Source organism: Streptomyces sp. NPDC001443 (genome assembly GCF_053597355.1).
The window spans coordinates 56,669-113,311 of the sequence record NZ_JBSFIA010000037.1 but is presented as its reverse complement, the minus strand read 5'-3'; the positions used below and the strand labels follow the sequence as shown (position 1 = coordinate 113,311).

General features: G+C 72.1%; 53 protein-coding genes and 1 riboswitch (2 of these 54 only partly in view). Of the genes, 31 read left to right on the top strand and 22 right to left on the bottom strand.

What is annotated here, in order from left to right; translation table 11 throughout:
• On the bottom strand, positions 1 to 334 hold the 5' portion of the coding sequence (locus tag ACWC24_RS31620) for a hypothetical protein (RefSeq protein ID WP_450666308.1). 290 nt of this gene lie to the left of the window's left edge; 334 of the gene's 624 nt are visible here — the first part of the coding sequence; its start codon is at positions 332 to 334; the stop codon falls past the left edge of the window.
• Positions 335 to 646: 312 nt separating this feature from the next.
• Between ACWC24_RS31620 and ACWC24_RS31615 the strand changes: the two genes are divergently transcribed.
• The 5 genes from ACWC24_RS31615 to ACWC24_RS31595 all read left to right on the top strand — a co-directional run bounded on the left by ACWC24_RS31615 (position 647) and on the right by ACWC24_RS31595 (position 6,820).
• Positions 647 to 1,501 (top strand): bifunctional methylenetetrahydrofolate dehydrogenase/methenyltetrahydrofolate cyclohydrolase, encoded by an 855-nt coding sequence (locus ACWC24_RS31615; protein ID WP_450666307.1) that lies wholly within the window; start codon positions 647 to 649, stop codon positions 1,499 to 1,501.
• A 265-nt stretch (positions 1,502 to 1,766) separates the two neighbouring features.
• Positions 1,767 to 2,189, top strand: coding sequence for a DUF3017 domain-containing protein (locus tag ACWC24_RS31610; RefSeq protein ID WP_450666320.1), 423 nt, complete (start codon positions 1,767 to 1,769; stop codon positions 2,187 to 2,189).
• 539 nt (positions 2,190 to 2,728) lie between these two features.
• Entirely contained in the window at positions 2,729 to 3,835 is a 1,107-nt protein-coding gene (locus tag ACWC24_RS31605) for a helix-turn-helix domain-containing protein (protein ID WP_450666306.1), read from the top strand.
• A 703-nt stretch (positions 3,836 to 4,538) separates the two neighbouring features.
• Entirely contained in the window at positions 4,539 to 5,528 is a 990-nt protein-coding gene (locus ACWC24_RS31600) for a malate dehydrogenase (protein ID WP_152893564.1), read from the top strand.
• A gap of 563 nt (positions 5,529 to 6,091) precedes the next feature.
• Entirely contained in the window at positions 6,092 to 6,820 is a 729-nt protein-coding gene (locus ACWC24_RS31595) for a hypothetical protein (protein WP_450666305.1), read from the top strand.
• Positions 6,821 to 6,870: 50 nt separating this feature from the next.
• Here the strand turns inward: ACWC24_RS31595 and ACWC24_RS31590 are convergent, their stop codons facing one another.
• Together ACWC24_RS31590 and ACWC24_RS31585 are read right to left on the bottom strand one after the other, a co-directional pair.
• The gene (locus tag ACWC24_RS31590; protein WP_450666304.1) at positions 6,871 to 7,596 is read right to left on the bottom strand and encodes an isocitrate lyase/PEP mutase family protein; all 726 of its coding nucleotides are present in this window, start codon (positions 7,594 to 7,596) and stop codon (positions 6,871 to 6,873) included.
• Between the two features lie 19 nt (positions 7,597 to 7,615).
• Positions 7,616 to 8,164, bottom strand: coding sequence for a carboxymuconolactone decarboxylase family protein (locus ACWC24_RS31585; protein ID WP_450666303.1), 549 nt, complete (start codon positions 8,162 to 8,164; stop codon positions 7,616 to 7,618).
• A 47-nt stretch (positions 8,165 to 8,211) separates the two neighbouring features.
• Here ACWC24_RS31585 and pdxR point away from each other — a divergent pair, with 47 nt between their 5' ends.
• Entirely contained in the window at positions 8,212 to 9,627 is a 1,416-nt protein-coding gene (gene pdxR, locus ACWC24_RS31580) for a MocR-like pyridoxine biosynthesis transcription factor PdxR (protein WP_450666302.1), read from the top strand.
• Here pdxR and ACWC24_RS31575 read toward each other — a convergent pair.
• Positions 9,611 to 10,477, bottom strand: a complete 867-nt coding sequence (locus ACWC24_RS31575; protein ID WP_450666319.1) for a DMT family transporter — start codon at positions 10,475 to 10,477, stop codon at positions 9,611 to 9,613. The two genes, pdxR and ACWC24_RS31575, sit on opposite strands and share 17 nt — an antisense overlap.
• Positions 10,478 to 10,595: 118 nt before the next feature.
• Between ACWC24_RS31575 and ACWC24_RS31570 the strand changes: the two genes are divergently transcribed.
• Both ACWC24_RS31570 and ACWC24_RS31565 read left to right on the top strand, forming a co-directional pair.
• The gene (locus ACWC24_RS31570) at positions 10,596 to 10,997 is read left to right on the top strand and encodes a hypothetical protein (RefSeq protein WP_450666301.1); all 402 of its coding nucleotides are present in this window, start codon (positions 10,596 to 10,598) and stop codon (positions 10,995 to 10,997) included.
• 14 nt (positions 10,998 to 11,011) lie between these two features.
• Entirely contained in the window at positions 11,012 to 12,214 is a 1,203-nt protein-coding gene (locus tag ACWC24_RS31565; protein WP_450666300.1) for a glutathionylspermidine synthase family protein, read from the top strand.
• Between the two features lie 40 nt (positions 12,215 to 12,254).
• On the opposite strand, the gene rocD is transcribed toward ACWC24_RS31565, so the two are convergent.
• Entirely contained in the window at positions 12,255 to 13,442 is a 1,188-nt protein-coding gene (gene rocD, locus ACWC24_RS31560) for an ornithine--oxo-acid transaminase (RefSeq protein WP_450666318.1), read from the bottom strand.
• 122 nt (positions 13,443 to 13,564) lie between these two features.
• A riboswitch (ZMP/ZTP riboswitch) is annotated at positions 13,565 to 13,653 on the top strand.
• Positions 13,654 to 13,696: 43 nt separating this feature from the next.
• Here rocD and ACWC24_RS31555 point away from each other — a divergent pair.
• Positions 13,697 to 15,151, top strand: a complete 1,455-nt coding sequence (locus ACWC24_RS31555) for a glycine hydroxymethyltransferase (RefSeq protein WP_450666299.1) — start codon at positions 13,697 to 13,699, stop codon at positions 15,149 to 15,151.
• A gap of 29 nt (positions 15,152 to 15,180) precedes the next feature.
• On the opposite strand, the gene ACWC24_RS31550 is transcribed toward ACWC24_RS31555, so the two are convergent.
• Positions 15,181 to 15,831, bottom strand: coding sequence for a hypothetical protein (locus tag ACWC24_RS31550; protein ID WP_450666317.1), 651 nt, complete (start codon positions 15,829 to 15,831; stop codon positions 15,181 to 15,183).
• Between the two features lie 258 nt (positions 15,832 to 16,089).
• Between ACWC24_RS31550 and trpS the strand changes: the two genes are divergently transcribed.
• From trpS to ACWC24_RS31535, 3 genes are all read left to right on the top strand, one after another.
• Entirely contained in the window at positions 16,090 to 17,103 is a 1,014-nt protein-coding gene (gene trpS, locus ACWC24_RS31545; RefSeq protein ID WP_450666298.1) for a tryptophan--tRNA ligase, read from the top strand.
• A 167-nt stretch (positions 17,104 to 17,270) separates the two neighbouring features.
• Positions 17,271 to 17,855, top strand: a complete 585-nt coding sequence (locus ACWC24_RS31540) for a 2'-5' RNA ligase family protein (RefSeq protein WP_450666297.1) — start codon at positions 17,271 to 17,273, stop codon at positions 17,853 to 17,855.
• Between the two features lie 216 nt (positions 17,856 to 18,071).
• Positions 18,072 to 18,989, top strand: coding sequence for a YihY/virulence factor BrkB family protein (locus ACWC24_RS31535; RefSeq protein ID WP_450666296.1), 918 nt, complete (start codon positions 18,072 to 18,074; stop codon positions 18,987 to 18,989).
• Here the strand turns inward: ACWC24_RS31535 and ACWC24_RS31530 are convergent.
• The gene (locus ACWC24_RS31530) at positions 18,943 to 20,223 is read right to left on the bottom strand and encodes a D-alanyl-D-alanine carboxypeptidase family protein (protein WP_450666295.1); all 1,281 of its coding nucleotides are present in this window, start codon (positions 20,221 to 20,223) and stop codon (positions 18,943 to 18,945) included. The genes ACWC24_RS31535 and ACWC24_RS31530 overlap by 47 nt on opposite strands.
• Before the next feature lie 91 nt (positions 20,224 to 20,314).
• Here ACWC24_RS31530 and ACWC24_RS31525 point away from each other — a divergent pair, with 91 nt between their 5' ends.
• The 4 genes from ACWC24_RS31525 to ACWC24_RS31510 all read left to right on the top strand — a co-directional run bounded on the left by ACWC24_RS31525 (position 20,315) and on the right by ACWC24_RS31510 (position 24,259).
• A complete protein-coding gene (locus ACWC24_RS31525; protein ID WP_392609466.1) occupies positions 20,315 to 20,554 on the top strand; it encodes an SCO4848 family membrane protein in 240 nt (79 codons plus the stop codon).
• A gap of 22 nt (positions 20,555 to 20,576) precedes the next feature.
• Positions 20,577 to 21,905 carry a metallophosphoesterase gene (locus ACWC24_RS31520; RefSeq protein ID WP_450666294.1) on the top strand — a complete coding sequence of 443 codons (1,329 nt, stop codon included), beginning with the start codon at positions 20,577 to 20,579 and terminating at the stop codon, positions 21,903 to 21,905.
• A gap of 286 nt (positions 21,906 to 22,191) precedes the next feature.
• Positions 22,192 to 23,745, top strand: a complete 1,554-nt coding sequence (locus tag ACWC24_RS31515) for an ABC transporter substrate-binding protein (protein WP_450666293.1) — start codon at positions 22,192 to 22,194, stop codon at positions 23,743 to 23,745.
• A gap of 109 nt (positions 23,746 to 23,854) precedes the next feature.
• Positions 23,855 to 24,259: an ATP-binding protein gene (locus ACWC24_RS31510; protein ID WP_450666292.1), complete on the top strand. Its 405-nt coding sequence runs from the start codon at positions 23,855 to 23,857 to the stop codon at positions 24,257 to 24,259.
• A gap of 34 nt (positions 24,260 to 24,293) precedes the next feature.
• On the opposite strand, the gene ACWC24_RS31505 is transcribed toward ACWC24_RS31510, so the two are convergent.
• Positions 24,294 to 25,829 (bottom strand): ATP-binding protein, encoded by a 1,536-nt coding sequence (locus ACWC24_RS31505; protein WP_450666291.1) that lies wholly within the window; start codon positions 25,827 to 25,829, stop codon positions 24,294 to 24,296.
• A complete protein-coding gene (locus ACWC24_RS31500) occupies positions 25,826 to 26,518 on the bottom strand; it encodes a response regulator transcription factor (protein WP_450666290.1) in 693 nt (230 codons plus the stop codon). The genes ACWC24_RS31505 and ACWC24_RS31500 overlap by 4 nt, the downstream gene beginning before the upstream one ends.
• A 175-nt stretch (positions 26,519 to 26,693) precedes the next feature.
• On the opposite strand from ACWC24_RS31500, the gene ACWC24_RS31495 reads away from it, so the two are divergent.
• Positions 26,694 to 29,132: an MMPL family transporter gene (locus ACWC24_RS31495; RefSeq protein ID WP_450666316.1), complete on the top strand. Its 2,439-nt coding sequence runs from the start codon at positions 26,694 to 26,696 to the stop codon at positions 29,130 to 29,132.
• A gap of 1 nt (position 29,133) precedes the next feature.
• Here ACWC24_RS31495 and ACWC24_RS31490 read toward each other — a convergent pair whose 3' ends face one another.
• From ACWC24_RS31490 to ACWC24_RS31470, 5 genes are all read right to left on the bottom strand, one after another.
• On the bottom strand, positions 29,134 to 29,721 hold the full coding sequence (locus ACWC24_RS31490; RefSeq protein ID WP_450666289.1) for a Uma2 family endonuclease: 588 nt from the start codon (positions 29,719 to 29,721) through the stop codon (positions 29,134 to 29,136).
• Positions 29,722 to 29,812: 91 nt separating this feature from the next.
• A complete protein-coding gene (locus tag ACWC24_RS31485) occupies positions 29,813 to 30,565 on the bottom strand; it encodes a TetR family transcriptional regulator (RefSeq protein WP_450666288.1) in 753 nt (250 codons plus the stop codon).
• Positions 30,566 to 30,576: 11 nt separating this feature from the next.
• The gene (locus tag ACWC24_RS31480; RefSeq protein WP_450666287.1) at positions 30,577 to 31,074 is read right to left on the bottom strand and encodes a thiol-disulfide oxidoreductase DCC family protein; all 498 of its coding nucleotides are present in this window, start codon (positions 31,072 to 31,074) and stop codon (positions 30,577 to 30,579) included.
• Positions 31,071 to 31,478 carry a hypothetical protein gene (locus tag ACWC24_RS31475; RefSeq protein WP_450666286.1) on the bottom strand — a complete coding sequence of 136 codons (408 nt, stop codon included), beginning with the start codon at positions 31,476 to 31,478 and terminating at the stop codon, positions 31,071 to 31,073. The genes ACWC24_RS31480 and ACWC24_RS31475 overlap by 4 nt, the downstream gene beginning before the upstream one ends.
• Before the next feature lie 119 nt (positions 31,479 to 31,597).
• Positions 31,598 to 32,014 carry a VOC family protein gene (locus ACWC24_RS31470; protein WP_450666285.1) on the bottom strand — a complete coding sequence of 139 codons (417 nt, stop codon included), beginning with the start codon at positions 32,012 to 32,014 and terminating at the stop codon, positions 31,598 to 31,600.
• A 135-nt stretch (positions 32,015 to 32,149) separates the two neighbouring features.
• Here ACWC24_RS31470 and ACWC24_RS31465 point away from each other — a divergent pair, with 135 nt between their 5' ends.
• Positions 32,150 to 32,542, top strand: coding sequence for a hypothetical protein (locus tag ACWC24_RS31465; RefSeq protein WP_450666284.1), 393 nt, complete (start codon positions 32,150 to 32,152; stop codon positions 32,540 to 32,542).
• Positions 32,539 to 35,001 (top strand): DUF4132 domain-containing protein, encoded by a 2,463-nt coding sequence (locus ACWC24_RS31460; RefSeq protein WP_450666283.1) that lies wholly within the window; start codon positions 32,539 to 32,541, stop codon positions 34,999 to 35,001. The genes ACWC24_RS31465 and ACWC24_RS31460 overlap by 4 nt, the downstream gene beginning before the upstream one ends.
• Positions 35,002 to 35,064: 63 nt before the next feature.
• On the opposite strand, the gene ACWC24_RS31455 is transcribed toward ACWC24_RS31460, so the two are convergent.
• The 5 genes from ACWC24_RS31455 to ACWC24_RS31435 form a co-directional block, all read right to left on the bottom strand.
• A complete protein-coding gene (locus tag ACWC24_RS31455; protein ID WP_450666282.1) occupies positions 35,065 to 35,826 on the bottom strand; it encodes a succinate dehydrogenase iron-sulfur subunit in 762 nt (253 codons plus the stop codon).
• Complete coding sequence (sdhA, locus tag ACWC24_RS31450; protein ID WP_450666281.1) at positions 35,826 to 37,580, bottom strand: succinate dehydrogenase flavoprotein subunit; 1,755 nt, start codon at positions 37,578 to 37,580, stop codon at positions 35,826 to 35,828. The genes ACWC24_RS31455 and sdhA overlap by 1 nt, the downstream gene beginning before the upstream one ends.
• 22 nt (positions 37,581 to 37,602) lie before the next feature.
• Complete coding sequence (locus ACWC24_RS31445; RefSeq protein WP_152893480.1) at positions 37,603 to 38,085, bottom strand: succinate dehydrogenase hydrophobic membrane anchor subunit; 483 nt, start codon at positions 38,083 to 38,085, stop codon at positions 37,603 to 37,605.
• A 5-nt stretch (positions 38,086 to 38,090) separates the two neighbouring features.
• Positions 38,091 to 38,471, bottom strand: coding sequence for a succinate dehydrogenase, cytochrome b556 subunit (gene sdhC, locus ACWC24_RS31440; RefSeq protein WP_392609515.1), 381 nt, complete (start codon positions 38,469 to 38,471; stop codon positions 38,091 to 38,093).
• Positions 38,472 to 38,672: 201 nt separating this feature from the next.
• On the bottom strand, positions 38,673 to 39,275 hold the full coding sequence (locus ACWC24_RS31435; RefSeq protein ID WP_450666280.1) for a 2-oxo-4-hydroxy-4-carboxy-5-ureidoimidazoline decarboxylase: 603 nt from the start codon (positions 39,273 to 39,275) through the stop codon (positions 38,673 to 38,675).
• 156 nt (positions 39,276 to 39,431) lie between these two features.
• Here ACWC24_RS31435 and ACWC24_RS31430 point away from each other — a divergent pair, with 156 nt between their 5' ends.
• The 8 genes from ACWC24_RS31430 (at position 39,432) to ACWC24_RS31395 (ending at position 46,151) form a co-directional block, all read left to right on the top strand.
• Positions 39,432 to 41,093: a beta-N-acetylhexosaminidase gene (locus ACWC24_RS31430; protein ID WP_450666279.1), complete on the top strand. Its 1,662-nt coding sequence runs from the start codon at positions 39,432 to 39,434 to the stop codon at positions 41,091 to 41,093.
• A gap of 273 nt (positions 41,094 to 41,366) precedes the next feature.
• Positions 41,367 to 41,966, top strand: a complete 600-nt coding sequence (locus ACWC24_RS31425; RefSeq protein ID WP_450666278.1) for a hypothetical protein — start codon at positions 41,367 to 41,369, stop codon at positions 41,964 to 41,966.
• A 129-nt stretch (positions 41,967 to 42,095) separates the two neighbouring features.
• On the top strand, positions 42,096 to 42,527 hold the full coding sequence (locus ACWC24_RS31420) for a hypothetical protein (RefSeq protein WP_450666277.1): 432 nt from the start codon (positions 42,096 to 42,098) through the stop codon (positions 42,525 to 42,527).
• Positions 42,528 to 42,729: 202 nt separating this feature from the next.
• Positions 42,730 to 43,362 carry an RNA polymerase sigma factor gene (locus ACWC24_RS31415; protein ID WP_450666276.1) on the top strand — a complete coding sequence of 211 codons (633 nt, stop codon included), beginning with the start codon at positions 42,730 to 42,732 and terminating at the stop codon, positions 43,360 to 43,362.
• A complete protein-coding gene (locus ACWC24_RS31410; protein WP_450666275.1) occupies positions 43,359 to 43,556 on the top strand; it encodes a hypothetical protein in 198 nt (65 codons plus the stop codon). Before ACWC24_RS31415 ends, ACWC24_RS31410 begins: the two co-directional genes overlap by 4 nt.
• A 133-nt stretch (positions 43,557 to 43,689) precedes the next feature.
• Positions 43,690 to 43,920, top strand: a complete 231-nt coding sequence (locus ACWC24_RS31405; RefSeq protein ID WP_450666274.1) for a hypothetical protein — start codon at positions 43,690 to 43,692, stop codon at positions 43,918 to 43,920.
• Positions 43,921 to 44,364: 444 nt separating this feature from the next.
• Complete coding sequence (locus tag ACWC24_RS31400; RefSeq protein ID WP_450666273.1) at positions 44,365 to 45,027, top strand: RNA polymerase sigma factor; 663 nt, start codon at positions 44,365 to 44,367, stop codon at positions 45,025 to 45,027.
• Positions 45,027 to 46,151, top strand: coding sequence for a hypothetical protein (locus ACWC24_RS31395; protein WP_450666272.1), 1,125 nt, complete (start codon positions 45,027 to 45,029; stop codon positions 46,149 to 46,151). Before ACWC24_RS31400 ends, ACWC24_RS31395 begins: the two co-directional genes overlap by 1 nt.
• 245 nt (positions 46,152 to 46,396) lie before the next feature.
• Here ACWC24_RS31395 and ACWC24_RS31390 read toward each other — a convergent pair whose 3' ends face one another.
• Positions 46,397 to 47,359 (bottom strand): L,D-transpeptidase family protein, encoded by a 963-nt coding sequence (locus tag ACWC24_RS31390; protein WP_450666271.1) that lies wholly within the window; start codon positions 47,357 to 47,359, stop codon positions 46,397 to 46,399.
• A 170-nt stretch (positions 47,360 to 47,529) separates the two neighbouring features.
• Between ACWC24_RS31390 and ACWC24_RS31385 the strand changes: the two genes are divergently transcribed.
• From ACWC24_RS31385 to leuE, 3 genes are all read left to right on the top strand, one after another.
• Entirely contained in the window at positions 47,530 to 49,110 is a 1,581-nt protein-coding gene (locus ACWC24_RS31385; protein WP_450666270.1) for an acyl-CoA mutase large subunit family protein, read from the top strand.
• A 92-nt stretch (positions 49,111 to 49,202) separates the two neighbouring features.
• The gene (locus ACWC24_RS31380; protein ID WP_450666269.1) at positions 49,203 to 49,781 is read left to right on the top strand and encodes a Uma2 family endonuclease; all 579 of its coding nucleotides are present in this window, start codon (positions 49,203 to 49,205) and stop codon (positions 49,779 to 49,781) included.
• A gap of 51 nt (positions 49,782 to 49,832) precedes the next feature.
• Positions 49,833 to 50,483 (top strand): leucine efflux protein LeuE, encoded by a 651-nt coding sequence (gene leuE, locus ACWC24_RS31375; RefSeq protein WP_450666268.1) that lies wholly within the window; start codon positions 49,833 to 49,835, stop codon positions 50,481 to 50,483.
• A gap of 143 nt (positions 50,484 to 50,626) precedes the next feature.
• Here leuE and ACWC24_RS31370 read toward each other — a convergent pair whose 3' ends face one another.
• A complete protein-coding gene (locus tag ACWC24_RS31370; RefSeq protein ID WP_450666267.1) occupies positions 50,627 to 52,084 on the bottom strand; it encodes an FAD-dependent monooxygenase in 1,458 nt (485 codons plus the stop codon).
• A gap of 130 nt (positions 52,085 to 52,214) precedes the next feature.
• Here ACWC24_RS31370 and ACWC24_RS31365 point away from each other — a divergent pair, with 130 nt between their 5' ends.
• On the top strand, positions 52,215 to 52,865 hold the full coding sequence (locus ACWC24_RS31365; protein ID WP_450666315.1) for a TetR/AcrR family transcriptional regulator C-terminal domain-containing protein: 651 nt from the start codon (positions 52,215 to 52,217) through the stop codon (positions 52,863 to 52,865).
• A 396-nt stretch (positions 52,866 to 53,261) separates the two neighbouring features.
• Here ACWC24_RS31365 and ACWC24_RS31360 read toward each other — a convergent pair whose 3' ends face one another.
• A protein-coding gene (locus tag ACWC24_RS31360; RefSeq protein ID WP_450666266.1) for an ALF repeat-containing protein crosses the window boundary here: on the bottom strand, positions 53,262 to 56,643 show its 3' portion. Its footprint extends 26 nt past the window's final position; 3,382 of the gene's 3,408 nt are visible here — the last part of the coding sequence; its start codon lies off the right edge, out of view — the gene reads right to left on this strand; it ends in the stop codon at positions 53,262 to 53,264.

Below are 56,643 nucleotides of genomic sequence, written 5' to 3'. Positions count from 1 at the left end.
CGTGACCGAGGTCCGAGAGCCCGTTGCTGCCGAACGTGTCCTCGCCCGAGTTGGAGGCGTCGTTGACCGCGGCGGCGCCGAGGACCATCAGGATGCCGCCGATGGCCTGCACCGCCGCCACGATGTAGAGCAGCACACGCGCGGTCGTCATCAGACCCGGCATCGTCTGCGGCATCGCGTTCGCACCCGCGTAGCCGGGGTAGGCCTGCTGCGGGTATCCGTAGCCCTGCTGCGGCGGGACGCCGGGCGGCTGCTGGGGGTAGCCGTAGCCGGGAGCGGCCGGCGGCTGCTGGGGCGGCTGCCCGTAGGGGTTGTTCGGGTCGCCGAAACTCATGGCGGTCCTTCCTCCGTGTTGCCCAGGTGCGGGGACGACGCGCGGCACGGTTTCGGAGGAAGGTTCTACAGATGCGGTCCGTCCCCCCGGTACTGCCCGCGACACTGTGCTGCTCATCGTTCTTTAGACGCCTCTTACTTGTCCAGCGGCATTCCGCATGTGTTGTGCAAGTGCAACATCGCCGATCATGGGCGGATGCTGCGGATTCGGCTGGTAAGGCGGAGGCGGGCGCCGTGCGACGGCCGGGGACGGACCGGCCTTGTCGTGGACCCGGATTGGAACCCGGGGGCGGTCATCCGGGAGGATGGGGTCATGACCGCCCAGATTCTCGATGGCAAGGCCACCGCAGCCGAGATCAAGTCCGATCTGACCGCCCGCGTCGCGGCGCTGAAGGAGAAGGGCGTCACGCCCGGCCTCGGCACGATCCTCGTCGGGGAAGACCCCGGCAGCCAGAAGTACGTCGCCGGCAAGCACCGCGACTGCGCAGAGGTCGGCATCGCGTCCATCCAGCGCGAACTGCCCGCCACCGCCACGCAGGACGAGATCGAGGCGGTCGTGAAGGAGCTGAACGAGGACCCGGCGTGCACCGGCTACATCGTTCAGCTGCCGCTGCCCAAGGGCATCGACGAGAACCGCATCCTCGAACTGATGGACCCGCACAAGGACGCCGACGGTCTGCACCCGACCAACCTCGGCCGCCTGGTGCTCAACGAGCCCGCCCCGCTGCCCTGCACCCCCAACGGTGTGCTGACGCTGCTGCGCCGCTACGGCGTGGAGACCAAGGGTGCCGAGGTGGTGGTCGTCGGCCGCGGCGTCACCATCGGGCGTTCGATGCCGCTGCTGATGACGCGGCGCAGCGAGAACGCGACGGTGACCCAGTGCCACACCGGCACCCGTGACCTGGCCGCCCACCTCAGGCGGGCCGACATCATCGTCGCCGCGGCCGGCTTCGCGCACCTGATCCGCCCCGAGGACGTCAAGCCGGGCGCCGCCGTCCTCGACGTCGGTGTCTCGCGCAACGCCGAGGGCAAGATCGTCGGGGATGTCCACCCGGGCGTCGCCGAGGTGGCCGGCTTCATCTCCCCGAACCCGGGCGGGGTCGGCCCGATGACCCGCGCCCAGCTGCTCGTCAACGTGGTCGAGGCGGCGGAGCGCAGTGCCGGCTGAGGCGGACGAGACCCGGCAGGGGGCCGCAGGGACCTCCGCGCAGACCTCCGCGCAGACCTCCGTACGGGCGTCCGCGCGGGTCGCCGCGCCGGACCCCGCGGAGGGCGACGCGCGGAGCGGGAGCCGGGACGGCGAGCGGGCCGACGGGAAGCGTGAGGCCCACGTCGAGGGACGGTCCGGCGGACAGGACGACGCCCGCGTCGACGGGCGGCCCGGTGGGCGGGGCGGCGAGCAGGCGGACGCGGAGCCCACCGTCCACGATCCGATCAGCGCGCCCGACGCCGCCGGGAGGCCGAGGCGTGCCACGCGCCGGTTCCCACTGTTCACCAGGGACACCGCGCGCCCCGAGGGCGGCGGCCGGGCCGCGCCCGGCGACGCTCCGGCCCCCGCGCGGCAGTGGCCGATCCTCGCCGTGCTGATCGTGGTCGGGCTGGGCCTGCTGCTGACGGCGCTGGACCAGTTCCGGGTCGGGACGATCCTGATCGGCGCGGCCCTCCTCGCCGGCGCGGTCATGCGCTGGATGCTGCCGAGCGTCGGCATGCTCGCGGTGCGCTCCCGCTTCACGGACATCGCGACCTACGGCGTGCTGGGCCTCGCCATCGTGCTGCTCGCCCTGATGGCGCAGCCGAACCCGTGGCTGGTGATCCCCTTCCTGAAGGGCGCGCTGCACTTCAGCGTCAGCGGCTGATCCCCGCGTACGGCGTACGGCGGTCCGTCCTCACCCCCGTCGGAGGACGGCCCGCCGCCGGACACCACCCTCCCCCGCCGCGAACGCGCGGTTCAACAGCTGCCGACGCGCTGTGTCACGGAAGTGACCGTTCCGCTACCGTGTCCGCGCCATGCCACAAGCGTGCTGCCGTGAGCGTGACGCCGTGAGTGTGCTGCCTCGACCGGTGATCCGGAGGCATTTGAGGCACGTGAGGTCACGCTTGTGTGCCCACTGTGTCGATGAGTTGACAAGTTCGGAAAGCGTCCCGAATCGGCCGTACACCGCGACTAACGTGTCCAATGAGGACGGTCCGGGACGGCTCGGGTGGACCAGGGCGTCCGGCGATCGGTCGGGCGCGCGGAGATGCACGCGCGCGGTCCGCGCGCTCCCGTGCGCCTTCGCCCCGGGAACTGGGTCCGCGGCCGGGCGCATCCCTGTGGGTAGTCGGAACGGGGACCCGGCGGAGGGCGTCACGCACGGGAACGATCGGCACCTGCCGGGGGGAAGAGGGGGGTTCGATGCCTCGTTGGAGGGCCTTGCCGGATGAACTCGATCCGCAGGTGAGGGAGTTCGTCAGCCAGTTACGGCGGCTGGTGGACCGCGGTGGTCTGGGCGTCGCGGCGGTGGCCGACCGCACGGGATACAGCAAGACGTCCTGGGAGCGCTATCTCAACGGCCGGCTCCTGGCGCCCAAAGGGGCGATCGTGGCGCTGGCCGAGGTGACCGGCACCAGCCCGGTCCATCTGACCACCATGTGGGAACTCGCCGAACGCGCCTGGAGCCGTTCGGAGATGCGTCACGACATGACCATGGAGGCCTTCCGTATCTCCCAGGCGCGGGCCGCGCTGGGGGAGTTCGGCGCCCCGCCCGTGAACGCCGAGCCGCCCGCGAAGGCCAGGCCGGGCAGAGCGGCCCGCCAGGGCGGCAACGCCACGGTGGCCCCGGGGGTCGCGGGCCCCGCGGGAGTCGCCCCGACCGTGCCGCAGCAGTCGGGAAGACCCGACATCGACGCCCGGCGGCGAGACGACGCCGTCCGCCACGGTTCCGGCCCGCACCCGGCTCCCGGTCCGGACCCGAGCCCGTACGGCGCACCGCCGCAGGGCGACGGGCCGGGGGCCGAGGGCTCGGCCGGAAAGCGGCGGGCGACGATGTTCCTCGCGGGTCTCGTCGGTGTCCTCGTCGTCATGGCCGGAGTGTTCTTCTTCGCCACCCACGACGGCGACGGCAAGGGGGAGGCGGGGACGGGTGGTTCGCCCTCGGCGTCGGTCGGCGCCACCGCCGCGCTGCCCGCCGGGGTGAAGTGCAGCGGAGCGGGCTGCACCGGCAAGGACGCGGAGAGCATGGGGTGCAGCGGCGCCCTGGTGACCACCGCCGCGAAGGCGACCGTCGCCACGACCGTCGTCGAGGTCCGCTACAGCGAGACCTGCAAGGCCGCGTGGGGGCGCATCACGGGTGCCGGGCGGGGGGACGAGGTCCAGGTCACCGTCGGTACCGCCCGGCAGTCCGGCAGCATCACGGCCGCCGGGGACGCCATCGCGTACACGCCGATGCTGGCCGTGAGGAACGCGGCCGAGGCGAAGGCGTGCGCGACCCTGGCGTCCGGACCGAAGGGGTGCACGCGGTAGTGGTCCGGTCGTAGGGGTGCGGGCGGTAGCGGTCCGGGTCGTAGAGGCGCGGGCGGTGGTGGTTCGGGCCGAAAGGGGCGCGCGGTGGCGGTCCGGGGCGTGGCGGTGCGGCCCGGGCGGTTCGTGGTGGTGCGAGTCGTGGGATGCGATCGGCGTCACGAACAATTCGGTGTCGGACACGCATGATCGTCGGCATCCGGGGCAGGCGGACATCACCCCCACGGGAGTCCGGCGATCCGGCACCCCAAGGCGGCCGCCCGTGTCCCCTCTCCCGGACCGGCGGCCGCCGGTCGCGCCCCCCCCGGGCCGCGAGCCCGGCCGCCGCGCCGGCCTTCCCGGCCGTGAGTCCGTCAGACGCTCTCGGTTTCCGGGCCGTGAGCCCGTCCGGTCGCCGCGCTCACGCACCCTTCAGGCCGTCAGCCCGGCCGTTGTTCTCACCCTTTGGGGTGAATGTCGATCGACTTGTTTCCGCGCGGCCGTTCGCCCGGTCGGCGTCTCTCTGTGGGGCGGGCCACACGGGCCCGCGCGTCCGGCATCCCGGATGCGCGATAGCCTGACCGCTGGATCTCTCTTGACGCCAAGAGATCGATCATTCGTACCGGTGATCGATCATCGCGGCCGGCGCCGGTCACGAGCCGACGGCGGGGATCCCGGACCCCCGGGGCAGGGACGCCCCACCGCCAGCTGTCATACGGAGAACGCCATGACCCGCACTCCCGTGAACGTCACCGTCACCGGCGCGGCCGGCCAGATCGGTTACGCCCTCCTCTTCCGCATCGCCTCCGGTCAGCTGCTCGGCGCGGACGTGCCGGTCAAGCTGCGCCTCCTGGAGATCACCCCGGCGCTCAAGGCCGCCGAGGGCACGGCCATGGAACTGGACGACTGCGCGTTCCCGCTCCTTCAGGGCATCGACATCACGGACGACCCGAACGTCGCCTTCGACGGCACGAACGTCGCCCTTCTCGTGGGCGCCCGTCCGCGCACCAAGGGCATGGAGCGCGGTGACCTGCTCTCCGCCAACGGCGGCATCTTCAAGCCGCAGGGCAAGGCCATCAACGACCACGCCGCGGACGACATCAAGGTCCTCGTCGTCGGCAACCCGGCCAACACCAACGCGCTCATCGCGCAGGCCGCCGCTCCGGACGTACCGGCCGAGCGCTTCACCGCGATGACCCGCCTCGACCACAACCGCGCGCTGACCCAGCTCGCGAAGAAGACCGGCACCACGGTCGCGGACATCAAGCGCCTGACGATCTGGGGCAACCACTCCGCCACCCAGTACCCCGACATCTTCCACGCCACGGTCGCCGGCAAGAACGCCGCCGAGGTCGTGAACGACGAGAAGTGGCTGGCCGAGGACTTCATCCCGACCGTCGCCAAGCGCGGTGCCGCGATCATCGAGGCCCGTGGCGCGTCCTCCGCCGCCTCGGCCGCCAACGCCGCCATCGACCACGTGTACACGTGGGTCAACGGCACGGCGGACGGCGACTGGACCTCCATGGGCATCCCGTCGGACGGCTCCTACGGCGTCCCGGAGGGCCTGATCTCCTCCTTCCCCGTCACCACCAAGGACGGCAAGTACGAGATCGTCCAGGGCCTGGACATCAACGAGTTCTCGCGCGCCCGCATCGACGCCTCCGTCAAGGAGCTCGAGGAGGAGCGCGACGCGGTCCGCGGCCTCGGCCTCATCTGAGCCGTCCGCGGCCGACCGCGCCTTCGCGGTTCTGTCACGACCTCGCACAGGCCCCGTTCCGGTTCCTACCGGAACGGGGCCTGTGGCCGTTTTCGCCGCTAACGTCGAAAGCGGTGGCCAACAGGGCGTTCGGGGGGTCCGTGATGGACGCATTCGGATGGGACGGCTCCGGTCCGGCACACGAGCCGGGTGCCGGACATGACGCCGGCTTCGGACATGAGCCTCGCTCAGGGCGCGAGCCGAGCGCAGGACATGAGCCGAGCGCAGGACATGAGCCGGGCTCAGTACATGAGTCGGGCTCAGGTCATGGGCCGAACTCAGGGCGCGAGCCGAGCGCAGGGCACGAGTCGAGCTCGGGGCGTGAGCCCGGCTTCGGGTACGAGCCGAGCGAGGAAGGCTCCGCGCCGCCGTGGGCGTCGGCCGAGACCCGGACCGGCACAGCGCTGCCACCGTCGTGGACGCTCCCGCCGGACCGGCCGCCGACTCCCCTCCCGCCCCCTTGGGCACCCGCCGCAGGTCACACCCCGGTTCCCGCTCCTGCCTCCGCCCCCGTCGGTTCCCGGGTGGCGCGTCTGCTGCTCGTGACCACCGCCACGGTCGTCCTCGGCGGGGGCGTCGGAACCGGGCTCTGGTACCTCACCCGCGACCCCGTCACCCCGTCAGGGGCGGCCCCGACCGTCGCCGCCCCGGCCTCCGCAGGCACCGCGACCACCGACGACACCGCCACCGGCGAGGACGCCGCGACCACCCCGGCCGCCGACGCCGACGCGACCTCGGCGCCGCCCGCGGCCACGACACCGGCGAAGTCACCCGCCGTGCCGACCGGGACGGCCGCCCCGGGCTACCGCACGGCCCGTGACCCGGTCGGTTACACCGTGGCCGTCCCCGAGGGCTGGACCCGCAGGCAGAAACAGGGCGAGCTGGCCCCGGTCGTCTCCTACGACTCCCCGGACGGCGGCCGCCGGCTCCAGATCTTCGCGCTCGCCGAGAGCACCCCGGCCGAGTCCCTGGACCTCGCCGAGCACGACCCCGGTTACGGCTTCGCCCGCCAGCCCGGCTACCGGGTCCTCGACCGCCGGTCCGGCACCGCCTTCGCCGAGCTGACCTACCGCTACGACGACGCGGACGCCGGCCCCCGCCAGGTGATCGACCACCGCTTCCGGGCCGCCGACGGCACGCTCTACGCGATCCGCTCCAGCGGCCCCGAGGACCTCGCCGCCGACCTGGTCCGGGCCCCGCTCACCACGGCGGTCACGTCCTTCTGCCCACCGGGCGGCGGGTGCGGGAGCTGATGGGGCCTGGTCGGAAAGCGAGCCGGGACCGCCCTCCGGCCAGGCACCGGTCACCGCTTCCGCAACTCCTCGGCCATGCCCTGCAGCGCGTGGGACGACCACCTCTGCAGGCCGGGCCCGAACGTGATCCGAGTGGCTCCCAGCGTGCCGAGCTCGCCGGGCGAGGGTCCGTCGCCGTCGAGCCGCGCGAACACGTTGAGCGGGCCCTGGATGCCCGAACGCAGCAGCGGCAGCAATCCGGTCGGGGCGCCGATCGGATAGACGCAGTCGGCCCCGGCGGCCACGTACCGGGCGGCCCGTTCGACGGCGTGGCCGGGATCGGTGACCCCGCGCAGGAAGGTGTCGACCCGCGCGTTGACGAAGAGCAGGCCGGCCGCCGCCGACCGCACCTCGGCCAGCCGGTCGGCGTGTTCTTGAGGATCCTTCAGGACGCCGCCCGAGGAGTCCTCCAGGTTGCAGCCCACGGCCCCCGTCTCCAGCAGCCGCTCCACCAGTTCCCCCGGCGGGAGCCCGTATCCGTCCTCGACGTCCGCCGACACCGGGATGTCCACGGCCCGTACGATCCGCGCCACCGCCGCGAACATCTCGTCGGCCGGGGTCGCGCCGTCCGCGTACCCCAGCGAGGCGGCGACTCCGGCGCTCGGCGTGGCCAGGGCCGGGAACCCGGCATCGGCGAACACCCGGGCGCTCGCCGCATCCCACGGGCCGGGCAGGACGAGCGGGTCGTCCGGCGTCCGGCGCAGGTGCAGGGCGCGGAAGGCCTCGGCCTTGTTCACGGTCGCCGCCCTCTCCCCGTCAGCCGTGCTGTCCGGGCCGGTAGTGCCCCGGCACCATCCGGGTGGACACCGCGAACCGGTTCCACGCGTTGATCACCGTGATCGCGGCGATGAGCTGGGCCAGCTCGGCCTCGTCGAACTGCTTGGCGGCCCGCTCGTACACATCGTCCGGTACGAACCCGTCGGTGAGGACCGTGACGGCCTCGGTCAGCTCCAGCGCCGCGAGTTCCTTCTCCGTGTAGAAGTGCCGGGACTCCTCCCAGGCGGCGACCTGGATGATCCGTTCCACGCTCTCGCCCGCCGCGAGCGCGTCCTTGGTGTGCATGTCGAGGCAGAACGCGCAGTGGTTGAGCTGCGAGGCGCGGATCTTCACCAGCTCGGCCAGCCGCGGGTCGAGCCCGGCCCGCGCGGCCCGGTCCAGCTGGACCATCGCCTTGTAGACCGCGGGCGAATGCTGGGCCCAGGCGAGCCGCGGGGTGTGCTCGGGGGCGTACTCGGTGGCCGACGTCGTGCCGGTCGTACCGGTCGTGTCGGAGTCGTGGCTGTCGTGGTTGTCGTTCGTACTCATGCTGTCGACCCTAGGGGCGAGGCAGCCCACGGGTATGGTCCATTTCCATGGCTGAATCCTGGGCCAATCTGGGCATCGACCTGCATCTGGAACCGTCCGGACCGGGCCTGCGCCGAGGGCTGACCGACGCCCTGCGCGAGGCGGTCCGCAGCGGACGGCTGACCGCGGGCACCCGGCTGCCGTCCTCCCGGTCCCTCGCCGCAGACCTGGGCATCGCCCGCAACACGGTCGCCGACGCCTACGCCGACCTGGTGGCCGAGGGCTGGCTGACCGCCCGGCAGGGCTCCGGCACCCGGGTCGCCATGGGGGTACCTCCCACGGCTTCCGGACAGTGGGGGAGCGCGCTGCCCCGGCCGTCCGGCCGCCCGGCCCTCCAGCCGCGCCCACCCGGCCGGCCCGCCTACAGCCTTCTCCCGGGCAACCCGGACGTCGCGACCTTCCCGCGCGCCGAGTGGCTCAGGGCCGCCCGCCGTGCCCTGGCCGCCGCCCCGAACGACGCCCTCGGCTACGGCGACCCGCGCGGCCGCGTCGAACTGCGCACCGCGCTCGCGGGTTACCTCTCCCGGGCCCGGGGCGTGCGCGCGGACCCCGACCGCGTCCTCGTCTGTTCCGGGTTCGTCCACGGCCTGCGGCTGCTCGGCGAGTTGCTGCACGCCCGCGGGCTGCGCACCCTGGCCGTGGAGTCGTACAGCCTCGACGTGCACCGCGATCTCGTCGAGCGCACCGGCCTGCGTACCGTCCCGCTGCCCTTCGACGAGCGCGGCACCCGCCCGGGGGACCTGACCGGCGTACGGGCGATGCTGCTGACCCCCGCCCACCAGTTCCCGATGGGCGTCGCGCTGCGCCCCGAACACCGGGCCGCCGTGGTCGACTGGGCCCGTCGCACCGGCGGTCTGATCCTGGAGGACGACTACGACGGCGAGTTCCGCTACGACCGTCAGCCCGTCGGCGCCCTCCAGGACCTGGACCCCGAGCACGTGGTCTACCTCGGCACGGCCAGCAAGTCCCTCGCCCCCGGTCTGCGCCTGGGCTGGCTGGTGCTGCCGCCGTCCCTGGCCCCCGAGGAGGTGATGGGGGAGGCCTCCACCACCGGCGTGCTGGACCAGCTGACCTTCGCCGAGTTCATCACCTCCGGCGCCTACGACCGTCATGTGCGCGCCGTCCGCCAGCGGTACCGCCGCCGCCGTGACGAACTGGTCGCGGCGATCGCCGACCGCGCGCCGGGCATCCGCGTCACCGGTATCGCCGCCGGTCTGCACGCCGTCGTACGGCTGCCGCCGGGAACCGAGCAGTCGGTGGTCCGGGCGGCCGCCCGGCAGGGGCTGGCCGTCCAGGGCCTGTCCCGCTTCCGCCATGAACTGGCCACCGTGGAGCCGCTGGACGCCCTGGTCGTCGGCTACGGCACACCGCCGGACCACGCGTGGACCGGCACGCTGGAGGCACTGCTCAGGGTGTTGCCGTAGGGGGCGACACCGGCGTCTCCCGCGTCGCCGGCGTCTCCTGCGGTGCCTCCCCGAACCGCGCCAGCGCCAGCGCGCCCGCAACCGCCACCGCGAAGCCCAGCGCCGCCAGCCAGGTCAGCCCCTCCCGGGTGCGGTCGCCGAGCCAGATCACGCCCACCGCCGCCGGACCGATCGTCTCGCCGATCACCATGCCGGCCGTCGCCGTCGTCACCGAACCGCGTTGCAGCGCCGAGGTCAGCAGCAGGAACGCGGCACCCCCGCCGAGCAGCAGCGCGTAGACCGCCGGGTCGGACAGCAGGTCGGCCGGCCGCAACGAGTCGACCAGCCGGACCGACACCTCGACCACCCCGAAGCCGAAGCCCGCGCCCAGTCCCAGCACCAGGGCCCGGGTCCGCCCGTGCAGCCGTCCGCCGAGCAGGCCCAGCAGCAGCACCGCCAGGGCCGTGGCCACCATCGCGTACCGCAGCGCTCCCGGCCCGCTCTCGGCCCCTTCCGTCCCGGACGCCAGGCCCAGCATCGCCAGCCCCAGACACACCACCGCGACCGCGGCCCACTCCACCCCGCTCAGCCGCACCCTCAGCAGCCGCGCCGCCACCACCGCCGTCACCGCGAGGCTCGCGGCCAGCGCGGCGCTCACCGCGTAGATCGGCAGCGAACGCAGCGCCGCGATCTGGAGCAGGAACCCCAGCCCGTCCAGCGCGAGTCCGGCCAGATACCGCCACTGCCGCAGCGCCCGCAGCAACAGCGCGGCATCCCCACCGCCCCCGGCCGCGCCCGCCTCCCGCGCGGCCATCGCCTGGAGAACCGTCGCCGTACCGAAACACACCGCGGCACCCAGTGCGCACACCATCCCGAACAGCACGAAAGCGACTCCAAGGGGGCGGGAGACCGCCGGACCCCCTGCCGGGTCCGGCGCGCCTGTCTCTAGGATGACCGCCGGACATCACGGACCGACGGGGGACACGAACATGGCAGACACACGCAGACAGCTACGCTCCGGCGCGGTGGTCCTCGGCGGCATGGGCCTGCTCGCCACCGCCCTGACCGCCTGCTCCTCCGCCCCGGACCAGCGCTGTGTCGACCGGAACAGCTACCAGCTCGGCAAGGGCTACAAGGTCGTCTCCGACAAGAACTGCAAGTCCACCACGCCTTCCAAGACGTCCAAGACCTCCGTGAACGGCGCCTGGTACTACGGCGGCAACGAGAAGAAGTCCTGGGTCACCGGGGGCTCCTTCACCAAGCCGGGCAAGAGCTCCGGCTCCGGTTCGAGTTCGGGTTCGCGCGGTTCCTCGGACGACGACGGCAGCCACAAGAGCGGGGTCCACCGCGGCGGCTTCGGCAGCGGCGGCCACGGCAGCTCCGGCGGCTGACGGGTATCCGGACCGTGGAACGCCGTACGACCACCCCCCGCCCCGGCTGGCAGCAGACCGTCGAGGGCCAGGGACTCGTCTACCCCCTCACCCGCCATCCCGACGGCTCGCTGCGCCCCTACTGGGACGAGAGCGCCTACTACGTCTTCACCCTGGACGAGGTCGAGACGCTGGAGGAGACGGTCGAGGAACTGCACCGCATGTGCCTCGCCGCGGCCGGGCACATCGTGGCGCGGGACCGTCTCGCCGACCTCGGCATCACCGACCCGCGCGTCGCCGCGGCGGTGACCGAGGCCTGGCACCGGCGCGCCGAACTGCCCTCCCTGTACGGCCGCTTCGACCTCCGGTACGACGGCACCGGCCCGGCCAAGCTGCTGGAGTACAACGCCGACACGCCCACCTCCCTGGTCGAGGCCGCCTCACCCCAGTGGTTCTGGATGGAGGAACGTTTTCCCGGCGCCGACCAGTGGAACTCCCTGCACGAACGGCTGGTCGACAGCTGGCGCAAGCAGGCCGGGCTGCTTCCGCCGGGCAGTCCCCTGCACTTCGCGCACTCCTCCGCCGACGAACTGGGCGAGGACCTGATGACGGTCGCGTACCTGAAGGAGACCGCCGAACAGGCCGGCCTCGCCACCGAGTGGATCTCCATGGAGGAGATCGGCTGGGACACCCTCTCCGGCCGCTTCGTGGACCAGCAGCTCGGTTTCATCCGCAGCATCTTCAAGCTCTACCCGTGGGAATGGCTCACCACCGACGCCTTCGCCGGCCATGTCCTCGACACCCTGGACAACGGCGGCGGCACCGGGTCCACCCTCTGGATCGAGCCGGCCTGGAAGATGCTCCTCAGCAACAAGGCGCTGCTGGCGATCCTCTGGGAGCTGTACCCGGGGCACCCCAACCTGCTCCCCGCCTACCTCGACGGCCCCCGCGACCTGGCGGCCACGACCGGCTACGTGGCGAAGCCCCTCCTCGGCCGCGAAGGCGCCGGGGTGACGATCCACGAGCCCGGCTCCGCCGCTCCCGACCCCTCCGCCCCGGCGCCCGGCGACGAACCCCGCTGCTATCAGGCGCTGGCGGAGCTGCCCGTCTTCGACGGCAACCACGTCGTCCTCGGAGCCTGGGTGGTCGGGGACGAGTCGGCCGGTCTCGGGATCCGGGAATCCGCCGGCCCGATCACGGACGAGTACGCCCGCTTCCTGCCCCACGTGATCCTCTAGCGGCCCGCTCGGGCGGGCGAGCAGGCGGCCCGTCGCCCGCTCACCCGTCCAGCACCGCGCGCAGCTGGTCCAGCCCCCAGTCCAGGTCCTCCTTCGCGATCACCAGCGGGGGTGCGATCCGGACGGTCGAGCCGTGGGTGTCCTTCACCAGGACCCCGCGGTCCATCAGCTTCTCGGAGACCTCCCGGGCCGTCCCGTACGCCGGGGCGATGTCGACGCCCGCCCACAGCCCGCGCCCGCGTACCGCCGTCGCCCGCCCGCCCGCGGTCAGCGCGGCCAGCTCCCGGTGCAGGTGCTCGCCCAGCTCGGCGGCCCTGGCCTGGTACTCGCCCGACCGCAGCATCGCGATCACCTCCAGGGCCACCGCGCAGGCCAGCGGGTTCCCGCCGAACGTCGACCCGTGCTCCCCGGGCCGGAACACCCCCAGCACCTCGGCGCTCGACACCACCGCCGACACCGGCACGATCCCGCCGCCCAGGGCCTTGCCCAGCACGTACACATCGGGCACCACACCCTCGTGCTCGCACGCGAACGTACGTCCGGTCCGGCCGAGGCCCGACTGGATCTCGTCGGCGACGAACAGCACGTTCCGCTCCCGGGTCAGCTCCCGCACCCCCGGCAGATATCCGGCCGGCGGCACCAGCACCCCCGCCTCGCCCTGGATCGGCTCCAGCAGCACGGCCACCGTGTTCTCGGTCAGCGCCGACCGCAGCGCCGTGAGGTCGCCGTACGGCACGATCTCGAAGCCCGGCGTGTACGGCCCGAAGTCCGCCCGTGCCTCCGGATCGGTCGAGAAGCTGATGACCGTCGTCGTACGGCCGTGGAAGTTGTTGCCCGCGACCACGATCTTCGCCATCTCCGACGGCACGCCCTTGACCCGGTACCCCCACTTCCGGGCGGTCTTCACGGCCGTCTCGACCGCCTCCACGCCCGTGTTCATCGGCAGCACCATCTCCATCCCGCACAGCTCGGCGAGCTCGGCGCAGAACGCCGCGAAGCGGTCGTGGTGGAAAGCCCGGGACGTCAGCGTCACCCGGTCGAGCTGGGCCTTCGCCGCCTCGATCAGCCGCCGGTTGCCGTGCCCGAAGTTGAGCGCGGAGTATCCGGCCAGCAGATCCAGATACCGGCGCCCCTCGATGTCGGTCATCCACGCGCCGTCGGCGGTGGCGACGACCACCGGCAGCGGGCGGTAGTTGTGCGCGCTGTGCTCCTCGGCCGCTAGGACCATGGACTCTGTGGCAATCACGGGGTCGGTCACTGTGCCCTCCAGGACGTGGGACGGGCCCCCTTCCCATGGTCGCTCGCATGATGGACGCGGGACCATGCGCCACGACACGCCCGGTAGGCTTTCCCGCGGGCCGTGACTGGCGCGCTGGGATGGGACGAACCATCGGGGAGCGGCCCGGTAGTGACCAGTGCCGTGCGCCTGGGCCGTGCCGTGAACCGTGACCGCATTCGATGCCACGCCACCCGGAGCCCGAGATGACAGAGCAGCAGCCCCTCTCCACCGAGTCCACCGCCTTCCGCGCCGCCCTCGACGTGATCCGCGCCGTCGAGCCCCGTGTCGCCGACGCCATCGGCCAGGAGGTCGCCGATCAGCGCGAGATGCTCAAGCTGATCGCCTCCGAGAACTACGCCTCCCCGGCCACCCTGCTGGCCATGGGTAACTGGTTCAGCGACAAGTACGCCGAGGGCACCGTCGGCCGCCGCTTCTATGCCGGCTGCCGCAACGTCGACACCGTCGAGTCCCTCGCCGCCGAGCACGCCCGAGAGCTGTTCGGCGCCCGCCACGCCTACGTCCAGCCGCACTCCGGCATCGACGCCAACCTCGTCGCCTTCTGGGCCGTGCTCGCCGACCGGGTCGAGGCCCCCTTCCTGGCGAAGGCCGAAGCCCGCCAGGTCAACGACCTCTCCGAGGCAGACTGGGCCGAACTGCGCCAGGCCTTCGGCAACCAGCGGATGCTCGGCATGTCCCTGGACGCGGGCGGCCACCTCACCCACGGCTTCCGCCCCAACATCAGCGGCAAGATGTTCGACCAGCGCTCCTACGGCACCGACCCGGCCACCGGCCTGATCGACTACGAGGCACTGCGCGCCTCCGCCCGCGAGTTCAAGCCGCTGATCATCGTCGCGGGCTACTCCGCGTACCCCCGGCTGGTGAACTTCCGGATCATGCGCGAGATCGCCGACGAGGTCGGTGCCACGCTCATGGTCGACATGGCCCACTTCGCGGGCCTGGTCGCGGGCAAGGTCCTCACCGGCGACTTCGACCCGGTCCCGCACGCCCAGATCGTCACCACCACCACCCACAAGTCGCTGCGCGGCCCGCGCGGCGGCATGGTCCTGTGCGACGACTCCCTCAAGGACCAGGTCGACCGCGGCTGCCCGATGGTCCTCGGCGGCCCGCTCCCGCACGTCATGGCCGCCAAGGCGGTCGCCCTGGCCGAGGCCCGGCAGCCCGCCTTCCAGGACTACGCCCAGCGGATCGTGGACAACTCCCGCGCGCTGGCCGAGGGCCTGACGCGGCGCGGCGCCACCCTGGTCACCGGCGGTACCGACAACCACCTCAACCTGATCGACGTCGCCTCCTCCTACGGCCTCACCGGCCGCCAGGCCGAGGCCGCCCTGCTCGAGTCGGGCATCGTCACCAACCGCAACGCCATCCCCGCCGACCCCAACGGCGCCTGGTACACCTCCGGCATCCGCATCGGCACCCCCGCCCTGACCACCCGCGGTCTGGGCACCGCCGAGATGGACGAGGTCGCCGGACTCATCGACCGCGTCCTGACCACCACCGAGGCCGGCACCACCGCCAAGGGCGCCCCCTCCAAGGCCCAGCACGTCCTCGACCCCAAGATCGCGGACGAGATCTCCCGCCGCGCCACCGACCTGGTCGCGGGCTTCCCGCTCTACCCCGAGATCGACCTCGGCGCCTGACCCGCACGCCCGGACCCCGGCGGCGCGGACTACAGATCGATCAGCTCCTGCCGGGGTCCCTCCCGCGGCGGTCCGGCCTCGCGCCCGGCCGCCGCGCGGCGCGCCAGCAGCGTGCCGCCGACCCCGGCGGCCAGGCCCGCCGCCGCCCAGCCGGCCCGCTCCGGCCAGCCGGCCGCGCCGGACGGACCCGCACCCGGCCCGTCCCCGGCCGCACCGAGCAGCCCCGTCCGGTCCGTCCGCTCGTAGACCGGCCGCGAGAGCCGGTTCCAGCGGATGTCGTCGTCCTCCACGTCCGGTGACAGATCCGAACGCACCCAGGGGGTGCCGTCCGCGGCCACGAACACCTGGTCCTCCCGCTCCATGGCGACGTCGGCGCCCGGCGCCCGGCGGGTCTGCGGCCAGCCTCCGACACCGGTGAGCCCCCAGACCACGGTGATCCGCACCGACGGATACCGGCCCGCCTCCCAGTCGTCCGCCACCCGCTCGGTCCGCGTGCGCATCGGCTGCAGCAGCTGCCACAGGCCGTCGAAGCCGGGCTGTCCGGAGCGCAGGGTCCGCGTCCGTCCAGTGTGGTTCACGACGACCAGGGCCAGGTCGGGTACGTCACGGTCCGGCGTCCGCGCGGGTGCCGCGGCCGCGGCCGCGCCGCACAGGGCCACCTCGCACAGGGCCGCCAGCAGCAGCGCGACGGACCCGCCCCGCGCCGCCGTACGCCCGCCCCGACGTCCGCTTCGGCACCCGTCGGCACGCCCGCCGCGACGCCCGCTCACACGTTCCCCTCGTCTCCCCCGGGATCCCATCCCTCCCCCTCCCTGCCCTTCGGGCCCGGCTAGGCCCTCCGGACGGCACGGGCTCCGCAACTCCCGTGGCGGGCCCGTTCCTCCATCAGTTCCCCACCAGTTCCGGACCGCACCGCGAGACCTGAGAGAATGATGAGCATGGCCTCTGACCGACCTCGCGTGCTCTCCGGAATCCAGCCCACCGCAGGCTCGTTCCACCTCGGCAACTACCTCGGCGCCGTCCGCCAGTGGGTGGCCCTCCAGGAGTCCCACGACGCGTTCTACATGGTCGTCGACCTGCACGCGATCACGGTCCCGCAGGACCCCGCGGAGCTGCGCGCGAACACCCGCCTGGCGACCGCGCAACTCCTCGCGGCGGGCCTCGACCCGGAGCGCTGCACCCTCTTCGTGCAGAGTCACGTCCCCGAGCACGCCCAGCTCGCCTGGATCATGAACTGCCTCACCGGCTTCGGCGAGGCCTCCCGGATGACCCAGTTCAAGGACAAGTCCGCCAAGCAGGGCGCCGACCGGGCGTCCGTCGGCCTGTTCACGTACCCGATCCTGCAGGTCGCCGACATCCTGCTCTACCAGGCCCACGAGGTCCCGGTCGGCGAGGACCAGCGCCAGCACATCGAGCTGACCCGCGACCTCGCCGAGCGCTTCAACGGCCGCTTCGGCGAGACCTTCACCATCCCGAAGCCGTACATCCTCCGGGAGACGGCGAAGATCTACGACCTCCAGGACCCGTCGATCAAGATGAGCAAGTCGGCGTCCACGCCGAAGGGCCTCATCAACCTTCTCGACGACCCGAAGGCGACGGCGAAGAAGGTCAAGAGCGCGGTCACCGACACGGACACCGTGATCCGTTACGACGCCGAGGGCAAGCCGGGCGTCAGCAACCTCCTCACCATCTACTCCACGCTCACCGGCAGGTCGATCGCCGAGCTGGAGCAGGAGTACGAGGGCAGGATGTACGGCGCGCTCAAGACGGACCTCGCCGAGGTCATGGTCGAGTTCGTCACACCGTTCCGGGAGCGCACCCAGCAGTACCTGGAGGACCCGGAGACGCTCGACTCGGTCCTCGCCAAGGGCGCGGAGAAGGCCCGCGCGGTCGCCGCCGAGACCCTTTCCCAGACGTACGACAGGGTCGGCTTCCTGCCCGCCAAGCACTGAGGCGCACCACCGCACACACGCACGATCGGGCAGAGCGCTGCACATCACTACGGCTGCGCCTGCCCACAGCCCGGTCATAGCCGTACAGTCGAAGCCGGACGGCTGAGACAAACCCGGCACACCACCGGTACGCGCCGAGCACATCCGACACGACGACAGGAGATGACGTGGGGACCGTAACGATCGGAGTGTCGATCGCGGTCCCGGAGCCTCACGGCAGCGCCCTCCAGGAGCTGCGCGCGGGCTTCGGCGACGCCGCGGCCCACGCCATCCCCACGCACATCACCCTGCTGCCCCCGACCGAGATCGAGGGCGCCCTGGTCCCCGCGGTCGAGGCCTACCTCGTCGAGGTCGCGGGCGCCGGCCGGCCCTTCCCGCTGCGGCTGTCCGGCACGGGCACCTTCCGGCCCCTGTCGCCGGTGGTGTACATGCGGATCGTGGCGGGCGCCGAGTCCTGCGCCTGGCTCCAGCAGCGGATCCGTGCCGCCTCCGGGCCGGTGGCCCGCGAGCTCCAGTTCCCGTACCACCCCCACGTCACGGTCGCGCACGGCATCGACGACGCCGCCATGGACCGCGCCTTCGGCGAGCTCGCCGACTACGAGGCCGACTGGCTGTGCACCGGCTTCGCCCTGTACGAGCAGGGCCCCGACGGAGTGTGGCGCAAACTGCGGGACTTCCCCTTCGGCGGCTCGATGGTGCCGTCGCAGAGCACCCACGCGGACGTGGAACAGGACACCCTCCCGACCCGCTAGAGCCCGTCCGGCGCTCCCTCCCGGCCCGCTGGAGCCCGTCCCGCGCTCCCGCCCGGCCCTCCCGCCCCTCGCGTCCGGCCGATGGGACGGTGGTCGGCGCGGCGGCGGTCACGATCCCGCGCTCTCGGGGTACGAGGTCATCGGTGTTCCCTCACGCGGAACACGGGCCGGGCACGCGCACGGCCACGACGACAGCGCAGAGGGCAGGGGCGGACCATGGACTGGCTCAAGAAGCTCCCCGGGATCGGACCTTCGGTCACGCGCCTGATGGCCACGCACGCGTGGCGCTCGTACGAACGTCTGGACCGGGTGAAGTGGACCAGACTGGCCGCCGCGATGACCTTCATCAGCTTCATCGCGCTCTTCCCGCTGCTGACGGTGGGTGCCGCGATCGCCGCCGTCACCCTCAGCCCCGCACGGCAGAAGGACATCGAGGACAGGATCGCCGAGCAGGTCCCCGGCATCTCCGACCAGCTGGACCTCGACGCCCTGATCCAGAACGCCGGCACCGTAGGCCTCATCGCCGCCGCCCTGCTGCTGGTCACCGGCATCGGCTGGGTCGGCCAGATGCGCGACTGTCTGCGCGCGGTCTGGGAGCTGCCCGACAGCGAGGAGAACCCCTTCCTGCGCAAGGCCAAGGACGCCGGTGTCCTCGTCGGCCTCGGCGGCGCGCTGATGATCACGCTCGGCACGTCCACCCTCGCCTCGTCCGCCGTCGGGTGGGGCGCCCGGAGCATCGGGCTCGACGAGCACGGCTGGGGCGACGTCCTGCTGCGGATCGCCGCGTTCGCCGTCTCCGCGCTCGCCGACTTCCTGCTGCTGCTCTATCTCCTCACCCTGCTGCCGGGCGTCGAACCGCAGCGCCGCCGGCTCCTGGTGGCCGCGCTGCTCGGCGCGGTCGGCTTCGAGCTGCTGAAGCTGCTGCTGAGCGGCTACATGCAGGGCGTGGCCACCAAGAGCATGTACGGGGCGTTCGGTGTGCCCGTCGCCCTGCTGCTGTGGATCAACTTCACCGCGAAGCTGCTGCTGTTCTGCGCCGCCTGGACGGCGACGCACGGCGCGGCCGCCGAGGCCGGCGGCACCGGGGTCAGCGGCGGCGGCGCATCAGATCCGGCAGCGGCCAGCGGCGGTTGACCAGGAACGCGCCGGCCGCCAGGAGCACCAGCAGCCCGCCGCTGATCGCCAGCGCGATCCCCATCCCGCCTGAGCTGCCGGCGGACGCCGAGGCCACCGGCTTCGCGGACCCCGCGGTGCCGCCGCCCGCGTCGGTGGCGTCCGGCTGGGCGACGGACCGGGCGGCGCCCCTCGGCGCGACGAGCTCGCCCACCGGCCGCGCCTTGCCGGCCGCCGCGAAGCCCCAGTCCAGGAGCTTGGCGGCCTCCTTGTAGACCTCGTTGTGCTCGTCCTTGCCCGGGTGCATGACCGTGACGAGCAGCACCCGGCCGCCTCGCTCGGCGACGGCGGTGAAGGTGGCGCCCGCGTTGGTGGTGTTGCCGTTCTTGACGCCCGCGATGCCCTGGTAGACCGAGAGGTCGCTGTCGCCGCTGAGCAGCCGGTTGGTGTTCTCGATCTCGAAGGTCTCGCGGACCGTCTTGCCCTTGTCGTCCTTCGACGTCTTGCCGGGGAACGCGGCCCGCACGGTCGAGCAGTACTCGCGGAAGTCCTTCTTCTGCAGCCCCGAGCGGGCGAACAGGGTGAGGTCGTAGGCGGAGGACACCTGCCCCGCGGCGTCGTAGCCGTCCGGCGTCACCACATGCGTGTCGAGCGCCTGGAGTTCCTCGGCGTGCGCGTTCATCTCCGCGACGGTCCTGTCCACGCCCTGGTTCATCGCCGACAGCACGTGCACCGCGTCGTTCCCGGAGCGCAGGAAGACACCGAGCCACAGGTCGTGGACCGTGTAGGTCTCCTCCTCCTTTATCCCCACCATGCTGGAGCCGGACCCGATGCCCGCCAGGTCGGCGGTGGTGACCTTGTGCTTCTCGCTGCTGGGGAACTTCGGCAGCAGGGTGTCGGCGAACAGCATCTTCAGCGTGCTCGCCGGGGGCAGCCGCCAGTGCGCGTTGGCCGCGGCGAGCACCTCGCCGGACTCGGCGTCGGCGACGATCCAGGAGCGCGCGGTCAGGTCCTTCGGCAGTACGGGGGCACCGGCGCCCAGATCGACCTGCGCCCCCGCCCGGCCGAGCCGCTCACCGCCCACCCGCGACATGTTCGCGGGGGGAGTGGGCGTCGGGCTCGTGGACGGACTCGCCGACGGGCTCGTCGACGGGTTCGGGGTCGCGAAGGAGGCGGGCGCGGTCAGCGCGAGGGAGAAAAAGGCCGCTGAAGCGACCAACAGGGATCGCCTGACGGTCGTATGAGGTGGGGGCACGATCGAGAACGTACATGCCACACCCCGTGAAGTCCCAGCAGCCACCCCACCCCGGTCACGGAACCGGACACCGGGCGGCGATACTGAACGCATGAAGCTCAGCCGCCGGGTCTCCTGGTTCCTGCTCGCCTTCGGGGTGTGGAGTCTGGTCATCTGGGTCACTTTCGTAAAGAACCTGGTCAAGGACGTCAGCGGGCTCGCGTTCGACGACGGGCATCCCACCGCGTACTTCTGGGTGCACCTGGCGCTGGCCGTCGCCTCCTTCACATGGGGGACGGCCATCGGGCTCATCGGGTTGCGCGGACTGCGCGCACTGCGCCGCACGTCATAACGGACACAGGGGAAACGGCACAGTGGTCATCGTCTTCGGGCTGCTCGCCCTCACGGTCCTGGGCGTGCTGGTGGCGGCCAACCGCTACCTGTGGCAACGGCTGTTCAGGGACACGACCCGTGGCCCGGGACGCGCGCGCCGCGCGGGTGCCCTCGTCATCGCGGGCGGCTGGGCACTGGCGGTCGGCGCCCTCGTCGCCGAGCGCGCGGGCGCCCCGTTCTGGCTCCAGCGGACGCTGGCCTGGCCGGGCTTCCTGTGGCTGGCCCTGTCGATCTACCTGCTGCTCGCGGTGCTGGCCGGCGAGGTCGTACGTCCCCTGCTGCGCCGCTTCCTCGACCGGCGGCCGGACGCCGCCGTGACCGTACCGGGGCGCGAGACCGTACCGGCGACCGTGCCACAGGCCGGCACCGAGCAGGCCGGCACCGAGCAGGCCGGCACGGCGCAGGCCGGACTCCCGGATTCCCCGGCCCTCGCGGTCTCCGCCGCCCCCACAGGAGCCCCCGGGCCGGCCCGGCCGTCCGCCGATCCCTCCCGCCGTCTCTTCGTCTCCCGTGTCGTGGGCGGCGCCGCGGCCGCGGCCGCCGTCGGCACGGTCGGCTACGGCACCTACGGCGTCCTGCGCGGCCCGCGGGTCAAGCGGGTCACCGTCCCGCTGGCCAAACTCCCGCGCGCCGCCCACGGTTACCGGATCGCGGTCGTCAGCGACATCCACCTCGGCCCGGTCCTCGGCCGCGGTTTCGCCCGGACGGTCGTCGACACGATCAACTCGACCCAGCCCGACCTGATCGCGGTCGTCGGCGACCTCGTCGACGGCAGCGTCAAGGACCTGGGCCCGGCCGCGGCACCGCTCGCGCAGCTGAGGGCGCGGCACGGGTCGTTCTTCGTCACCGGCAACCACGAGTACTTCTCCGGTGCCGCGCAGTGGGTGGCGGAGGTCCGCCGCCTGGGCCTGCGTCCCCTGGAGAACGCCCGTACCGAGATGGCGTACTTCGACCTCGCGGGCGTCAACGACCTGCGCGGCGAGAGCGAGGGCCAGGGGCCCGACTTCGCCAAGGCGCTCGACGACCGCGACCCGGCACGCGCGTGCGTGCTCATGGCCCATCAGCCGGTCCAGATCCACCAGGCGGTCGAGTACGGGGTCGACCTCCAGCTCTCCGGTCACACCCACGGCGGTCAGCTGTGGCCCGGCAACTTCCTCGCGGAGGCGGCCAATCCGACGGTGGCGGGCCTGGAGCGCTACGGCGACACCCAGCTGTACGTCTCCCGGGGAGCGGGCGCCTGGGGGCCGCCGACCCGGGTGGGCGCGCCCTCGGACATCACCGTGATCGAATTGGCGTCGAAGCAGGCCTGATCGAATCAGGCCCTGCCGGATCAAGAATGATCGGATCGAGAATGATCCGAATTCGATCCGGAACGCTTTGTCGCAGCGGATTCCGGGCCCTCACCAGCGTCTTGTGAGAAGCCTGTGGAACCCGTCGTGAATAACCGCCTCCCTGTTCTTTCTCCGGTCACCGGAATCTCACCTGAATTCCCTTCCCCCACCGGAATCACCTGTGGTTGGGTGGCGGGGCCGCCAGGGCTTGCCGGGCAGGCCCCGAGAGGAGCGGCATTGCGCTGGGGCGCCTGGGGAGGGCACCGTGCGATCCGTTCGCGGGAGAATTCTGGCGACGCTGCTCGTGCTGGCGGCGGTCGCGGCCGGTGGTTGGCAACTGCTGCCGTCGAGGGGCGACGAGGACCGGACCATCACGGTCGGCACGACGGACAACGTCACGTCGCTCGACCCGGCCGGTGCCTACGACGCCGGATCCTGGGCGTTGTACAGCAATGTCTTCCAGTCGCTGCTGACCTTCGAGCCGGGCGGCAGCGATCCCGTGCCGGACGCGGCGGAGAGCTGTTCCTTCCCGGACGGCGGCTTACGCACCTATAGGTGCACGCTGCGCAAGGACGTCACATTCTCCAGCGGTCGCGTGATGACCGCCGAGGACGTGAAGTTCTCCTTCGACCGGATAAAGAAGATCAATTCACCTGTCGGGCCGGCGTCCTTGTTCTCCACCCTCGCCTCGGTGGACGCCCAGGGCTCGACCGTCACCTTCCATCTGTCGGCGTCCGACGCCACTTTCCCGTTCAAGGTGGCCACCGGCGCGGGCTCGATCGTCGACAGCACGCGCTATCCGGGGGACGCCCTGCGCACCGGCTCCGACGTCGACGGCAGCGGGCCGTACGCCCTGTCGTCGTACACGAAGGGCCGGACGGCGGTCCTGTCGCCCAACGAGCGGTACAAGGGCGCCCTGGGCATCGGGCGGCCCGTCGAACTGCGCTACTACGAGAACGCCGGAGCGCTGGAGAGCGCCTGGAACGGTCACCGGGTCCAGGTCGCAGGGCGGCAGCTGCCGCCCCGGTTCCTCGCCGGGCTCTCGTCGAGCGACCCCGACCGTCGGGTCTTCGAGGCGGACGGCTCGGAGACCCGCAACCTGTACTTCGACACCCGCGCGGGCTCCCCGCTGCACGACCCCCGCCTCCGGCGTGCCCTGGCCTGGCTGATCGACCGGGACCGGCTGGCCGCGACCGTGTACGCGAACACCGTCGAGTCGCTGTACTCGCTGATCCCGGCCGGTATCACCGGCCACAGCACGCCGTTCTTCGACGACTACCCCGGCCCGGATCCGGCGCGGGCGGGGCAGTTGCTGGCCGCGGCCGGGGTGAGCACCCCGGTCCGCCTCACCTACGGCTACGCCCTCGGCAGCGGCGCCGCCGCCGAGGAGGCCGCGGAGCTCAAGCGCCAACTGGAGGCCGGCGGCCTGTTCCAGGTGACCGTCAAGGGTTACGAGTGGACCGACTTCCAGAAGCGGTGGGCGGCCGGCAGGCTCGACGCGTACGCCGTCGGCTGGGTCGCCGACTACCCGGACCCGGACACCTTCGCCGCTCCGCTCGTCGGCGCCGGCAGCACCATGAACACCGGCTACCGCAACAGTCACGTCGACGAACTGATCCTGGCCACCCGGCAGACCGCCGACCGCAGCCGGGTCGCCGACGACTTCCGGGCGCTCCAGGCGGACGTCGCCGCGGACGTGCCGCTGATTCCGCTGTGGCAGCGCAAGGAGTACGTCGTCAGCACCGAGGACATCGGCGGCGGCCAGTACCTCTCGGACGGCAACGGCATGTTCCGGCTCTGGCGGCTGACCTGGATCTGATCGTCGCGCCCGGCTCGGATCCGGGGACCTCGCTTGGACCGGGGGTGCGGCGGGCAGTCACCCCACGCGGCACTCTGTGGCGAAGCTGTGCGCGGGACGGGGAGCAGACGTGATGAGACGCAACTCCTTCCGGCTGCCCCGGCATCCGGCGTCGGTCGGACTGGCCCGGCGCCGGGTGCGGGACCACCTGTCCGACTGGGGGCACTCGCCCGGCGAACCGGCGCTCGACGACGCGGTGCTGCTGGTGTCCGAGCTCGCCACCAACGTCGTGCGCCACGGGCCGCTGCGGGAGCGGGAGTTCGAGGTGGCGGTGACCGCGCTCGCCGACGGCTCCTGTCTGATAGAGGTGTCCGACGAGGGCCGGGTGCAGCCCCGGCTGCGGGTGGTCGGGGAGTACGCGGAGGCCGGACGGGGCCTGCACCTCGTGGAGCGGGTCGCCACGGCCTGGGGGGTGTGGGGCCGGGGCCGGCACGGCAAGACGGTCTGGGCGCTGGTCATGACCCCCGGCGCCTGAACACCGGACAGCACCCGGGCACACCGCCTCAGCATCAGCCGGAGCCGGAGCCGGAGCCGGAGCCGGAGCCGGAGCCGGAGCCGGCCCGCACGGTCGTGCCACGGGCCGTGGGCAGCGTCACCGTCACCGCGAGGCCCGCGCCGGGCGCCGTGCGCACCGCGACGTCGCCGCCGTGCGCCCGTACGACGCCCTGCACGATCGCCAGGCCCAGACCGCTGCCCGCGCCGCCGCCGGCCCGGAAGAAGCGGTCGAAGACACGCGAGGCGTCCTCCGCCGCCAGCCCGGGACCCTCGTCCGCCACGCACAGCCGTACGACACCGTCGGCGCGTTCCGCCCCGAGCCGCACCGGCACGTCCGGCGGTGTGTGGGTGCGGACGTTGGCCACCAGGTTGCCGAGCACCTGGCGCAGCCCCGACTCGTCGGCGCGCACCAGCAGCGCGCCGTCGGCGCCGACCGAGACGGGTCGTCCGGGCTGCTGCGCCCGCAGGTCCTCGGCCGCGTCCCGCACCAGCGCGCTGACGTCCACGTTGCGCAGCCGCAGTTCGGGCTGCTGGTCGAGCCGGGCGAGCAGCAGCAGCTCGTCCACCAGGTGCCCCATGCGGTCGGCCTCCGCCATCATCCGGTCCCAGGCCCGTTTGCGTTCGGCGGGCTCGCGCAGCATCCCCCGGTCGTACAGCTGGAGGTAGCCGCGGATCGCGGACAGCGGGGTGCGCAGCTCGTGCGAGGCGTCGGCGACGAAACGGCGCAGCTGGGCGGCCGTGCGTTCGCGCGTGCGATAGGCCGACTCCACCTGGTGGAGCATGGCGTTGAGGGCCAGCCGCAGTTGTTCGACCTCGTGCGTCGGCTGGTGCCGGGAGGGTATCCGCCGGGTCAGGTCCCCCTCGGCAATCGCCGACGAGGTCTCCACCATGTCCTCCAGCGGCAGCATCCGGCGGCGCACGCTGAACAGGGTGAGGCAGGCGAGCAGCGCCAGCAGCAGCGTGCCGACGGCGAGGTCCAGCTTGAGCGCCTTGGCGATGCCCTTGTGCAGGACGTCCGTCGAGATGGCCAGCAGGATGTCCGTGCCGTCGGACAGCCGGATCGCGGTGGCCCGGTACGGGGTGCCGTCCACCGTCACGTCCCGGGGTTCGGCGTCGTCGACGAGTGCGCGCGGGTCGCCGACCGCGCGGGCCAGCCCGCGCTGGGTGTCGGTCGGGGCGACCCCGAGGATCGCGACGGCCGTGCCCGTCTCGCCGTCCACGGCGACGAAGACGGTGTCCGGCGCCGGACGGTCCTCGGTCCGCTCGGTGGTGATGTGCTCACGGATGAGGCCCAGCGCGGCGAACGAGTCGATCTGCCGGAGCGTCAGATGGGAACCGGACAGCGAGTCCCGCGTCTTGGTCAGCTGGGAGTCGATCTGGCCGAGCAGGTAGTGCTGCATGCCCATGATGCTGACGGCGGTGGCGGCGATGATGCCCAGGGCGAGCAGCCCCACGTTGGCCAGGGTCAGCTTGACGCGCAGCGAGTGGGTGCCCCGGGCGCGGCGGGGCCGCGCGAGCGCGGGGCGCGGCGGGAGTGCCGGGAGTCTCATGCCAGTCCGTATCCGACACCCCGCCGGGTGGTGATCACCGGCGCTTCTCCCGGGATGTGCAGCTTGCGGCGCAGATAGCTGATGTAGGTCTCGACGACCGTCGACTCCGGCGGGTTGTGCTCGTACTGCCAGACGTGCCGCAGGAGTTGCTCCTTGGGGACGATCCGCCCGCCGTTGCGCACCAGGAAGCGCAGCAGCGCGTACTCGGTGGGCGTGAGCTCGACCGTGCGGCCGGCGCGGTGCACCGAGTACGTCGTCTCGTCCAGTTCCAGGTCGCCGTGGCGCAGCGGGGGCCGCTGCGGCAGGACGTCGGCGGGCCGCGAGCGGCGCAGCACCGCGGTGATCCGGGCGACCACCTCGTCGATGTTGAACGGCTTGGTGATGTAGTCGTCGCCGAAGCCGAGCGCGCCGACGATCTCGGCGGGGGAGTCCCGTGCGGTCAGGAACACCAGCGCCAACTGCGGTTGCAGTAAGCGCAGTTCACGGCCCAGGGCACGGCCGTCGCCGTCCGGGAGCATGACGTCGAGCAGTGCGACGTCGGGCCGGGTGCGGTCGGCGAGGGCGAGCGCCTCGCGGACCGTGCCCGCGGTCATCACCTCGAAGCGGTGGTAGCGCAGCGCGATGGCGAGGACGTCCGCGATGCTCGGCTCGTCCTCCACGACCAGCACGGTGCCGGGGGCGGTCGACATGCCCCCAGTATCCGTGCGGACGGCCGGCGCCGGGCCGGTTGCCGCTTTGGAGTTCCTTGAGAGTCCTGCGTGGGCCGTGTCCTCGCGCGCCCGGCGCCGCCGATGCTGTTGTCCTGGCCCGGGGGAACCGGTCGACCGGCCGGTCATCGAACAAGGAGATGTGAACGTGGCGGCATTGGCACGGTGGTGCTATCGGCACCGGCTCGTGGTCCTGTTGCTGTGGGTGGGGGCGCTGTTCGGTCTTGGCTTCTCGGCCTCGACTGCGGGCACGGACTACGCGAACGTCTTCGCCCTGCCGGACACGGACTCCACGAAGGCCTACGACCTGATGGAGAAGGCCTTCCCCGAGCGCGCGGGCGACACCGACACGGTGGTGTGGAAGGTCGACGACGGCCACCGGGGCACGGTCCGGGACCAGGACGTACGGGAGCGGATCGAGCCCGCGCTGGCGAAGATCGCGAAGATGGACGGCGTCGGGGAGGTCGTCGACCCCTACACCCCGCGCGGCGCGGCGCAGATCAGCGGCGACGGACGTATCGCCTACGCCCAGATCACCTTCACCGAGCGGGCCAACGCCGTTCCGAAGGAGCTCGTCCAGGACGTCGTCGACACCGCGCGGAGCGTGGAGACCGAGGCGGGGGGACTCCAGGTCGAGCTCGGCGGCCAGGCCATCCAGCGCGCGCAGGAACCGCCCACGGGCCTGGCCGAGATGGTCGGTCTCGCGGCCGCGGCGGTCGTGCTGTTCCTCGCCTTCGGCTCGCTCGCCGCGATGTCCCTGCCGATCGGCGTGGCGATCTTCGGCGTCGGTACGGGCCTGTTCACGACCCAGCTGCTCAGCCACGTCACAGCCATCCCCGACCTGGCCCCGCTGCTCTCCTCGCTGATCGGCCTGGGCGTCGGCATCGACTACGCCCTGTTCATCGTCACCCGGCACCGGCGCGGCCTGCTGCGCGGCGCCGACCCGGAGGAGGCGGCGGTCACCGCCCTGAACACCTCGGGCCGGGCGGTGCTGTTCGCGGGTGGCACGGTGTGCATCGCGCTGGCCGGGATGCTGGTGACGAACCTGCGCTTCCTGGACGGCGTGGTCATCGGCACCTCCCTCACCGTGGTGCTGAGCGTGCTCGCGGCCACCACCCTGCTGCCCGCCCTGCTCGGCCTGCTCGGCCCGCGCGTCCTCAGCCGCAGGCAGCGGCGCAGGCTGGCCGCCGAGGGTCCCGAGCCGGAGCGGGCGAGCGGGATCGCGGCCCGCTGGTCGGCGGGTGTGCAGCGGCGTCCGCGGCTGGTCGCGGTGGTCGCCGTGGCCGTGATGGCCGTACTCGCCGTGCCCGTGCTGTCGTTGCGGCTGGGCGCCACCGACCAGGGCAACGACGACACCACGACCACCACCAGGCAGGCGTACGACCTGCTCGCCGAGGGCTTCGGGCCCGGCTTCAACGGCCCGCTCCAGGTGGTCACGTCCGACGGCGACACGACCGCGCTCGTCAGGGGGATCGAGGCGACCGACGGGGTGGCCCGGGTCGCCGCGCTGCCGCCCGCGCAGGGTGTCACCGTCATCCAGGTCGTGCCCACCACCTCGCCCCAGTCGAAGGAGACCGACGACCTCATCGACACCCTGCGCGACGAGGTCGTTCCGCGCTCGGGGGTGAGCGCGCACGTCGGCGGGGTCACCGCGGTCTCCAAGGACTTCGCGTCCGTCACCGGCGACCGGCTGCCGCTCTTCGTCGTCACCATCATCGGCCTGAGCTTCCTGCTGCTCCTGGTCGCGTTCCGCTCCCTGATGGTGCCGCTGACGGCCGCGGTGATGAACCTGATCGCCGCGGCGGCCTCCTTCGGCGTGCTGGTCGCGATCTTCCAGTGGGGCTGGGGCCTGGGCCTGCTCGGCCTCGGCAAGGAGGGGCCGATCAACGCCTTCCTGCCGGTCATCATGCTCTCGCTGCTCTTCGGCCTGTCCATGGACTACCAGGTGTTCCTGGTCAGCAGGATGCACGAGGAATGGGTGCACACCCGCGACAACGCCCGCGCGGTCCGGGTGGGCCTGGCGGAGACCAGCCGGGTCATCAACAGCGCGGCCCTGATCATGGTCTGTGTGTTCCTGGCGTTCGTCCTGAGCGGCGACGCGGGCGCGGCGGTGGCGGGCGTCGGCCTGGCGGCCGCGGTGGCGCTGGACGCGTTCGTCCTGCGTACGGCGCTGGTGCCGGCCGTGATGCATCTGCTGGGCGGCTCCAACTGGTGGCTGCCGGCCTGGCTGGACAAGCGGCTGCCGCATCTCGCGGTGGAGCCGAGGGAGGAGCCGACGGCCCCGGCAGGACCGGTCCGGCCGGACGCCGGGGACGACGGCCCGGCCACGGTGGTCCACGGCTTCGTCCGTACGGCGGACGGTGAGCCGGCCGAGGGCGCGAGCGTGACGCTGCTGTCCGAGGACGGCGGCCGGCTGGACCGGGTGACCTCCCTGGCCGACGGCTCGTACATCGTGTCGGTACCGGGGCCGGGCGCCTATCTGCTGACGGTGACGGCGGGACCGTACGGCCCGCAGGTCCGGCAGGTGACGGTGGCGGGCGGACCGCTGGTGTACGACGTGGAGCTGGCCGAGGGGGAGGTGGACGCGGTCAACTGACTCAGGCCGTACCGGCTTTGAGGAGGCCTTCGACATCCAGGACGACCTTGCCGCCCACGGACTCGGGGAGCGTGACGAGCTCCCCGGGGAGGTGGATCCCGTGCTTGGCGTAACGGCCGGCGGTGAGTCCGGTCAGTACATGAAGGCGCTGGTGCTTGCGGTCCACGATGACGTAGACGGGAATCCGGGCCTTCGCGTAGGAGCCGACCTTGGTCTGCAGATCCGTCTTCCAGTTGCCGGAGGTGACCTCCATGACCAGACGGAAGCACGTCGGGTCGTAGCAGCTGTTCTCCACGAGGTGATCGCGGTAGTCGTCGTCGACCACCGACAGGTCGGGGATCGCGTAGTCTTCCGGGCCGCTGGGGAGCCAGAGCCCGATGCCCGGGAGCGCACGCACCAGGCCCAGACTCATGAAAGGGGCTGCGAACAGCATCAGGGCCTCGGAGTGCGGGCCGTCCGGTGCGGGGCTCACGAGAATCTGGTCTCCGATGATCTCGACGCGAAGGCCCGGGATGCTCTCCATGATGTGGTTCGCCTCGGCGATCAGCGACCGCTCTTCGTGCGGTCGCTCGACAGCGGCTGCGGACATCGGATGCCTCCCCTGGGGCTGGTGTCGAGAGCATCATCGTAGGCAGGCCGGATGCCGGATGTCCCGTTCGATCCCGTTCGCCCGAAAGTGATCACTCCGCCTCGGCTCCCCGCCCCTTGCGCGCCGCTGGATCGGGGAGCGCCTTCGTCATCCCCGGCAGGAAGTCCGTGAACAGCTCGTGGACCTCCAGCACCAGCGGCCGCAGCACCCGGAAGCGGGCCAGTGCGACGCCGCGTCCGGTGAGGCGGGCGCCGCGCTCGGCGAGGCGGTAGCTGCGCTCGCGCCCTTCCGTCCGGTCGAAGATCCAGTACAGGACGAGCCCCATCTGCGAGAGCCACATCAGCTCGGGCAGCACGTCCCGCAGTTCGGGGGCCACCTTGGTCTTCGCCCCCGCGAGCACCTCCCGGTGGACGCCGATGGCCTCCACGCGCGCGTGCTCCGACTCCGGGGAGAAGGGGCTGAGCGGGCTGTCGGGGTCGGCGGCGTTCTTGAAGAACTGCACCGCGAACTCGTGGTACGGCGTGGCGACGTCCAGCCAGGTCCGCAGCACCCCGGCGAGCCGGGCCTCCAGGCTCGTCTCCCGGTCCAGGATCTCCCGGACCGCCTCCCGGTGCTCGGCGGCGAGGCGGTCGTAGAAGCCCTGGATCAGGTGCTCCTTGCCGGAGAAGTAGTAGTACGCGTTGCCGACGGAGACCCCGGCCTCCTGGGCGATGGCCCGCATGGTCGTCTTGTCGTAGCCACGCTCCTGGAACAGCCGCATCGCCGTCTCCAGGATCAGCGCGCGGGTCTGCTCGGACTTGCTGGGCGTGTCGCCGTCGCCGGGGTTCTCGTTGTTCGCAGGCACGGTAGGAGAGCCTAAACGGTTCGGCAGGAGCCGTCTTCGCAGCCGGGACCGGTGTAGGTCCACCCCTGGGAGGGGTGGTACGTCCAGCCGTCCCCGCGCCCGTACGCGCCCCCGCCCCGCCGGCTCCCGCGCCAGCGGGCGGCGGCGAGGACCGCGCCCTTGGCCAGCCGGGCCCCGGTGGGGGTGTTCAGCCGGTGGGCGAGCGGCCGGTGTTCGCGCAGCGCCCACAGGGTCACGATCCAGGCGGCGCTGCCCCGGTAGACCTGCCCGCCGTCGCCGACGACGGTGACCACGTCGAGAGTGGTGCGGTGGTCGAGTCCCGGGAAGCGCCGCCTGGCCTCCGCCGAGGCGGCGGGTACCAGGTCCAGCGGCACCAACTGGCGCTGCCGTACGAGCCAGTCGCGTACGAAGGAGCACATGGCGCACTCTGCGTCGTACAGCACGGTGAGTCGGCGGACCGGGACGCGCGCGGCGTCCCGGTCCGCGGCGGTGGCCGTCACGCCGCTCACGCCCCGGTGGTGGGGGCGACCCAGCCCTGCGGGGCGACCGGCGGCACCTGCTCCCGCTCCAGCACCCCGCGCCGCCGGATCCGGCTGAGCACGTACACGTTGCCCAGGTGCATCACGCCGAGCACCAGCAGCACCACGCCCAGCTTGGTCGACAGGGCCTCGAAGACCCCGCGGGTGTCGGCGATGGTGTCGTCGCCGCTCAGGTACAGCGCGACGAAGCCGAGGTTGACCAGGTAGAAGCCGACCACCAGCAGGTGGTTGACGGCGTCCGCGAGCTTCTCGTTCCCGTGCAGCACGTCCGCCAGGAAGACCCGCCCGTTGCGGCTGAGCGTGCGCGCCACCCAGATCGTCAGCCCGATGCTGACCACCAGATAGATGACGTATGCCACGACCGTGAGATCCATGTCCGTCCCCACCCCTCCTTGAACACGTCTTCTTGAACGCGTTCAAAACGCTGTCGAGGACGAATGTAGACCTCTTTTTGAACATGTTCAAGCCGGATCCCGGGGGCCTGTCGCCCCGTCTACCGCGGTGCCCTGCGGGCCAGTTCGGGGCGTTTGGTGTAGTCCGTCAGACCGAGGACGTTGCCCCAGGGGTCCGCGAACTCGACGGTCCAGCCGGTGGCGGTGGAGAAGGGCTCCTCCAGGGCGGTGATGCCGGCGGCGGCCAGCGCGCGGGCGGCCGACCGGGCGTCCGGCACCTCCAGCCACAGTCGCGGCGACGCCCACGGCGGCGGCCGGTGGCCCAGCGCCTCGTCCAGCCGCAGCAGTACGCCCGGGGTCTCCTTGCCCACCTTCAGCAGCGCGATCCCGGCGTCGTCGAGCCGGAAAGCCGCCGGGAGCCCGGCGCGTTCGTAGAAGCTCACGGCCTCGCCGAGATCCCCGACGGGCAGCAGTACGTTGTCGAGTCCGAGAAGTTCGTATGACACGTCGTCTGACATTTCGTCAGGTTAGGGGCGGTCCGGACGCGGTGCGGCAGGCTGACCGCGGGCCGAACATGTGATCACCCGTTGAGGTGAAGCACGGGTGAAGCACCCGGCGGCCGATTGTCAGTGGGGGCTCGTACTGTCTTCGGCATGGGAATGGTGACGTTCGTCGACGAGACGACCAGTGGGGACCGCGGCGCGGGCTGGGGGATCGAGATCGCCGAGGAGCGGCTCGCGTTGCGCGAGCTGGTCCGGCGCCGGGTCTTCCAGGAGGTCGCCGAGTACAACGCGCGGATGCCGGGGGTGTTCCAGGGGCTCGTGCAGCCCGAGGACACCGAGCGGGTGCTGAACGGGTACGCGCTGCGCACCCCCCGCCGGATAGACCCGGAGGCACAGACCGCGCTGGCGCTCAAGGCCTTCGCGGGCAACGGCTTCCTGGTGCTCGTGGGGGACCGTCAGGTGACGGACCTCGACGAGGAGATCGACCTGGTCCTGGGCACCGAGGTCACCTTCCTCAAGCTCGTCGCACTGGTGGGGGGATGACGATGAGAGGCGCCGGGAGCTGGGTGCAGCGGATCCGCCGGCGTGCGGACGAGGGCGACATGGGAGAGCTCGCCACCGTGGCGCTCGGGGCCGCCGCGGCCAACCGGGGCGACTGGGGCACCACCTGGACCGAGATCCTCGGCCTGCTCACGGCGCTGTCCGCCGAGCAGCGGACCCGGCTCGCCGACGCGCTGGTCGAGCGCTATCACTCGGTCGGCGAGGAACAGGCCGCCCGGTTCAACGCGCTCACCCTCCTCGGCGCCGCCTCCCGGGACCTCCCCGGAGACCGGCTCGCCGCGGAGCGGCTGAGGCTGCTCGACGAACTCGGCACCCAGCACACCTATTGGTACCAGCGGCTGTCCGGACTCTTCGAGGCCGAGCTGGCGACCGGCCGTCCGCTGGATCCGGCCGTCGTCGCGGTCGTCCGCCGCACCGCCATGGACGCCTATCGCGTCTCGGACGCGAAGGAGCTGGCGAAGAAGTTCACGGAACCCGTCCTCAACGTCGGTGAGGAATGGGCCGAGCGGGCCATGAGGGACAGCGCCGACCCCGACTGGCAGGCCCTGCTGACCCACCTGACGACCGCCACCGCCTCCAAGCCCTCCGTCAAGTGGGACCAGCAGGCGCAGGCCCTGGTCGAGGCACTCGGCGCCGAGCGCGTCCGCGTCGCCGCGCTGTCCTGGGCCGCTCTCGTCGGCCGCCCCAGGACGTTCCCGCTGGACGGCACGACCTACGGCGTGGACCTGAACGCCGCCTACGACCCGTACAACGCCGACGCCCTACGCGGCCTGGCCTGGCTGCTCTCCCTCCTGCCGCCCCACCCGGACACCGCTCGGGCCCTCGGCGCGCTCGTCGAGACCTCCCTGAAGAAGGTCGCCGGACTCGGCCCGCGCAACCCGAAGGTCGCCAACGCCGGTGTGATCGCGCTGTCCCGAGTCGAGAGCGGGTCCGCCCTCGCCGAACTGGCCCGGCTGGCCACCCGGGTGACGTACAAGGCCACGGCGAAGCTCGTCGACGGCGCCCTGGAGGCACGGGCCTCCGCCCTCGGGCTCAGCCGCGAGGAGATCGAGGAACTCGCCGTCCCGGCCTACGGGCTCGACGAGGTCGGGCGCGCCCGGCGCGTCCTCGGCGAGACCACCGCACTCGTCGAGGTCCAGGGCACCCGCGCCGTACTGGGCTGGCGCAACGCCGCAGGCAAGGCCGTCAAGAGCGTGCCCGCCGCCGTACGGCGCGACCACGCCGAGGAACTGAAGGAGCTCAAGGCGGCCGTCAAGGACATCGACAAGATGCTCTCGGCGCAGGCCGAGCGCCTGGACCGGCAGCTCCTCGCCCGGCGCACCTGGGCGTACGGCACCTGGCGCGAGCGCTACCTCGACCACCCGCTCGTCGGCACCCTGGCCCGCCGGCTGCTGTGGACCGTCGACGGCACCCCGGTCGGCTTCGCGGACGGCGAGCTGCGCACCCTCACCGACGATCCGGTCGCGGGCGGCGCGGAGGTCGCCCTGTGGCACCCGGTCGGCCGGGAGCCCGCCGAGGTCGTAGCCTGGCGGGACTGGCTGGAGCGGCACGAGATCACCCAGCCCTTCAAACAGGCCCACCGCGAGGTGTACCTGCTCACCGACGCCGAGCGTGCGACGGGCACCTACTCCAACCGCTTCGCCGCCCACTTCGTGCGCCAGCACCAGTTCCACTCCCTGGCCGCGATCAGGGGCTGGCGCAACAAGCTCCGCCTCTGCGTCGACGACGAGGCGCCCCCGGCCACCCGGGAACTGCCCCAGTGGGGCCTGCGCGCCGAGTACTGGATTGAGGGCGACGGCCAGTACGGCGACGACACCACCGAGTCCGGCAGCTATCTGCGGCTGCGCACCGACCAGGTGCGCTTCTATCCGATCGACGCCCCCGAGAACTGGGCGCACTGCCACGGCGGCGAGTACCGCATGTGGCTGGGCCCCGACGACGACCCGGTCGAGCCCCTGCCCCTCACCGAGATCCCGCCGCTCGTCCTGTCGGAAGTCCTGCGCGACGTCGACCTGTTCGTGGGGGTCGCGAGCGTCGGCAACGACCCGACCTGGCAGGACGGCGGCCCCGGCGGCCGCTTCCAGGAGTACTGGACGTCGTACGGCTTCGGCGATCTGACCGAGACCGCGCAGACCCGCCGCGCGCTCCTCGAACGGCTGGTCCCCCGCCTTGCGATAGCCGACCGCTGCACCCTGGAGGGGCGTTTCCTGCATGTGAAGGGCGAGCGCCACACGTACCGGATCCACCTGGGCTCGGGAAACATCCTGATGAGCCCGGACGACCGGTATCTGTGCATCGTCGCGAAGTCCGGCGCGGGCGAACCCCAGGCCGGCTACCTGCCGTTCGAGGGCGACCGGATGCTGGCGGTGATCCTCAGCAAGGCGATGCTGCTGGCGGACGATCTGGCGATCACCGATCCCACGATCCTCAGCCAGCTGTGAGAACGCCTCGGGGCCCTGCTTCCGAAGTGACGGAAACAGGGCCCCGAGGCGTCGACGAGAAGATCAGAAGCGCCGGGTGATCAGCGCCCGCTTCACTTCCTGGATCGCCTTGGTGACCTCGATACCGCGCGGGCAGGCGTCCGTGCAGTTGAAGGTCGTGCGGCAGCGCCACACGCCGTCGCGGTCGTTGAGGATCTCCAGCCGCTGCTCGCCGGCCTCGTCACGCGAGTCGAAGATGAAGCGGTGGGCGTTGACGATGGCCGCCGGACCGAAGTACTGGCCGTCGTTCCAGAAGACCGGGCACGACGACGTGCAGGCCGCGCACAGGATGCACTTCGTGGTGTCGTCGAACCGCTCGCGGTCCTCGGCCGACTGAAGACGCTCGCGGGTCGGCTCGTTCGTGTCCTTCGTGATGAGGAAGGGCATGACGTCGCGGTACGCCTGGAAGAACGGCTCCATGTCGACGACCAGGTCCTTGAGGACCGTCAGGCCCTTGATGGGCTCGACCGTGATCGGCTTCTCGGGGTTGAGGTCCTTGATCAGCGTCTTGCAGGCCAGACGGTTCTTGCCGTTGATCCGCATGGCGTCCGAGCCGCAGATGCCGTGGGCGCAGGAGCGGCGGAAGGTGAGGGTGCCGTCGACGTCCCACTTGATCTTGTGGAGGCCGTCGAGGACCCGCTCCTTGGGGTCGATCTCCAGCTGGAAGTCTTCCCAGGTCGACTCGGCCGAGATCTCCGGGTTGAAGCGGCGGATCCGGAAGGTGACCGTGATGTAGGGGGAGGCGGCGGACTCCGCCTCGACCTTGTCCAGAACGGGGGTTGCCATCAGTACTTACGCTCCATCGGCTGGTAGCGGGTCTGGACGACCGGCTTGTAGTCGAGACGGATCGACTCGGAGCCGTCGTCGCCCACCTCGCGGTACGCCATGGTGTGGCGCATGAAGTTGACGTCGTCGCGGTTCGGGTAGTCCTCGCGGTAGTGACCGCCGCGGGACTCCTTGCGGGCCAGCGCGGAGACGGCCATGACCTCGGCCAGGTCGAGCAGGTTGCCCAGCTCGACGGCCTCCAGCAGGTCGGTGTTGAACCGCTTGCCCTTGTCCTGGATCGACACGTTCCGGTAGCGCTCGCGCAGCTCGGCGATCTTCTCGACCGCCGTCTTGATCGTCTGCTCGGTGCGGAACACCATGACGTTCGCGTCCATGGTCTCCTGCAGCTCGCGGCGCAGCGTCGCCACCCGCTCGGTGCCCGTGGAGGTGCGCAGGCGTTCGATCTGCGCGACGACCTGGGACTCCGGGTTCTCCGGGAGCTCGACGAAGTCCGCCTTCTGGCTGTACTCCGCCGCCGCGATGCCCGCCCTGCGGCCGAACACGTTGATGTCCAGCAGGGAGTTCGTGCCGAGACGGTTCGCGCCGTGCACCGAGACGCAGGCGACCTCGCCGGCCGCGTACAGGCCCGGGACGACCGTCGTGTTGTCCGACAGGACCTCACCCTCGACGTTGGTCGGGATGCCGCCCATGGCGTAGTGCGCGGTGGGCTGGATCGGGATCGGGTCCGTGTAGGGCTCGATGCCGAGGTAGGTGCGCGCGAACTCCGTGATGTCCGGGAGCTTGGCGTCCAGCTGCTCCGGCGGGAGGTGGGTGAGGTCGAGGTAGACGTGGTCGCCCTCGGGACCGCAGCCGCGGCCCTCACGGATCTCCGTGTAGATGGAGCGCGAGACGACGTCACGGGACGCGAGGTCCTTCATGACCGGCGCGTACTTCTCCATGAAGCGCTCGCCGTCCTTGTTGCGGAGGATGCCGCCCTCACCGCGGGCGCCCTCCGTCAGCAGGATGCCCATGCGCCAGATGCCGGTCGGGTGGAACTGGAAGAACTCCATGTCCTCCAGCGGCAGACCGCGGCGGTAGACGGCCGCCTGGCCGTCACCGGTCAGGGTGTGCGCGTTGGAGGTCACCTTGAAGAACTTGCCGGTGCCGCCGGACGCGTAGATCACGGCCTTCGCCTGGAAGATGTGGATCTCGCCGGTGGCCAGCTCGTACGCGACCACACCGGCGGACTTCTTGACGCCGTCGACCTCGGTGATGAGCTGGTCGAGGACGTAGAACTCGTTGAAGAACTCCACGCCCTCCTTCACGCAGTTCTGGTACAGCGTCTGGAGGATCATGTGGCCGGTGCGGTCGGCCGCGTAGCAGGACCGGCGGACCGGGGCCTCGCCGTGGTTGCGGCTGTGACCGCCGAAGCGGCGCTGGTCGATGGTGCCGTCCGGGGTCCGGTTGAACGGCAGGCCCATCTTCTCCAGGTCGAGGACGGAGTCGATGGCCTCCTTCGCCAGGATCTCGGCGGCGTCCTGGTCGACCAGGTAGTCACCGCCCTTGACCGTGTCGAAGGTGTGCCACTCCCAGTTGTCCTCCTCCACGTTGGCCAGCGCGGCGGCCATGCCGCCCTGCGCGGCGCCCGTGTGGGAGCGGGTGGGGTAGAGCTTGGTCAGCACGGCGGTGCGGCTGCGCTTCGTCGACTCGATGGCGGCGCGCATGCCGGCGCCGCCGGCGCCGACGATGACGGTGTCGTACTTGTGGATCTTCATGGTGGTTGCCTCAGCCCCGTGCCTAGCGGATGTTCGGGTCGAAGGTGAAGATCACCAGCGTGCCCAGCAGGATGGTGAACACCGTGGCGGTGTAGAGCAGGCCCTTGAGCCACAGCCGGGTGTTCGCGCGCTCCGCGTAGTCGTTGATGACCGTGCGCAGGCCGTTGGCGCCGTGGAGCATGGCGAGCCACAGCATCAGCAGGTCCCAGACCTGCCAGAACGGCGAGGCCCAGCGGCCGGCCACGAAGGCGAAGCCGATCTTGGAGACGCCGCCGTCCAGCACGAGCTGGATCAGCAGGTGGCCCAGGACCAGGACGACCAGCACGATGCCGGACAGGCGCATGAAGAGCCAGCCGTACATCTCGAAGTTGCCCCGCGTGGACTTCGGGGTCTTCTTGGTGCGGGCGCGGGGGGCCTCGATGAGGGGCGCCGGGTTGTCGACGTCGAAGAGGGGAGCGCCCTCGACGGGGCCGATCCCGGAAGCGGTGGTTTCAGCAGTGGACATCGACGTCAGCTCCCGAACAGTTCACGAGCGGCGTGGCCGAGGACGGGGTAGATCGCCCCGATCATCAGCACGACCCAGATGCCGACGACGGACCAGAGCATCTGCTTCTGGTAGCGCGGGCCCTTCGACCAGAAGTCGACGGCGATGACGCGCAGGCCGTTGAGCGCATGGAAGAGGATGGCGGCGACGAGGCCATACTCCAGCAGCCCGACGATCGGGGTCTTGTACGTGGCCACGACCTTGTCGTAAGCCTCGGGGGAGACACGGACGAGAGCGGTGTCCAGCACGTGAACGAACAGGAAGAAGAAGATGAGGACGCCGGTGACTCGATGAGCCACCCAGGACCACATTCCTTCCCGGCCGCGGTACAGCGTTCCAGCCGGCACGGAAGAACCCTCCGGGAGCGGGGACTAGGGCCTGCCGGCTTCGGTGTCGGTCGGGCCCGGCCGGGTACGGTCCACCGGCCCCCAGCATCGTAGCGACGTGTGCGCGTGGCGCTTACACGGGGCCTGCCGGTGTGATCAAAGTGGCACGCAAAGGGGCACGTACGGGCTATTGGCGGGCGTGCCTTGACGAGGGATCATGCCCTATTCGCCGGATGCGACACTATTTGTTCCGATTGCGGGGGTCCTCGTGCCCCGGAGGCGGGCGGCCAGCCTTCCCTTGGCCAGGTTCCGCAGTTCCTCCGCCGTGACCACCCGTTCTTCCTCCGGATCGTTTGTCAATCGTGATCGGATGCCTTCGAGTACACGGTCGGGGGTTTCGTCCCGGGGCACCTCGTCCAGACAGATGACGAACACATGTCCGAAGCGTGCCTCGTAGGCCGCGTGGGCCGCACTCAGTGCAGTATGGGCTGCGGAGTACGTTCCGTACGGCAGGGTCGGCAGGGCCTCGCTCGCCAGTGCCTCCGCGAGATCCCCCGGGGTCAGGTCGTACGCCGCCTCGTCGCAGGCCGCCAGGAGCGACTCCAGGTCGGGATAGGGGCGGTGGTCGGCGATCCGCCTGGCCCAGCGCAGGCTGTGCAGGCAGCCCAGCAGCAGACGGCGGGCGTCGTCGGCGGGCGCGGTGTTGAACCCCTCCAGCGGGTGCTCGGACGGCGGGGTGCGGGTCTGTTCCGGGACGGTGGGTATGGCAACCCGTCCGGAGCGATGAGGAATGCGGTGCGCAGGCAGCGTGGGTCCTCGCGTCACGTGTGTGTCGGCAGGGGATGCTGAGAGAGATGTGACGACACCGTATCGAGAGTGGTCGGGTTCATGCCCGATGGATGCCCGGTTTTCACCCGGACGGGAGAGTTTCGGAACGTGTGGTGGACAGCCTCGGAGCGTGAGTGGCCGTAGGTTGGCGGAGTGAGTCAGCACAGGCGCCGGGCGCCGCAGAAGGGCGAGGGCCGACGCAGGCGCCGGGCGCCGCAGAAGAGGGCGGGCCGACGGGCGTTGCTGGTCGGGGCCGCGGTCGCCGCGTTCGGGACCGGGCTCGGGCTCTGGGCCTTCGGCGACGACGGGGACTCCGTGAACCGGGACTCCGGGGCCGCCTCCTCGGCCGGGCGGGCCGCGAGCCCCAGCCCTTCGTCCACCCGGATCTACCCCCTCTCCCAGGCCCCGCGGACCATTCCCGCGGTGCGTGCCCACACCCCGGCGCGCGGTCCCGGCTGGCGGCCACGGTCCGGCTACCGGGTGGTGGTCAGCGACGCCGAGCTGGCCGACGAGGGGCGGCTGATCGCCGGTGAGCTGGGGCTGACGTACGGCGGCGAGAAGGACGACGTGCGCGACGGGGACGTACGGCTGGCGCTGAACGACGACGAGGGCGCGGACCCGGAGTCGTACGCCATGACCGTGCGCGGCGGCCGGGTGACCATCAGCGGGCCCGGTGAAGCGGGCGTCTTCTACGGCACCCGCACCCTCAAACAGGAGGTGCACGGCGGCGGTACGGCCCCGGAGGGCGTCGTGCACGACGAACCGGCCAAGCCGCGGCGCGGGTTCATGCTGGACATCGCGCGCAAGCACTTCACCGCGGCCTGGATCGAGGACCGGGTGCGCGAGCTGGGCGACCTGAAGTACAACGAGCTCGGGCTGCACTTCTCCGACGACCAGGGCTTCCGGATCGAGTCGGCGACCCATCCGGAGATCGTGTCCGCGCAGCATCTGACGAAGGCGGAGGTCGCGCGGATCGTCGCGCTCGCGCGGAGCCGGCACATCACGGTCGTGCCGGAGATCGACTCGCCCGGCCATCTGGGCGCCGCCATCGCCGCCCACCCCGACCTCCAACTGCGCAACGCGCAGGGCGTGGCCACCCGCGGCGCGATCGACATCGCGAAGGACGGCTCCGCCGGCCTCCTCGACGATCTGCTCGGCGAGTACGCCGGCCTGTTCCCCGGCGGCCAGTGGAACCTCGGCGGCGACGAGTACCAGGCGCTGACGGCGGCGGACCCGGAGGCCTCCTACCCGCAGCTCGCCACCGCGGCCAGGGCGAAGTACGGCTCCTCCGGCTCCGTCGCCGACCTCACCACCGGCTGGCTCGACGACCGCGCCGACACCGTCCGCGCCCACGGCAGCACGATGCGGGTCTGGAACGACGGCTTCTTCCGTCACACGTCCGTGCAGCCCGCCAAGGACCTCCAGGTCGCCTACTGGACCGGCAAGGAGATCGGCGCCCGGCCGCCGGAGGACTACCTGGGCGCGGGCCGCAAGGTGCTCAACTACAACGACGAGTTCCTCTACTACGTGCTCGGCGAGCCGAACACCTTCGTCTATCCGACGGGCGAGCGGATCTACGAGCAGTGGGACCCGCGCGTCCTGCGCAAGACGGCGGCCGTGCCGGCGAAGTACGACGACCAGATCCTCGGCGGCTCCTTCGCGGTCTGGTGCGACCTCGCGAACTCCCAGACCCAGGACCAGGTCGCGGCAGGTGTCCGGATGCCGCTGCGGGCGACCGTCCAGAAACTGTGGGACCCGGGTAAACCCGCTCTGACCTGGCCGCAGTTCACCGCGCTTGCGACCCGGCTGGGCTGAGCCCGGGGGCGCCGGCGGCCGGGCGCCGGGCGGTGTCCGCAGCCGCGGGGGCCGACGGCCTCCGCGGCCTCCGCGGGGCCAGTGATTCTCAGTGATCTTCAAGTGACCCCTTGTGTTCCTGTGGCTCCTGTGGTCCCTTTGGCTGAAAACCCCCTGCTTTTCGCTGCTCGACCAGATCGGCGGGCCGACCCCTGTGACACACCGGAGCGGTCGCACGCAGTAAGGGGATGTGCGGGCTCCGTAAGGGATGGCGCCCCGACAAGGGAGACGTGAATGAGCCTGGTGGACCTCATCGGTCAGGCCGACGACCGTGGGCTGACCGCGAGCGGGCTGGCTTGTTTGGATCGGTGTGTGCCGCTGCTCGGCGGTGACGACGAGGTTCTGCGGCCGCTGTGGGGCAGCCTGACGGAAGGCTCCGGTGGCGACTGGGGCGAGTCGCTGGAGCAGGTGCGCGGCAAGCTCGTGGCGCCGGAGGAGTCCGAGGGGAACGAGGCCGCTCTCCTCGCCCACCGGATGCTGGCCGCCGCCCCGGCCGGGCGGACCACCGCCGAGGTGCGGCAGTGGGCGGACGCCTGCTCGGTGGCCTCGCTGCGGATCCACGGGATCCTCGACCCGGCCGAGGACGCCTCCCCGGCCGACACCCTCGAGCGCATCCGCGCGGGCGAGACGCCCGCCGAGGGTTGTCTGGTGAGCGTGCCGCCGCTCGTCGCCGCCGAACTGCGCCGCCAGATCAGCGTCCTGGAACTGCTCGCCGAACACGGCGCGGGCGGACTGCGCCCGGCGCTGGACGTGTCCACGGAGGGGCGGCGGGTGCTGCGCGCGGTGGTGTCACGGCGGGCCCGCGGCGCGCAGGGGGCCAGGGCCCGTTCCTGAGCGCGTCCTGAGCGCGTCCTGAGCGCGCCCTGTGTGCGTTGTGCGAGGAAGGTGGGGCGGTCCTGCGCCGGTTGCGCAATCGCCCCGGAAAGCGGTGACGAAAAGCCCGCTGACCTCGCTCTCCTCGATGTGACGAGCTATCTGACGAACCGGCCGACGACGGACACCGCGCCGCGGGGGAGCCGGCCCCATGCCGCGAACCGGCCGGTGCGGTGGGCGGCGGACGTGGTGAGCGCCATGCGCGAGGGCGCGCGGCTGCGCCTCGACTACGGGGCGCCGAGCCTGTGGCGGGTCGACCGGATGATCGAGGAGATCGGGCGCGAGGGCACCCCGTACGCCGCCGTGGAGGGGGTGCTGCGGGGCTTCGGCGCGTACGCGGGCGAGGTGATCGTCCGGCAGACCGGCGCGGAGTGGTGGGCGTCGGGCGGCGAGTACCGGATCCGCACCCCGGACGGCCGGCTGTGGGACCCGATCGACGAGGCCCGCCGGTGTTTCACGGGCCAGGGTTCGCTGCGGCTGTTGTGCCAGGACGCGACGGCGGCACGCGGCGCGGACGGGTGAGCGGGTGGGTGGGTGAGCGGCCGAGTGGGTGAGCGGTCGAGTGGCGCGGGGGCCGGCCCGGCGCTCGGGCCGCCCGTCCGGCGCGCTGTGACACTTCCGCCAGGACGGACGCAGATGCCCGTGGAGCCACTCCACGCGGCGGCTCCGGCAGACGGGGCGGCCGTGGACCGCGGCCACGGACTCGGCATGGACGAGGACTGTCTTGGGCCAGGGAGGCGAACCCCGGCGCGCGCAGGCGTACGACGGGGAGCTGGGCGCGGCGGTCGCGCTGGCCCAGCAGGGTGACGAGAGCGCGTTCGCGGTGGCGTACCGGATCGTGCAGCCGGGGCTGCTCGGGTATCTGCGCGGGCTGGTCGGTGACGACGCCGAGGACGTGGCCGCCGACGCGTGGCTGGAGATCGCCCGTGACCTCGGGAGGTTCGCGGGGGACGGGGCGGGGTTCCGCGGCTGGACCGCGACCATCGCCCGGCACCGGGCGCTCGACCATCTGCGCCGCCGCCGGGTAAGGCCCGTGGCGGCGGCCCTCGATCCGGACGTACTGGATCTGCCGGGCCCTCACCACACCGACGACCAGGCCCTGGAGTCCCTCTCCACCGAGCGCGCCCTCGCCCTCGTCCGCGCCCTGCCGCCCGACCAGGCCGAGGCCGTGCTGCTGCGGGTCGTGGTCGGCCTCGACGGTCCGGCCGCCGCCCGGATCCTCGGCAAGCGCCCCGGCGCGGTCCGTACCGCCGCACACCGGGGCCTGCGCCGGATCGCCCGTGAACTGGGCGTGGACGGCCCGGCGTCCGCGGGTGTGACGGATGACGGGCCCCGGGCGCTGGGGGAGTCGACATGAGGACGCCCTGCGGACCGCCCCGCAGGATCCCGGCCGACCGCGGGGCCGACGGAGCGGAGCGCGCCGACGAGGGCGTGAGCGAGACGACGACGGCGCGGGACGGCGCGCGGTGGTGCGTGGTGGTGCGTGGTGACGACGGCGCGGAGCGCGGCGACGGCGGCCTGAGACGGTACGGGGCGACGTGGGCGCGGTGACGAGGGCGCGCGGCGGCGCGGGGACGGATCCGCGCGACGGTACGAGGCGGCGCGCGGCGGCGCGGCGACGGATCCGCGGGGCGCGTGGTGGGCCCGTGGGGCGTGGTGCTGGAGCGACCGGACAGGGGACGGAATGAGCCATGTGGGGACGGGCACCGGTACGGGCGGCGCCCCGGGGGGCGAGGCGCTGTCCGGCCGGGCCGCCCGCCTGACCGAACTGCTCGCCGCCGCGCTGCGCGAGGAGGGGACCGACGCCGAGTCCGAGAAGCGCGCCGTCGCCGCCTTCCTCGCCGTACGCGACCTGACGGCGACGCCGAGGCGGACCCGACGCCGGGACGACTGGCGGCCACGGCCGGTGCGCTGAGGGGTCACCGTCCCGCGGACTCGCGGACTTGGGCGATCACGGCCCTGAGCAGCCACTGCTGCGGGCAATCGCTTTCCACGCGCGGGGCGATCCGCGGGCCTCGGAGCTGCCGCCGAGGCAACGACCGGGGCCGCCACCCCCCACAGGAGAGGCCCCGGCCGTCGCGCGGCACGGGCCGCGCGGCGGCCCGTATTTCCTACAGCGCCAAGAGTGCGTTTTCTGTCACACCCGCAGAGTCACGAGTTAGTTGCATGTTCTACCGACGTGGACGAGCAGCGGTTTCACGCCGTAACGTGCCTTTCGCGCCGTACTGCTGACAGCGGCGGACTGCCTGACCACCACGGGGCCTGTGACCATAACCATCGACAGCCATCGATCGAGCAACCACGACGGCGAGAGCACGGCCCGCGAGAGCGGTGTCGGCCGAGGCGCAAAAGGGGCGCGGTGCTGGGGGACGACGCGGAGCTGACGGCCGCGGTGCTTGCTGCGCAGGACGGGGACGAGACCGCGTTCCGGACTGTGTACCGCACGGTGCACCCGCGGCTGCTCGGATACGTACGGACACTGGTCGGTGACCTCGACGCCGAGGACGTCGCCTCCGAGGCGTGGCTGCAGATCGCCCGCGACCTGGAGCGGTTCACCGGCGACGCGGACCGCTTCCGCGGCTGGGCCGCCCGGATAGCGCGCAACCGGGCCCTGGACCACATACGGATGCGTGGACGCCGCCCCGCGACAGGCGGCGACGAGACCGAACTGACCGGGAAGGCCGCCGCGTCCGACACCGCGGGCGAGGCCATGGAAGCCCTGGCCACCGGTCGCGCCTTCTCCCTCATCGCCCGGCTGCCGCAGGACCAGGCCGAGGCGGTCGTCCTGCGGGTGGTCGTGGGCCTCGACGCCAAGAGCGCCGCCGAGACGCTGGGCAAGCGGCCGGGGGCCGTCCGCACGGCCGCGCACCGCGGTCTGAAGCGGCTCGCCGAACTCCTCGGCTCCGATCCGGAATCGGCCGGCGGGCTCGACGCCCTGCCGTCCCAGCGAGAACCGCGCGTCCGCGCGGTGACGTCCGCCGGTGTGACGCATCCACGTGCGCGGACGCAGAAGGACATGTGATGGCCGACGAGCAGTACAGGTGGCTGGACCGCGAAGCGGCGGAGCGCTTGCTGCGCGGGGAGTCGCCGGACCCCGCTGTCGACGCCACGGCCCGGGGCCGGGCCGGACGGCTCGCCGAGGCCCTCGGCGCCCTGTCCACGGCGGCGACCGCGCAGGACAGCACCGAACTTCCCGGAGAAGCCGCCGCGGTGGCAGCCTTCCGGGCCGCGCGCGGGGCCGAGCGGCCGGCCGTCGGCCGCCGCGGCCGTACCGCCGCGGCTCGCTCCGCCGACGCCGGACTCGTCCGCCTCGGCCGCGCGACTCCGGCCGTCGGCCGGTTCCGCTGGGGCCGTCCCGTCCGTCTGGGGCTGTCCGCCGCGCTGGCCGCCGGCATGGTCGGCGGGGTCGCCGTGGCGGCCGGAACCGGAGTCCTGCCCGCGCCGTTCGGCGGTGTCGAACCCGGCCCGGCGGCCTCCGTCACGGCCGCCGCGAGCCCCGACGCCCCGCCCGCCCCGCCCGTGCCGGGCGACATCATGGGCGGCACCAGCGGAGTGGCGACTCCCGACGACCGTACGAGCGCCTCGCCCGGCGGCGGCACGACCCGGGGCACCGACGACGACGCCACCGAGAACGGCGGCCGGGACGACCGGGCCGGCTCCGGCTCCGGCTCCGCGTGGAGCGGTGTCGCCGCGGCCTGCCGGGACGTGCGCGCCGGCCGGGAACTGGGCGACGAGCGCCGACGCGCCCTGGAGAAGGCCGCGGGCGGTTCCCCGCGGGTGTGGAAGTACTGCAAGGTGCTGCTCGGCGACTCCCTGAACACCGGTCAGGACGGCAACGCCGAGGGAGGTCAGGGCTCCCAGGACGGCTCGGACGGAACGGCCCGCGACGGCTCCGGTGAGCAGGGCGACAAGGGCGACAAGGACAGCCGGGACGAGCAGGGCGACGGCCAGGGCGCGGTCCGCGGCAGCGGTGACGGCCCGCGCGACGGCGCCCTCGGCCTGCTGACGCCGTCCCCGTCCCAGGCCCTCGCCCGCGGCTCGTGGAAGAGCCCGAAGAGCCCGAAGAGCCCGAAGAGCCCGCAGAACCTGAAGAACGCCGGCTGCCCGCGCACCTCCTCGCGCCCCCGGGCGCACTTCACCGTCTGAGCCCGCCCTCCCCACCGCTCCAGGGGTAGCCCTCTGACCTGCGGTTTTGCTTCGCACTCAAGTTTTTCGGCGACAGGTGTGACGTTTTTGGCGGCCCTGACGCAGTGATAAATGAGCCGACTGGTCATCGGCCGTCGCACGGAGCCGGGGTTCCCCCCGTACCTACGGCACGTGCACCTGGCGCGGGCGGGACACGTTCCCCCGGTCCCGCCCGCGCCCCGAATCCTCTTCCGCGCCCGACGTCGTCACCAGTACACGACGACCTTGTCGCCGCTCCTCACCTGCGCGAACAGCCGGGCGATCGCCGCCTCGTCGCGCACGTTCACACAGCCGTGCGAAGCACCGGCGTACCCGCGGGCCGCGAAGTCGTAGGAGTAGTGCACCGCTTGCCCGCCGCTGAAGAACATGGCGTACGGCATCGGGGAGTCGTAGAGCGTCGACACATGGTGGCGGGACTTCCAGTAGACGTGGAACACGCCTTCGCGGGTGGGGGTGTACTGGGAGCCGAACCGGACCGACATCGTCGAGACGGTCCGGCCGTCGATCATCCAGCGCAGGGTGCGGCTCGACTTGCTCACGCACAGCACCCGGCCGGTCAGACAGCGCGGGTCCGGCGCGGCGGCCGGCTGCCCGCCCATCAGATAGAGCTCCCAACGGCCGGGTTCGTGGGTCATGTCCCGCAGTCGCCGCCAGGTGACGGTGTCCACCCGGCCGGTCCGCGGCAGCCCGCGCTTGCCCTGGAAGCCCCGGACCGCCTCCTCGGTGAGATCGTCGTACGCGCCCGTCGGCCCGTCGAAGAGCCAGGCGACCTGGCGCAGCCGCGCCTGGAGTTCACGGACGGCCGGTCCGCTGTCCCCGCGCTCCCAGAGCACCGCGGGGGCGACGGAGGGCGTGCCGGGGCCCGGGTCCGGCCGGCTGCCGGAGCCCGCGGGCGTACGGGAGGCGCCCGGTGCGGAGCTGGTCCCGCCGGCGCCAGCCGTGCCGGTGACGCTGATGTGGACGGGGGAGCGGCGCTTGCCGTCCCCGTCGGCGGGCTGCACGGTGCAGCCGCAGACCGCCGCCAGCGCGGTCAGGGCCGCGGCGGCGACCACGGCGGTCCGGGTGGTCCGGGTGGTCCGGGTCGTCCGGGTCGTCCCGGTGGTCCGGGCGGTCCCGGCCGCCCCGGCGGCGAAACGTCTCTTCCGGTCCGTGGCGCCGCGTCCGCCCATGGTCCTCGAGCTCCCCGAGCTCCTCATGCCCGTACTACGCATCACGGCTCCCCGTCGTCTCACTGGCCCCCCGCGCCGCCCGCCCCGCGCGACGCGCGGAGTGCGCACGGTGTCACCGGAGATGCTCCCCGCGGATGACGGCACGCGAACGGCACGGCATGGTGGATTCCATGGCACGCGACTCGGAGTCCGGACTGCCCATCGAACCCGTCTACGGCCCGGAAGCGGCGACGGGCCGGGATCCCGCGCGGCAACTGGGCGATCCGGGGTCGTACCCCTACACCCGTGGCGTCTACCCGTCGATGTACACCGGCCGTCCCTGGACGATGCGCCAGTACGCGGGGTTCGGCACGGCGACCGAGTCCAACGCCCGCTACAAGCAGCTCATCGCGAACGGCACGACGGGACTGTCGGTGGCGTTCGACCTGCCCACCCAGATGGGCCACGACTCCGACGCGCCGATCGCGCACGGCGAGGTCGGCAAGGTGGGCGTGGCCATCGACTCGGTGGACGACATGCGGGTGCTGTTCGACGGGATCCCGCTGGACACGGTGTCGACGTCGATGACCATCAACGCGCCCGCGGCGCTGCTGCTCCTCCTGTACGAACTGGTCGCGGAGGAACAGGGCGTCGGCGCGGACCGGCTGACCGGCACGATCCAGAACGACGTGCTGAAGGAGTACATCGCGCGCGGGACGTACATCTTCCCGCCGAAGCCGTCGCTGCGGCTGACCGCGGACATCTTCGCGTACTGCCGGGCCGCGATCCCGAAGTGGAACACGATCTCGATCTCCGGCTACCACATGGCCGAGGCGGGCGCCTCGCCCGCGCAGGAGATCGCGTTCACCCTCGCGGACGGCATCGAGTACGTCCGCACGGCGCTCGCGGCCGGCATGGACGTCGACGACTTCGCGCCCCGGCTGTCCTTCTTCTTCGTGGCCCGTACGACGCTCCTGGAGGAGGTGGCGAAGTTCCGCGCCGCCCGCCGGGTCTGGGCCCGGGTCATGCGGGAGGAGTTCGGCGCGAAGGACCCCAGGTCGCTGATGCTGCGCTTCCACACCCAGACCGCCGGGGTGCAGCTGACGGCCCAGCAGCCCGAGGTGAACCTGGTCCGGGTCGCGGTCCAGGGCCTGGCGGCGGTGCTGGGCGGCACCCAGTCCCTGCACACCAACTCCTTCGACGAGGCGATCGCGCTGCCCACGGACAAGAGCGCGCGCCTCGCCCTGCGCACCCAGCAGGTCCTGGCCCACGAGACGGACGTGACCGCGACGGTGGACCCGTTCGCGGGCTCGTACGCCGTCGAGCGGATGACGGACGACCTGGAGGGGGCGGTGCTGGAGCTGATGCGCAAGGTCGAGGAGCTCGGCGGAGCGGTCGCGGCGATCGAACACGGCTTCCAGAAGGGCGAGATCGAACGCAACGCGTACCGGATCGCGCAGGAGACGGACGCGGGCGAACGCGTGGTGGTCGGCGTCAACCGCTTCCGGCTCGACGAGGAGGAGCCGTACGAGCCGCTGCGCGTCGACCCGGCCATCGAGGCCCGGCAGGCCGAACGCCTCGCCCGGCTGCGCGCCGAGCGCGACCGGGGCGCGGTCGACACCGCCCTGGCCGCCCTGAGGAAGGCCGCCGCGGGCACGGACAACGTCCTGTACCCGATGAAGGAGGCCCTCCGCGCCCGCGCGACGATCGGCGAGGTCTGCAACGCCCTGCGCGACATCTGGGGCACGTACGTCCCGTCGGACACCTTCTGAACCGGGCGGTTCACCCGTTCGGATGATCATGAGTGGATGCCGCACGCCCCCGGCTACGCTCAGGGAGAGTCACCCCTGCAAAGGAGGACGCCGTGGCCGTACTGCAACACGAGCTGACGTTGGGCGAAGCCGCCGACCTGCTCTTCCGCGCACTGCCCGGGTACCGCGTGGAGATTCTGCAGGGGAGGCTCACCGTGACACCACCGCCGGACGGCTCGCATGCGCTGTCGTTGTCGTGGCTGGTCGTGGCGTTCGACAGGGCGGGGGCCCGCGAGGCCGGACTCAGGTACGTCCAGGGCGTCGGCCTCTGGCTGCCCACGCTGCCTGACGACTTCGCGATCCCCGACTTCTCGATCGTCGACGAGGACTTCCGCGACGCCCTCGTCCAGAAGAACTGCTACGCCCCGAACGTCTTCCGTCTGGTCGTCGAGGTGACCTCGTCGAACTGGTCCGACGACCTCGGCCCCAAGGTCGAGTGCTACGCCGAGGCCGGAGTCCCCGTCTACGTCGTGGTCGACCGCAAGCACGACGAGGTCCTGCTGCACCGGGACCCGGTCAACGGCAAGTACCCGGCCCCCGAGCGCTACAAGCGGGGCCAGAGCGTGCCGGTGCCCGCGTCCGTCGGGGTCCTGCTCGACCTCCCGGTGGACACCCTTCTCGACGGCGACTGACCCGCGAGACACCTCGACACGGTGTCGTACCCCCGTGCGACACTCCCTCTCATGTTTGGTGTTATCGACCTTCCCACCTATCTCGCGGGCCTTGTCCTGATCGTCCTGCTGCCGGGGCCGAACTCGCTGTACGTGCTGTCCGTCGCCGCCCGCCGGGGTGTGCGGACCGGGTATACCGCCGCCGCGGGTGTGTGGTGCGGGGACACCGTGCTGATGACGCTGTCGGCGGCCGGGGTGGCGTCGCTGCTCCAGGCGAACGCCCTGCTCTTCGGGATCGTGAAGTACGCCGGTGCGGGATATCTGACCTGGCTGGCGGTCGGGATGATGCGGGCCGCGTGGGCGATGTGGCAGGCCCGGCGGGAGCCGGTCTCGCAGAATGCCGAGCCCGAGACGGTGGCCGGGGAACGGCCCTTCCGGCGGGCGGTGGTGATCAGCCTGTTCAACCCGAAGGCGATCCTGTTCTTCGTCGCTTTCTTCGTTCAGTTTGTTGATCCCAAGTACGCCCACCCGGCACTCTCCTTCGTCGTGCTCGGCAGCCTCGCCCAGCTCGCGAGCTTCCTCTATCTGACCGCGCTGATATTCAGTGGCACCCGGCTGGCAGCGGCCTTCCGCCGGCGCAAGCGGCTGTCGGCGGGGGCGACCAGTGCGGCGGGGGTGCTTTTTCTCGGGTTTGCGGTCAAGCTGACGCTCGCCAGTGCGTAGGCGCTCCGCTGGGGGCTGTGGTTCGGCGGCGGGTCCGTGGGGGGCTTTGCGCAGTTCCCCGCGCCGCTGAGGGTGGTGGCGGTGTGTGGTTCGGCTGCCTGTTCGTGGGGGGTTTTGCGCAGTTCCCCGCGCCCCTTTGGGGGCTAGGCGAGTGACAGGCCGACCTGGGAGGTGTAGGAGGGCAGGTTCAGGGGGCTGGTGCCTGCCCAGCCGATGTGGCCGTCGGGGCGGATGAGGAAGATGCCGACGCCGTAGTTCCCGTGGGAGGCGAACCGTACGGTGCGGACACCGGGGAGTGCCGGCAGGTCCATGTCCGTGCCGACCGCGAGCAGCGTCCAGTGCGGTCCCCGCAGCAGATCGAAGAGGCGTACGCCGTCCACGGTCGCGTCGGGGACACGGTCACCCGCGCGCAGCGCCTCGTCCGGCAGACCGGTACGGGTCTCCACGGCGAGGGAGCGGTCCCGGTAGCCGAGGCCGAGCTGACGGGTCTCCTTGCCGCGCCGGGCCTCGCCGCGGTGGATCCGGGTGGACAGGCCGAGCATGGCGGCGGCGATCGGGTGCCGTTCCTCCTCGTAGGTGTCGAGGAGGGACGCGGGAGCCTTGCCGCTCAGGACCGCGCCGAGCTTCCAGCCCAGGTTGTAGGCGTCCTGGACGCTGGTGTTGAGCCCCTGGCCGCCGGCCGGGGAGTGGATGTGCGCCGCGTCCCCGGCGAGGAAGACCCGGCCGGAGCGGAACCGGTCCGCCAGCGCCGCGCGCGGCCGGAAGTCCGAGACCCAGCGCACCTCGGTCACCGCGTCGGCGTCCAGATGGGAACGGTCGGCGAAGACCTTGCGCACACCGTCGGGGGAGGCGTCCACCTTCGTTCCGGCCGGGAATCGGGCGACGACCTGGAAGTACTCCGTGCCCGCGAGCGGGCAGACCGCCATGAAATCGCCGGTGTCCCCGGTCGGCGGGAAGAGGTGCCAGTGGTCGCGGTCCAGGCCGCTGATCCTGGTGTCCGCCACCAGGATCGGGTCCGGCGCGACGAGGCCCGAGCCGTCCTCCCCGGCACCGGTCATGCCGATACCCGCGGCCCGGCGCACGGCCGAGCGGCCCCCGTCGGCGGCCACCACGTACTTCGCGCGGACGACCCCGGCACCCTCGCCCGAGGTGAAGTGCACGGTCGCGCCCTCCTCGTCCTGGTGGAGCGCGGTCACCTCCCGGCCGAAGACGACCCGGCCCCCGAGTTCGGTCAGCCGCGCGTGCAGGATCTCCTGGGTGCGCCACTGGGGCACCATCCACGGCTCGGCGAACGGGGAGCCCGCCTCGCCGTCCTCGGCCGGGTCGAACATCGGACGCTCGCCCGCCTGCTTGCCGTCCTGCCAGATCATCCCGACCGGATAGTCGCCGCCAGCCGCGCGGATCGCGTCCAGGACGCCGAGGTCTTCGAGGACCTCCATGGTGCGCGGCTGGAGCCCCTTGCCGCGCGACCCCGGCGCGAGCTCCTCTCCCCGCTCCACGACGAGCGCGTCCACGCCCCGCCGTGCGAGGTCGACCCCGAGGGCGAGGCCGGTGGGACCGGCGCCGACGATCAGAACATCCGTGTCCACCGTCGTCTCCATGACCACCACTCTCCTTAACGTTGTTAAGTTCCGTTGGGTGGAAGCATGTCCTTAACGCTGTTAAGTTGTCAAGCGTGCCGACGGGCTGCCGCGTATGTCCCTTAACGGCATTAACCTGTCGGGTGTGGTTATCCAGAGATCCCAGCGAGCGCCCAGGCTGGACAGGAAGCAGGTCGTCGACACCGCTCTGCGGCTGCTCAACGAGACGGGCCTCGACGGCCTGACCCTCCGGGCCATCGCCAAGGAGCTGAACGTCCAGGCGCCGGCGCTCTACTGGCATTTCAAGAACAAGCAGGAGCTGCTCGACGAGATGGCCACGGAGATGTACCGCCGGATGGTCGAGAGGGCCGGAGCGGCGGACGCCGACTGGCGGGAGCGGCTGCTCTCCGCCAACCGCGGGCTGCGCGCCGCCCTGCTGAGCTACCGCGACGGCGCCAGGGTCTTCAGCGGTTCACGCTTCACGGGCACTCTGCACGCCGTCGAGATGGAGCGGACGCTGAAGCTCTTCACCGAGGCGGGATTCACCCTCACCCAGGCGGTCCGCGCGGCGACCACCGCGTATATGTACACGATCGGCTTCGTCACCGAGGAGCAGGGCGTCCAGCCGATGGAGGGCGAGCGCCGCGAGGGTTACGACATGACGGACCGCGCCCGCCGGATGGCCGACTTCCCTCTGTCGGCGCAGGCGGGCGCGTTGATCTTCGAGGACTACGACCGGAACTTCGAGGAGGGGCTGGACGTGATAGTGGCGGGCGTGGGGGCCCGGTTCGAAGTCGAGTGAGCCCGGCGGCCGGTCGTGGGTGTCGGCCCGGTCGTGGTCGTCGGCTTCCGCTGCCGCAGGTGCCTCGCAGTGGGCGCGACATGGCGGCGGGCGCGCTGTCCCCGAGCTTGGTGATGAGGCCGTCGTCGGCCGGCGGGCAAGCCTGCGGCGGCCGTGAGCGTCCAGCCGCCCCGGCCACAGGGGCGGCCGGGGCGGCACCGGGGAACGGGTTGAGCCCCGACGAGGAGTTCCGGTGTCCGGCTCGTGCTGGATACGGCGGTGGTCGGCCCACCGCCGTCCCCGGACCGGACCGGATCGGCCGACAGCAACGGCTCGACCCGGTCCCCCCTCGCACCAGTGACCACTGACCGGACAGACACAGCCGATCAGCTGATCACCTCATCGAAGAGACACGCTCTACCACAAGCTCGCGAGCCCTCGGGTGATCGCGCTGCCGACTTCCTGTACACCGTCGGTGATCATGCCGACGGCGGGGGCAGCCGCCTCCTCGGCGGCCTTCGAGATCAGCTTGCCCTGGCCGAAGGTCACGAGGCCGAGAGCGGCCGTGCCGCACGTCTTCGCGAAATCGGTGCCGTGCCAGTCGTTGGCGATTCCGCTGAAGACGACGGCGCCCAGGTCGGCCACCACCGAGGCGGTGCTCAGGTAGCCGGCGTAGATCTCCAGGCCCACCGCGATCGGCACCATCTCCGGACCGGCGAGCAGCAGCAGACCGCCGGTGACGGCGAGACCACCGGCTCCCAGGCCGGACGCGACACTGGCGGTCTCGAGGGAGTGCGCGTACTCCTCTGCGGTGCTTCCCTCTTCGCCCTCCTCCTTGTCGAGCTTGTCGTTCTCGGACACGTCGACCTGGCTGGTGCCGCTTTTCTCGGAGTCGCGCGCCGCCTGGGCGGCGTTGCGCGCGGCCGCCGCGATCTCCTGCTGCCGCTTCTTCGTGGCGATGGTGTGGGCGTCGGCGGCGGCGGCTGCGGCGGCTGCGGCGTCCTTGCCCGCCTGGATGGACGAGGCGCGGGCGGAAGAGGCCGACGCCTGTGCCGACGCGGCCGAGGACACCGCGCTGCGGGCGGAGGCGGAGGCCTTGTTGGCCGAGTAGTTCGCGGTGCGGGCCGCGGTGCGGGCCGCGGCCGCGGCGTTCTTCGCCGCGTCGGCCGAGGCCTGGGCGTCCTGCGCCGACTGCTCGGCGGCGTCGGCCTTGGCGTCCGCCTCCTTGGCGGACGTCAAGGCGTCGGCGGCGGACTGATCCGCCGCCTTCTTGGCGTCCGCGGCCTCCTGGGCCGCGTTCCGGGCGAGCGCCGAGGCCTGCCGGGCGAGCGCGGCCTTCTCCTGCGCCTGGTGGGCGATCTTCGCGGCGGCGGCGATGGCGCCCTGAATGGCGGCGATGTGGGCGGCCGAGTCGTAGTCGAGCTGGGCGCACTGGTGTATCACCGTGGACAGGAAGTGGCGCCGGAGCCAGGCCGGTCCCTCCATGGCCGCCTGGGCGTAGGCCTTGGTGTAGGGGCCTCCCGTGTTGAGCAGGGCGGCCGTGGCGAGCGCGTCGTCCTGCGTCTGGGCGTCGGCGAAATGCTCGTTGAAGAAGTCGAACAGGGCTTTGGGCGTGTTGCTGTCGAGGGCGTCGTTGGCGGCCTGCTTCACCCGGGTACCGGGGGAGGTGGCCAGCACTCGCGCGATCGCGAGGCCGTTGTCCTGGACGGTGGCATCGATGATCCCGGCGGTGAGGAAGGTGGCCGCCGCGCCCGTCACGTCGCTCTCGAGCACCGTGGCCGCGGCGTCGCTGATCGTCGCGGTGCCGGACTGCGCCACCGTCAGAACCGTTTCACGGTCGTCCTGGTCCTGGGCCAGCTTTCGGCCGGCGTCGATCCAGGTGTGGACGTCGGCGTCCACACCGCTCAGCGCGAACCGCGCGGCAGAGCGTGACCAGGAGCCGCTGGAGTTCATGACGGCGGCGGCCGCCTTGCGTCCGAGTGCGGTGGCGCGGGTCAGGTCACCGGAGCTCAGAACCGCCTCGGCCTGGGCGATGAGATCCAGGGTCGCCGCGGAGCTCTGCTGCTGCTGGGTCCGCTGCGCGCGCAGTATCGCGCTCTGCTGGGCGTCGACCTCGGCGAGCCGACGGCACTCGTCCATCGCCTGGGTCTGTTCGTGGTCGAGCGCGTCCCACTCGGCCTGCCGTGCCGCCGCCTCCACCGCGACGGCCTGGTTGACGGCGTTCGTGGCGTTGGTCGCGGCGGTGGTGGCCGCGTCGGCGTAGGTCTTGGACTTGTTGGCGTAGTCGAGGGCCTGGCCGGCGTACTTGGCGGCGTCCTCGGCGGCGGCGGCGGCCGCGTCGGCGTGGTCGGCGGCGGCGTTCGCGGCGTCCCGCGCGGTGCGGGCGGCGGCCGCCGCGGCACTGGCGAGCGACTGCGACTTGGCGGCGGCGGCGGTGGCGATGGCCGCGTTGCTGTTGGCGATCTGCGCCTGCCGCTGGGCCTCGGCGGCCTCGGCCTGGGCGACCCCGGAGGCGGCGGAGGCCGCAGAGGCGGCGGAGCTCGCGGCGGCGGCCGCCTGGCTCGCGGCGGTCGCCGCGGCCCGCCCGGCACCGGCCGCCTGGTCCGCGGAGTTCGCGGCCTTCTCCGCGGCGGCCGCCGTGGTACGCGCGTTGGCCGCCGCGTTACGGGCCTTGGTGGCGGCGGACTTGGCGGCCGCGGCCTGGGACGCGTCCTTGGAGGCGGCGATCGCGTAGTGGTACGCGCTCGACGCGGCCGAACCGGCGACGGCCGCCGCGTGACTCGCGGCCACCGCGGCCTGGGACGCCCGGCGCGAGGCGGTGATGGCCGCGTGGGAGGCACGGATGGCGACCCGGGACGCGTCGGCGGCGCCCTTCGCGGCCTGCGCCGCCTTCCGGGCGGCCTTGCCGGCCTTGGTGACGTCGTTCGCGGCGGCGGCCGCCTCGGTGGCGGCCGTCTGCGCGGCGGACTTGGCCTTGTCCGCGGCCGCCACCGCGCGGGTGGAGGCCTCCACGGCCAGCTTCGTCTGGGAGTCCGCGATGCGGCCCTCCTGCTGGGCGGTGCTGACCAGTTCGGTGATGGTCGCGGTCTCCTGGTCCCGGGCACGTGCTATGTACTGCCCCGTCTCCAGGAACCAGTCGATGTCGTCGGCGGTTCCGTCCAGGGCCCGGGACGCGTACGCGCGGACCTCGGGTCCGGCTGTCGCCGAGAGGGTGGCCGTCTGCAGGGCCATGTCCTGAAGACGCGCCGTGTACTGCCCCTCCGTCAGGAACTTCTCCAGGGCGGGCTTGGTGCCCGCGTCGAGAGCCGCGCTGCCTGCAGCGGCCACGTACTTTCCGCCGGCCCCCATCAGGGCGGTCGTCGTGACGGCCAGGTCCTGCAGGTAGGGGGTCTGGTAGCCGTTCTCGAGGAAGTCGGCGACGGCGTCGTCGTTCCCGGAGAGTGCCGTGGAGGCCGCGACACCCATGTATTTGCCGGCCGACGCCAGGGCCCTGACGACGGTGGCACGGTCGTCGGCCGCCGACGCCGCGGCAAGGCCGCTGGCGAGGAAGACCTGCACGTCGGCGTCCGAGCCGCTGAGGGCGGTCTCGGCCGCGGCGCGGACGTTCGCGCCGCCCAGCATCCAGGCCTTCACGGCCTGGCCGCGGTCCGTGTCGGGCAGGGCCAGGATGTCCGGGTCCGTCGTCGCGTCATCGGCCGCGGACGCGGTGCCGGCGTACGCGGCGACGGGATTGAGGACCAGGCTGGAGGTCAGGGCGCCGGCCGTGGTGCCGAGGAAGGCACCCAGCAGACGACGTCTG

Bases quoted from the DNA above. Each gene is read 5' to 3' on its own strand.
- ACWC24_RS31615 (WP_450666307.1), top strand. From the start codon at position 647: ATGACCGCCCAGATTCTCGATGGCAAGGCCACCGCAGCCGAGATCAAG.
- ACWC24_RS31605 (WP_450666306.1), top strand. From the start codon at position 2,729: ATGCCTCGTTGGAGGGCCTTGCCGGATGAACTCGATCCGCAGGTGAGG.
- ACWC24_RS31600 (WP_152893564.1), top strand. From the start codon at position 4,539: ATGACCCGCACTCCCGTGAACGTCACCGTCACCGGCGCGGCCGGCCAG.
- ACWC24_RS31585 (WP_450666303.1), bottom strand. From the start codon at position 8,164: ATGAGTACGAACGACAACCACGACAGCCACGACTCCGACACGACCGGT.
- pdxR (WP_450666302.1), top strand. From the start codon at position 8,212: ATGGCTGAATCCTGGGCCAATCTGGGCATCGACCTGCATCTGGAACCG.
- ACWC24_RS31575 (WP_450666319.1), bottom strand. From the start codon at position 10,477: ATGGTGTGCGCACTGGGTGCCGCGGTGTGTTTCGGTACGGCGACGGTT.
- ACWC24_RS31570 (WP_450666301.1), top strand. From the start codon at position 10,596: ATGGCAGACACACGCAGACAGCTACGCTCCGGCGCGGTGGTCCTCGGC.
- rocD (WP_450666318.1), bottom strand. From the start codon at position 13,442: ATGGTCCTAGCGGCCGAGGAGCACAGCGCGCACAACTACCGCCCGCTG.
- ACWC24_RS31555 (WP_450666299.1), top strand. From the start codon at position 13,697: ATGACAGAGCAGCAGCCCCTCTCCACCGAGTCCACCGCCTTCCGCGCC.
- trpS (WP_450666298.1), top strand. From the start codon at position 16,090: ATGGCCTCTGACCGACCTCGCGTGCTCTCCGGAATCCAGCCCACCGCA.
- ACWC24_RS31535 (WP_450666296.1), top strand. From the start codon at position 18,072: ATGGACTGGCTCAAGAAGCTCCCCGGGATCGGACCTTCGGTCACGCGC.
- ACWC24_RS31525 (WP_392609466.1), top strand. From the start codon at position 20,315: ATGAAGCTCAGCCGCCGGGTCTCCTGGTTCCTGCTCGCCTTCGGGGTG.
- ACWC24_RS31505 (WP_450666291.1), bottom strand. From the start codon at position 25,829: ATGAGACTCCCGGCACTCCCGCCGCGCCCCGCGCTCGCGCGGCCCCGC.
- ACWC24_RS31500 (WP_450666290.1), bottom strand. From the start codon at position 26,518: ATGTCGACCGCCCCCGGCACCGTGCTGGTCGTGGAGGACGAGCCGAGC.
- ACWC24_RS31490 (WP_450666289.1), bottom strand. From the start codon at position 29,721: ATGTCCGCAGCCGCTGTCGAGCGACCGCACGAAGAGCGGTCGCTGATC.
- ACWC24_RS31475 (WP_450666286.1), bottom strand. From the start codon at position 31,478: ATGGATCTCACGGTCGTGGCATACGTCATCTATCTGGTGGTCAGCATC.
- ACWC24_RS31470 (WP_450666285.1), bottom strand. From the start codon at position 32,014: ATGTCAGACGACGTGTCATACGAACTTCTCGGACTCGACAACGTACTG.
- ACWC24_RS31465 (WP_450666284.1), top strand. From the start codon at position 32,150: ATGGGAATGGTGACGTTCGTCGACGAGACGACCAGTGGGGACCGCGGC.
- ACWC24_RS31460 (WP_450666283.1), top strand. From the start codon at position 32,539: ATGACGATGAGAGGCGCCGGGAGCTGGGTGCAGCGGATCCGCCGGCGT.
- ACWC24_RS31455 (WP_450666282.1), bottom strand. From the start codon at position 35,826: ATGGCAACCCCCGTTCTGGACAAGGTCGAGGCGGAGTCCGCCGCCTCC.
- sdhA (WP_450666281.1), bottom strand. From the start codon at position 37,580: ATGAAGATCCACAAGTACGACACCGTCATCGTCGGCGCCGGCGGCGCC.
- ACWC24_RS31445 (WP_152893480.1), bottom strand. From the start codon at position 38,085: ATGTCCACTGCTGAAACCACCGCTTCCGGGATCGGCCCCGTCGAGGGC.
- ACWC24_RS31425 (WP_450666278.1), top strand. From the start codon at position 41,367: ATGAGCCTGGTGGACCTCATCGGTCAGGCCGACGACCGTGGGCTGACC.
- ACWC24_RS31410 (WP_450666275.1), top strand. From the start codon at position 43,359: ATGAGGACGCCCTGCGGACCGCCCCGCAGGATCCCGGCCGACCGCGGG.
- ACWC24_RS31405 (WP_450666274.1), top strand. From the start codon at position 43,690: ATGAGCCATGTGGGGACGGGCACCGGTACGGGCGGCGCCCCGGGGGGC.
- ACWC24_RS31395 (WP_450666272.1), top strand. From the start codon at position 45,027: ATGGCCGACGAGCAGTACAGGTGGCTGGACCGCGAAGCGGCGGAGCGC.
- ACWC24_RS31390 (WP_450666271.1), bottom strand. From the start codon at position 47,359: ATGGGCGGACGCGGCGCCACGGACCGGAAGAGACGTTTCGCCGCCGGG.
- ACWC24_RS31385 (WP_450666270.1), top strand. From the start codon at position 47,530: ATGGCACGCGACTCGGAGTCCGGACTGCCCATCGAACCCGTCTACGGC.
- leuE (WP_450666268.1), top strand. From the start codon at position 49,833: ATGTTTGGTGTTATCGACCTTCCCACCTATCTCGCGGGCCTTGTCCTG.
- ACWC24_RS31370 (WP_450666267.1), bottom strand. From the start codon at position 52,084: ATGGAGACGACGGTGGACACGGATGTTCTGATCGTCGGCGCCGGTCCC.